Here is a 40509-nt window from a genome sequence, read left to right on the forward strand (position 1 = left end):
TGTCGTAAATAAGTTGTGGTAACTCCTTTTACGACTTTCATGGCTGCGGGTGAATTTCCCCTATTCATGAATGTTTTATAGACCAGCGAGATAGGGACCAATATGCCATCTTTTGCTTTTGCCCAGACCCGTTCGGAATGATATAGCGACGAGTCGTATCCTCCAACGACTTCCTGCTGTTTGAGCAAGGTCTTCTCTCTTGAAATCATGTCAAAATCAAAAACCGAGCTGGGACTCACGAGCGAATTGTAGCCGAATCGCAAAGTGTCGGTGTCGAATTCGGGATTAGTGCTGATCCATGCGGTGTAGGTCTCGTCGTCAAATTGAAGTGAGAAGCGAACTCCATCCCAAGGTTGGATCTGGATCTGCGTCAGTCCATTTGATCGCTCCTGGGTTACTAGATATCGAGAAAAAAGGTCGAAATCCTCTAACAATACCTCCGGGCGGTGGGCAATAACATCAGTCCAGTTTTCTCTGTTGGGCGCCGAGATGGGAGCTTTGACCAACTTGAAATTCTGTGCGTCGGAGTTGGTCTTGATCCAAAAATAGTCTCCGAAGTGGTCTGCGGCGTATTCCAAGAAGGGAATTCGCTCCTGTAGAATCTGAAATTCACCGTCTGGTTGATCAGCTTTCAGAAATCGCATCTCCGAGGAGATGGTGCTTTCCGAGTGGATGAAGAGGTATTTCTCTGTCTTGGACTTGTGGACCATGCAAGAAAATTCCTCGTCTTTCTCCTCAAAAACCAACTCGTCCAATTGGCTGTCAGTGCCGAGTCGATGTTTGTAGATGCGATGGGAGCGGAGCGTTTCGGGATCTTGCTTGGAGTAGAAAAGCGTCTCATTGTCATCGGCCCAAACGAAATTTCCGGTGATTTCAGGAATGGGTTCCAGATAGATCTCGCCTGTTTCCAAGTTTTTAAACCAAATCGTATAAATCCTTCTGCCGACCTCGTCTGCAGCAAATGCGAGGATTTTTTGATCAGGAGTGGTAGACGTACCTCCGACTTGGTAATAGGATTTTTCTTTTGCCAATTCATTGACGTCTAGGATGATTTCTTCCTGACCTTCCATTGAGTCTTTTTTCCGGCAATAGATCGGGTATTCGCCCCCTTTTTCATAGCGCACGTACCAACAGTATCCCGACTTGAAGTACGGGACCGTCTGATCGTCCTCTTTGATCCTACCTTTCATTTCCTCAAAGAGATCCTTCTGAAAAGCGGCTGTCCGCTGCATTACCGATTTAGTGTAGCTGTTTTCGGCTTCGAGGTGGGCGATGACTTCAGGGTTTTCCCGATCATTCATCCAATAGTATTGATCGACTCTTTTGTGACCGTGGATTTCTAAAATATGGGGTATTTGAGGTGCTAACGGAGCTTTCATACGGGGTGATTTTGTTGCAAGGTTAATGAAAAAATGAGGGGCATGGTTCAAAGTTTTGAGGCGAAGCTTAGCTTTTTTATTAAGACCCAGAGGAAAAAGGAATGGAGTGTTGCACAAACCCATTATTTTCAGAATATTGAAGTGTACTTCAACCAACCGGATACTTTATGGGATTATTAAAAGAGTTTAAAGAGTTTGCCGTCAAAGGGAATGTCATAGACCTTGCGGTCGGTGTGATCATCGGCGGAGCATTTGGAAAGATTGTCTCTTCTTTTGTCAATGACGTAATCATGCCTCCACTCGGGCTGCTCGTTGGAGGGGTGGATTTCAAGCAATTGAAGCTGGTATTGAAAGAAGAGACGGTCGATGCTGCCGGTGAGGCAGTGGCTGCGGTCACGCTGAACTATGGGATGTTTATCCAGAATGTCGTTGATTTCGCGATCATTGCATTTGTGATCTTCATCGCAATCAAAGGTATCAATCGGTTGAACCGCAAAGAAGAAGCCGCTGCGGCCGCTCCACCTGCACCGCCTGCGCCTACGCCTTCGGAGAAGCTTTTGGAAGAAATCAGAGATTTGCTGAAGAAGAAGGAATAGTGATCAGTTGCACTAGCCAGTAATCAGTTCCGCAGTCACAGTGATCACTTTGCTTACGGAAGACAGTTTGAAAAGTAAAAATCCTTCGGAGTATTTAAACTTCGAAGGATTTTTTATTCTGAGAATTGGTTTTTGCATTCTAGAGATTGCAGTCACTTCGATGATAGGAGAGGCTTCATCATCATTACTGGTCCGTGTGGTAAGATTTCTCCCAGCGGTCGAAATGACAGTGACTGACCACTTTTCGCCATCCTACTTCCCGTCTCTCCCTCTTTGGTACAGCTGTCTATTAAAGTCCCGAGCGATGTTGTTTAGCATCAGGATTTGCTTGGAGGATAGTACTTTTGACGCATCGGTCACAAATGCCTGTTCTTCTTTAAGCAATTGTCCCTGGAGCTGCAGACGCTTTTGAATCCGGGATTTGGCCTCTTCTTCGCTTACCGTTTCCATGTTTTTTCCCAAATCTGAGATCTGACGCATTGTAGCTTCCCTAGAGTCATTGTACTCGTTGAATATCGGCCAAAATTTCTCGGCCTGCTCAGGTTTCAGATCGATGCGGGTCGTGATAAAGGCGATCCTGGCGGATTGCAATTTTTCCCGGTCTATCGGAGGTCTTTGTGCCAAAACTTCCCAAGACAATACAAAGAGCAGGAGGACGGCAATAGCATAGTGTTTTTTCATAATGATTAAAACCAGTTTGATTCATCTTCTGCCCACAACTCCTCAGAGGTAGGCATTTCTTCTTCAATTATTTGATCGAGCAGTGCATTGGGATCATCGGCAAAGCTCAGGATGTCCTCTGCTGTCCAAATTTGACTTTCGATATACAGGTGGGCTTCCTCATCCAAAGAGATAGGCTGCTCCTCGAATGGAATTCCCCCAAACTGCCAGGTGAGGCCCAATCCGATCAAGATTGCTGCCGCCGCGGCATATTTTGTCCACGAAACGGAGTTGTTGGGCTTAGTTTTAGCCAGAATATCGTCGGGCAGGCGGTCAAAGTAACCGTCTGGAGCCTGCAAATCTTTGATTTTTGGCAGCTTATTCATCGGAAGTTAGACTTTGGTGAAAGGATAAAGTTTATTCAGACAAGACATATTGTTCGACTTTTTTGACCGCATGATGATAGCTTGCTTTCAGGGCTCCGACACTCGTGCCCGTGATTTCGGCCATCTGCTCATAGGTCAGTTCTTCTTGATACTTCAAATGAAAGACCAGTCTTTGTTTTTCAGGAAGCTTTAGTAACGCTTTTTGAAGCCGGACTTGAATTTCGTCTCCGTTTAGATTTCCATGGTGATCGAGATGAGATTCCATCTTTTCCTGATGATCATCGATCGACAGGAAAAACCGTTTCTTTTTTTTCTCCAGAAAACTCAGCGCTTCATTGGTGGCGATGCGGTACAGCCAAGTAAATAGCGAGGAATTTCCCTCAAATTTATCCAGGTAACGGTACGCCTTTATAAAGGTGTTTTGGGTCAGGTCATCGGCATCCTCGTGGATGATGACCATGCGGCGAATGACGTGATAGACCTTTCGCTGGTAGGTCTCGATCAATTGCCTGAAGCCAATTTCCCTGGTGAAGGGAGAGCGGATTTGCTCCAGTATTTGTTGATCGGTTAGGTTCATTCTCGGTCCTTGGACTCAGGAAATGAAATATGGTTTAAAAATGTATGACAAGAGTGCTGGTTTAGTACTCTTTTCTAAATCGGAACTATCAAATTTCGAGAATGTAATCCAAAATTCCGGCGTTTTTGCCCTTGGGTCGAGTGACTAGGAGAGGCAGGCTGTCGTTGAACTGGATCAGGCGTTCTGCCATGCTTCCGATGAATAGTGCCGTAGCGGCAGTGCGGCCTTTAGCACCAATGATGATGCCGTCTGCTCCGACCTCGATCGCTTTGGAAACGATCTCCTGCACGGGGTCGTCGTCGTCGTCTTTGGTGTAGATCGGGGTGATTTTGATGCCTTTGGTGTCGATCTTACGGATAAACTTCCGGTAGTTGATCTCAGCGTGCATCTTCATAATCTCGGAGAATTCCTCGTAGCTTTTGCCGGTGAAGTGATACCCGGTTGGTACGGAAAATACATTTTGGCAGACGATCTCGGCATGTCCACCGTGTCTTGCGACGATCATAATGGCCTCTTCCAGCGCGTCTTTAGAGTAGTCAGAGAAGTCGCTCGGAACCAAAAGTTTGGTGATCTTTGGTTTGGAACCTTCTGGTACGATCAGGAGAGAGCAGCTGGCTCTTCGGGCAAGTCGCTGGGACGCGACGCCCGTCCCTGGCAATTCGACTTTTCTACCGATCAGGATCATGTCTACGGACTTTTCCTCCGCGAGTTTGAGTACTTTTTTGGCAAGATTTCCTTCTTTGACCACATAGCTGATTGCCAGTCCCTTGATCTCGGGAAAGTACTCATTTACCATTTTTTCCATGGCTTCCTTCCGCTCATTGATCATGTTTTCGATCAGGTTGGGAAATTCCTCCAGGACTTCTTTCGGAATCGAAAGGTTCTTGATCACATTGGTGAAGTAGATTTTTTTGGCTTGATTGACTTTGGCGATGAAAGACGCATACTCTATCAGCGTTTGATCCAGGGGGGTCTGATCGAGACAAACAATCAATTTCTTAATCAGGTACATAGTAACCGAGGTTTTGCAGTGCAAAGTTATTTGAAGACCAATAATCTATCGAGATTTCTGCAAAATATAATTTTGATTTTGATGAGCGGATGCATAATTCCCTCATAATGAATCAGAACAAAATGATTTAGAGGGAAATTATATTTGGGGAAAGCTGGACAGCATCCGTGAGTGAGGGATTTGTTCGACAGCTTCAGGACATTTCTCCATGGATTTGGGTAACCCAAAAGATTTGATCCCGTATATTTGTGTTGTCCGGGCCGCCGACTTGTTCAAACTTCACAATTTAATTACAATTACGAGTGAAGCCCTCTCCAAAAACAGGCCTCATCCCATTCACTTGGGACCTCGCACAAAACGCAGGATAACAGTGGAAGTTTGCGGTTTTAAGGCAGCTCAAATCTTGTCAGTACGGAGGTTTGTAACACTCTAAGGTCCGGACTTTTTTAACCTTGCTTTGATCCAGCTCCATTCTTCACTCCCTACACCGAGGAGCCATGACATTCCCGCAAAAACACTTACAATCAAGAGAGACTTGACTACCATCAAAAGCATGGGGGCGATCGCTTCGGAGCTCAAAAACATTCCCGTAAATGCGGTCATCCCTACGAGGAGGATTTTAAAGGATTCTCGACTGAATGGATCGAGGCCAAGCTTGATTTTCAAATAAAAATACTTCACCAGATTGAACGCCAGCATCACCGTGGCGGATCCGATGGCTGCGCCTTCGATCCCAAAGACCGGAATCAGCCAATAGTTGACTCCGATGATGAGGATGCTCATTGCGATCGTCAGCACCAGATTGAATCGATAGTAGGCCGAGAAAACCAGAATCTCGCTGTTGACCGAGAAGGCGACATCGAAGATTTTTCCAAGGGCGATGTAAAACACTACCCATTTCCCTGCCTGGTAGATTTCCCGATTTGGGACAAAGTGGTAAATGCTGTCGATGTTGCACCAAATCAAGGCGAATAGCAGCAGACAAATGTAGAGTTGCCGGTTTGAAATCTGCCGATACAGGCCGTTGATCGCCGGGATCTGATTTTTTGCAAAATGATCTGCGATCACTGGCATAGCAACTTGAGATATGGCTCTTCTTGGCAGCTCCACGACCAAGGCCATGTAAAAAGCGATGGAATAAATTGCATTCGCTTCCAGGCTCACCATCGAGCTGACCATGATGCTGTCGATCTTCATGATCAGCGTGGAGGCAGCCGTAGCTAGAAAGGTGATCAGGCTAAAGCGGATAAACGAAGATCGGAACCCCGCAGGGAAGTGATTCCAGTTGAAATCGAGGTGGATTTTTCCCAACCAAATCAAATAGGTCAACACCCCAAACAATGTCAAACCATAGACCGCAACTAGTCCCTGCATCACCTGTTCAAAATCGATCCAGCCCAAGAGGTAGGTGCCGATCAAGATCGAGGTCAGTAGTCTTAGGAATACCTCCCGAAAAAAGGTCGGAATGGCGACTTTCAAATAGGACCGACTGTAAGCATCCAGCACACTGTTTAGCAAAGCGAACAACGTAATCAACAACACGATACCCAGGAAGTTGATCACTTCCGGCGAGTTGACCGCAAACAGGGCCACTAGTTGCTGTTGAAAACCGAAGAATATCCCGCTGACGGCGACAAAGCCCAAGAGTGAAAAGACGAGACTATACGATAGAAACGCGGACTGGTTTTGCTCCAGTTTTGGGAAAAACCGGGTAATTCCGTGACCGACTCCCAATTGGGCAAAAGGGACCATCAAAAGCCCCAGATCCTGGATCGTGCGAAACGTACCCAATTCGGTAGCGTCCAGCGCATAGGGATACAGCCAAAGGACATTGATGTAACCCAAGACCACACCGCAATAGGAAAAAATGGTGGTTTGGATACTTTGCTGGGCGATTTTACTCATTGTTGAAAAGTATAAAAAAAACGGGAATTCCTTCGAACCCCCGATTTTTTTACCTCGGATTTTGAGTTAGGGTTTGACACATTTGTCGCAGCCGGCCTGAGATTTTGGTTTGGAAAAATATTTCCTACCCAAGTACACCAGTGCGCCAAATACGAGTAGTCCGACTCCGAGTTCCTGCCACATTTTAGGATAAAATTTGGTATGTAATCAGCGCGCTGACGTAGGCCAATACACTCATATATACAGTCTGAACCAACGGCCATTTCCAGCCTTTGGTTTCTCGCTTCACCACCGCAACGGTACTCATGCATTGCATCGCAAAGGCATAAAATACCATCAGAGAGAAAGCAGTGGCCACATTAAAGGTTTTCTCGCCAGTATTCGCATTGATTTGCTGGTCGAGTTTTTCTCGAATGGTCAGTTCGTCTTCCAGATCTCCTCCGATACTATAGATCGTGGCCATGGTCGAAACGAAGACCTCCCGGGCCGCAAAGGAAGTAATCAAAGCAATGCCGATCTTCCAATCATAGCCCAGCGGCCTGATTGCTGGCTCGATGGCTCTGCCCATGATTCCTATGAAGGAGTTTTCCAATAACTGTGAGCTCGTTTCGGCTTCGATGGATGCGATTTGAGCTTCGTCGGTTACGTTTTCTAATCGTGCTTCACCTTCCAGTCGGATTAGATCCATCCTTGACGGCGGGCCATAGGATGCCAAAACCCAAAGCACAATCGAGATGGCCAAGATCACCTTTCCTGCTTCCATCACAAAGGTCTTTGACTTCTCAAACATCGTGATCCCAACATCACTCCAGCGCGGAATGCGGTAGGGGGGGAGTTCAGTAAGCAGAAAGCTTTTCTCCTCGGATTTTAGAATAAACTTCAAAAGAAAGGCTGTTCCAAATACTCCAACCACCCCTAGCAGGTACAATCCAAGCAAGGCCAGAGCTTGGAGGTTGACAAATCCCAATACCATTTCATCAGGTACGACTAGGCCTATCAAGATGATGTAGACAGGCAATCTCGCGGAGCAGCTCATCAGCGGCGTGATCAGGATAGTGATCATTTTTTCTTTCCAGTTGGAAATATTCCTGGCAGCCATCACCCCTGGAATGGCGCAGGCCACACCTGACACCAGCGGCACGATACTTTTGCCATGAAGTCCAAAAGGTCTCATCCAGCGATCCATCAGAAACACCACCCTGGACATGTAGCCCGTGTCCTCCAAAATCGCCAGAAAGCCAAACAGCATCGCGATCTGCGGAATAAAGATGACCACTCCGCCAATGCCGGGAATGACACCTTCGGATAGAAGCCGCGTTAGCGGGCCGTCAGGCAACGCAGCAGAAATTCTCGCACTGATATCTGCGAATAGCCCGTCGATCAGATCCATCGGGTACGAAGCCCAGGTAAAAATGGTCTGGAAGATCAGCAAGAGGATGCCGAAGAACACGACATAACCCAATACGGGATGCAGGAATATTTTGTCGAGATTAGACTTCGGCTTGGGTTCGGGTTTTTTGGTCAAAGTCCGGGTCACGATTTCCGTGATCTTCTTATAGCGGATCTTGGTTTCTTCCAGCTGGGCTTCTTCCAGATCGAAAGATGATTCCTGAATGAAATTCTCAAGCCAAGCTCGGTCGCTCGCTGGGATCGCCTTGTCTTTGGTACCAAACCGGATCAACTGATAGGCTTGATAGGAGTTTTCCAACTCAAACTTTTCCAGAACGCGGTCGAGCATTTCCGCAGGAATCACCTGCTGGATTTCGACGAAGCCCGGAGCCTTACAGAAATTCCTTTCACTGATCAGTTTCTTGACCTCGTCCAGTCCTTTTTGATTTCGCGCGTCGGTTGACAGGATCGGAACTCCGAGAGATTTGAACAACTCGTAGGTCTTGATCTCGATATTTTTCTTCTGGGCCAAATCGGACATATTCAGAATGATCGCCAGATTGACCCCGAGATCTATCAATTGAGTAGCTAAAAACAAACCTCTGGAAAGTTGCGATGAATCTATGATCATCAGCACATGATCGGGTCTGGTCTCAAGCTTCGTCTGATTGAGTACCCGGTGGGCGATGATTTCATCTTCCGAGTTGGGGAAAAGGCTGTAGGTACCAGGGAGATCGAGGATTTCAAAAGTTTCACCGTTGATCTGAACCGAGCCGGATTTTTTATCCACCGTCACACCGGGATAATTTCCGATTTTTTGATTGAGGCCGGTTAGGTAGTTGAAAATAGTAGACTTGCCGACGTTAGGGTTTCCAACCAGTGCGATCTGCGTGGTGCCTGTTTTTTGGGAGATGATAGTTTCGGCCATGAAATTAAATCTGTTCTACGCGGATCAGGGCAGCCTCTGATTTTCGAAGTGCCAGGAGAGTGTCTTCCATCAGGAATGCCATCGGGTCACCGGACGGAGCCAGATGTTGGAGCGTGATTTTTTTACCGGGCAGGAAGCCCAATTCCATCAGGTTGATTTTCAGTGGGGAAGGTACTATCTCTAAGATTTTCCCGGATTTATTCAGAGGAAGGGTGTCAGCGTTCATGGGTCGATATTCTCCTTGGGGCAAAAATAGGATTATTTGGAATGAATCTAAGGAAAAGTAGAGAAGAATTTTGTCTGGCAGCGACACTCGTAGATGTACTTAGCAGGTCCTAGATCTGATGTGTCAGCTCTCACAAGCTTTCCCTGCGATCGGCAGGATTCGACCAATAGTACCGAAAAAAAAGACAGTTATGGATATTCAGATAAAGAGTTGAACTTATCTGGTACTCACGTTAATAATTTTGCCTTTAACGAAATTTAAAAGTAAAAACTTCCATGGATTACGATCGGTTTTTCTTGTCGATATCTAGGAATAATGTTTAGATTCGACTTCTATTTTTCGGTTTTCAATCGATTTCGAGAACGACTTTTTGTGCTGGCGGCCGTCAATTCCTACTTGAAAAATAGCGCCTGATTTAACCCTCAATTTTTTATCACATGGAAAAAGACCAGTTAAGCGCTTTGCTCGCTGAGGTATTTGGACACCTGCAGCTTAATGATGCCCAAGATGACAGACTTTGGAAGGAAGGGCTCCCCTTATTTGCCAATAGTCTGCTCGTATCCAAGGATTTGACCGTCAAGTCTGAGTCGTTCAGTTTTGAGCGGTCTCAGCTTTTTGCAAAAGAAACAATCAAGCCGGCTCAGATGGAGAAAATCCGCGAAACGGTGGAAAAGACCGAGACACTAGAAAAAGCAGTAACAGCCGGGAAAGCTGAAAAGGACGTGACCGCCGAAAAGATAAAGGTGGTCGGAAAATCGAAGGTGGAGACCGTTGGATTAAAGGCGTTTGTAAGGGAAGTTCCGGTTCGGACGACACAGCTAAAGACGAGTGTGCCGCAATGGGCCGCCGGAGCAAAAGTTGAAAAAACCATTGGTCCGCTTACCCGGGAAGACGGGCGGATTGTGTTGATCGATTTTTATAAAGTTGTGCGACTTTTGGGTCTTTATCAGCAGAATAGTTCGCTTCCGGTCATTCTTTTCCAGGCGGAATTTCAGACAAAGCTGGAGTTAGTAGTCAATGCTCCGCCTCCCGTCGTGGCCGGTGATTACAAGGTCGTGGCAGGCAGCGTCTGGATCAGGGCAGACATGCTGGCATCAACTGCACCTGCCAACCGCTATATAGGACTAAAGGTCACGTCCGGCCAGATACAGCTTAGCCAAAATCCCGTCCTCCAAAATAATAAGCTCGTTTTGGGAGCACAGACTGGAGTGCAAGTATCATTGAACTTGGGGCAGGCGGCATCGGTACCCAACTCTAGCAAGATGTATGGTCAAGATGGTGCTGCTGTCGACATAAAAACGCCGGACAAATTCGCGTTTTCGTTTACAGGCGCCACCAAGGCGCAAATTGCCACGGTCGGATCCGGAATGGCGGAGATTTATGGACAAAAGTTCGAATTCCAACAAAAAAACGCAGCTCCAAGCTATAATGCTCAAGTCAGCCGCTTGCTGATCCCGATGGCTACCCCTCAGGAAGCAGTCGCACCCATAAACCAGAGGAGCACACTTTTTCAACTAATGGGGGCTGCCCCGTTGAAGACGTCCGCTTGGGCGATCTCCGCTGCCGAGTTGGATGTTGACAATCCGCTGGAAGCTGCGGGATCGGGTGGATTTTTCATCGAGGCAAAGCCCGGGCTCAAATGTGCCTGGCAGGGCTTGCAAGCCAAAAACCTAAAATTAAACCAACCCATTTTTTTGATCGACCCGGACCGGATCGGAATTACAGAACTTGCCGGAGAAGGGGAAGGGGCTTTTCAGGAATTTGAGCATTGGAAGGACGATCAGCACGGAACCAGTCTGAATGTCTTTTTGGGAAAGAAGAGTTCTCTGCTTTATAACTCGCTTTCTGAGGGGATTGAATTACTGGCAACGACCGTTAATGCCGTGCTCCATGTGGATCGCCCTGTGATGGTCAATGGTTTGCCGGTGGGAGTCAAGACCAAAGATAGTCTGATGATCTTGGCCGGCTACGGCGATAAAAATTTGCTGTATCTGATTGATGATAACATTCTGTGGGATAATAAATTACCTCATGATAAGGTTCCGAGATTCAAGAGTCTGGCTCTTGCGTTGGAGAACGCCTTGTTTACGGTGACTCCGGTAAACGGAGCAATGCTTTTTGGAACATGCTCCCCGGAGTGGAAGCGCATTACAAAAAGCCAAACCATTTTGGTATTTGGTCTATTAGGTTATCTACCGACACTTCCAGATCCCTATCTGGCCAACCTCACTTACTTGAGGAGGCTGCAAAGAGGAGAAGGAAAAGGCGGGGTTCAGGGGATCATCAGCTGGCTGGTATGTCAGATTTCACAAGAGCCGGTGGACGAAAAGACCGACAAAGTGAAAGTCAGCTTTCATTTTGGCAACGAAACCAATGAGCAGCAGAGCACAGCTGGAAGTTTTGGATTAGCTGGCGGAACTTTGGCTACCGCAACACCAGTGGAAACTAAACCCTTGGCTTCAGAAACAATAAAGGTTGGTGCGAAGGCTTTGAGAAGTAGTGCTCTGGCAAATAAGCCCTTGCCTCCATATGAAGACCAATTGATCCCGCACGTCCAAAAGTATCAGAATGAATTTTTTGCACTGTTGGATGTCAGTTCCAATGCCAACCAAATGGGTGTCAGCTTAGGAACTCCTTTTCCGGCGCGGGTGAAGACGGGAATTGCGGTCACGAAAGGAGAGAACATCGCTCACATTGAGCAGACGTCTAACCAGATGTTTGGTGTGGACGGAATGGAGGTCGTAGTTCGAAGCTCTGCCGCCCGACTTTTTATGCTCCCTCAGGTGGCTTGGGAGCCGGTTTACAATCTGACACCTCCCGGTAACAATGTGATCGGCGATCCGCCTTTGTTTTTCAACTACTATCCAAATGACGGGGGAGCGACCCGTATTGCCAATTACCATGAGGGGCAAGTTCCTTTCGCCCCAAAGCCTTTGGTGAAGTACACACTTGAGCAATACAAGAATAAAAAAACCCCTGTTGATGCCTTTTTCACGCTTCCTTTTGGGCTGAGGGCACTTGCAGAACTTTCTCACGATGAGCCAAGGGAATCCCAAAAACCCGAGCTTAGGCTGGTCAATCCCAGCTTTCCAAATGATCTCATCGGCGGAACCCAGATCCGCGCGATTGCCAAGGATTACGGAAAGGATGCGATGCAAGGGGCAGGGCCTGACAGCCCGATGTTCAAAGGATTTACCGTTCAACTGGCCAATGTCCTGGCAATGAGTGGTCAGCCTGCAAACGCCAGTACGCTGGGCAGAAGCGTCACCAAGATTTTCAACGGTGAGTTTTTCACCAGTGAGTCGACTCCTGACATCCTCAAAAAGCGTGGAGTTCCCCTGTCCAAGATCGACTTCTCCGGATACGGCGCGAGCACCTTTAGCAACTGGCTGAGTCCGAGGGCTGCGATTGCGGAGACGAGTCAGGCGAGATTTGACATCATGCTGGGCAGGACCGGTCATGAAGTGATCCAGGTGAAAAGCATCCTGTATCCCTGGGGCATCCGGGTGGTTCGGACGATCACGCTTTTCAGGACTGGCTCTGGGCATGTGTACCGCACAGACAGCGGTTGGCAGGCTGAGTCAGACGGACTATTTGATTTCCGATATAGATATATCGACAAGAGCCTGCCGCCGGAAGGTGTTGATGAATCGGGAAATACGATCTTTCATACCGTAACTGTCGAGCCGTATGAATTGCATACTGGCCCTATTAGAGGATTATTTGATGTGAACAATATTCAGGAGGATGGGAACATCGCCGAGTACAACGTTCCAAAGGCGATCAAGATCCCTATCAATGAAAAATATGTAGACGAATTTGGAGAATGGGTGACCAACTCGACCGGGGCTGAGATCACCAAAGATGTGATCTTGGGAGCGGTATGGTTTGATGCAAATATCAAGATCGACAACCTTGTCCAAGGTCATAAAAACGGAATGACCCCATCCAAGAAAATTCTTGGCTACGTCCAATTGGCGCCGCAAGGTGTCACGATTCCCAAAGCCAACTTCAAGGCCCTGTTGGATCTACAGGGAGGACTGATTGGAGGAGATGTGGATTGCGTGATGGATTTGAATGATTCAGGTCAGCAGATGCGGATTACCCGGTTTGATATTTCACCCTCCGTGAAAAAGACCAACGATCCCGCAGATCCGATTTTCGTGGCGGCGGCGCGGGGAAATGTGCTGTTGCCCAAGGATGGAAGCTGGTCGGTGGTACAGCACGAGACCGGGACTGGCGAGGTCACTCCTCTGCCAACCTATATACCGATTCCGGTCGTACGGGAAGGAACATGGAAAGAGGGAAATGCACTTCCTGCGGCAATTCAAACAGGCAAGCTTCTCCGAATGGCGCACCCGATGGAGGTACTCAGAAATCCGGTAGGAGGCACCATGAACTTTGGCTTGCTGCAAACCACAGCGACGCAAAAGACACTTTTTTTAACGCCAAGCTTCAAATTTGGCACCAAAAAACTGCTCAGCAAGACACCCCCTGCTTTTGCCGATGCCTATCGATTAATGGACAGCAGTAGCATTTTTCCGAATATCGGTGATGGCTACACCAATTTGGGAAAAGCGGTCGCTTTGGTCACAGGGGTCGATGCCAACGGAAATCCGTTGGATGCATTTAAGACGAATCCCATTCTCGACGGTGACCGGCAGGTTTTTGAACTCATGGATTTGGTAACCGATGTGGGGGATGGAGAAGTAATAGACCGTGGATTTAAGCTCTTGACGGGCGAGGCAAATGATCTGCTTGGCAAAGCGATGGCTTTCGATATCCCGAGTTTGGATCCTCTCTATCTGGTCAAGATGGACGCACTCAAGATTTACATAGAATACAAAGCCAAAGAAACCAAGGCAGGAAACCCTCCAGCCAAGCCTTCCAAGCTGAATTTTGATGTGGATTCCTTTGCCAATGATCTCAAGGACAAATGGAAGAGCCGCCTAAACAATGTGGGGATGGTCGTGGACTTGGGCTCATTCGAGCGCTTGATGACGATCAAAGGGAACTTCGACGCGCAAAAAGGCAAAGAATCCGGATACGAAGGTGGACCGGACAACCCGAACAAATTGGAGGGTTTGCCTACTCCTGAGATTGAATTCAGCGAAGACCTCCAGCCAGTAATTGACCTGCTGCAAATGCTGGCCTCGATGTCAACCGGCAACTATGCCGAAGTCCTGAAAAAAGGGCTTCAGATAGCCATGAGTAATGCCGGAGAGATCTGGGAATATAAGTTTGAAGCAACCAAGGAGATTCCCTTGGTACGCTTCCCACCAGAAGACAACCTGTATAATGCCCCCCAATGTCCGTTACGACTCGAAGCCGGACTTGCGTTGGGAGTTTATTTTAATGCGGCGCTGAAAGTCACTACAGATCCAACACAACTTTTGCCGACCGCAGGTGGATTTATCCAGTTCAAAGGAGGCCTCGAAGTCATGTGTCTGACAGTCGGCGGGGCGACGGTTTATGCTATTGGAGCAGTAGAGTTGAAGGTAGCCTGCGACACCAAAGTAGGGCCTAACCTGACGATGAAGTTTGGCTTTGGAGCATCGCTGTCGGTGGGATTGCCGGTAATCGGCAATGTCAGCGTGACCTTTATGGTAGGCTGTGAGATCTATGCATCGGCCGAGGAAATATCCGTGACCGCCTTCATGATGTTCAAAGGCCACGCAAGTCTGATCGGTGGATTGGTCAGTGTGACGATCTACATTGAGGCCAGCGGCACAGTGACCAGGTCAAACGATAAAACTGATTGTACTGCGTCCGTCACCTTTGGATTGGATATCAGTATCTGCTTCATCATCAACATTAGTTTTGAAGAAACCTGGCAGGAAGGCCGTCAAATCGCCTGATTTTTTCCCTTTAATCTTTTCGACATGGAACCAAGAAGAATTCTAACCCTAATGACCTTCCCTCAGCGACTGGTGGGAAATGTGCTGACTGTCAATATTGTCGTCGTCCCTAGAAACAATGATCCTTTTGCCAACTGGCCGACGGGACTTTCGCTTCCCGATCCCACGCAAGTTCCCGGATTTGCAGAGTTGCAGCCCAAGTTCAAACTGGCCATTGTAAAGGGGACAGACGATTTTCCTCTGAGTAATGCTGCTGCGGCGAGTAGGCAACCCGTTCTCCAAGATGTGACGGAAGTGCCTGCCGCGAATAAAGCAGCTATACTGACGCAAATTGCGGCACAGTTTACCATCACTGATACCACCGATGAACTTCCCGCTCCAGTACCTTTGGCAGAAGCTGGTAAAAGAGGGATCAAACAATACCTGTCGCTTTCATACCGTAGGAGCTTCAATTTCACGCAGCCACGCCATCCCAATTCTGTAACGGATGATTCCTATCAGTGCGCAGTCAGGGACAAAGTCGAGTTGATCCAGGACTACAAACCAAAAAATAACGTCAGCTGGGGAAAGGTTTTTGCAAACATCCTCCGACAGCCTCTACTGGCCAAGGCCTGTGGAATGATCTATGAAGTTCAGTTGGAAGTCGAACCGGATTGGTTTGAAAATGGCGGATACCTCTATGCCGAAATCGTCGATGCCGAATACGAAGACGCGCAAACGGCTTTACTTGAAAAGGCAGACGGCCCTCTGATCAAGCGCTATGCTGCGAAAATCCCTGAGCTAGTCATAGGAGAGGACAGACCGGTTTTTGCTCCGGTGTTGTTTCCTGTCTTGCATCAAAAGTCCGGTGAACTGACCGAACCAATTCCTGCCGGTCCCTGGGATGAATTGTTTTTGGAAGCCCATCTTTATAGTGACGGCTTTGCCAAGATTGTACATGCCAATCAGGCGGAAAGTGGAAATTTACTTCAGGAGGCGCCAGACGGACTTCCTCCGCAATCGGATTCGGGTATTCGGCTGGGTTGGGACGATGAGCAGATTCTGGCTTGGTATTTAAGGCAAATTCTGGAGAACCCCGGCGATGCTCCGGGTTCCAACAAACGCCTCGATGCGGCACTTGGTGTGATGGGATATCACATTGATGTAAAGGAAGCAATAGCAGGAGCGAATTGGGAAAGTCTCAATGTTATTCAAGTTAACGCTTCTCAGGACGGTCTGGTGAGTACATTTTCCAATCAGACCACCGAGCTTCCCTATCAGGTGTACCCGACCAAGATCGCAGGACCGAAAAGTGACGGCTATTGGCTGCCGATGTACTATGCCTATTGGATCGGGAAAAGCCTTGCGACCGAGGACAAGGATGCAATGGAGATCTATCGGACCAATCAGCCTAACGGGAAAGTTCAGGCTGGGCCTGAATCCGGACAAGTAGATCCAAATAATGCTTTGACTCCCGGCGCCATTCAGACACTGTTGAGGTATGGAAATACCTATCGATTCCGAATCCGCCTATCCGATATATCGGGTGGCGGGCCGGCATTGGGAGATGAACCACTGAATCCCGCACCGAGTCCGGACACTTCTGTTTCCTTCAAGCGTTACGTCAATCCAGGAATGCTCCGGATCGAAAAACCCCTTAATTTGAGAGAGCACCGAGTGAATTTTTTTAACTCCGTTGATACGCAGGACACAGAATTCAGCGACAACATTGTCATCCAGATCGAAAGGCCGCTGCTTGAATACCCTGCCGTGGTATTTACGGATAAATATCAGCAAATCGGTCAGGATCCGATAGCGATGTTGAAGGCTTTGGCCTTCACTGATACCGGCCTAAAACCCGCGCTTCCGGATCCGGATGTCCATCAGATCAAGATCATCGTGGAGGTGAAATCGCTCAGGATGGATACCCAACTCAGCCGCTCGGGTAGGGATAGCTATATCCCGCTGTATTCCCGAAACTGGGATTTCCCGGAAGCTTTCGATGGGAAAATAGAGCTCCCGATCAACTTTCTGGATGTCCCGGTTCTCAACTTGGGAGAACCTGCTGATCCATTTCTATCTAAGAAGCTGGAGTTTGATCAGCTTTCAGAAACTGCACTGGTTCTTCCTACCGGGCGTCAGGTGAGGGTTTCCTTGAGAGCAGTGGCTTCTTCGGTGGAGCCCGAGGAAATTTATTTTGGCATCATTGATACCGACGAGGACAAAGACAGTCGATTTGGAAAGGTTCAGCAGTTGATGTTTTACAAGGAAAGCCAGAATGAGGAGGCCTTGCTTTTGCCATACAAAAACATTCCTGAACTCCAGGCGCTTTACCTGAAACCGGATCCGATACCCACGACCAAGCAAATCAGTTTTGGAGCGAGACTTCGAAGGAGGTCAGAAAATGACCAGCCCGATGTCGTCAAGCGTCTTGCTGATTCTCTGGGGCTGGCATCCAAAGGATTGACCCTGATGGCCAAAAAAGGGGAGCGGGTAGCCTTTGGTTGTAGCTCCCGAATACGCCACAGTCTGGCGCCGGATGGGAGCAGTATCACCTTTGCTACCAAGGCAGACCTTTATTATCACTGGGTGACTTGCCTCAGCTACCAGCTCAACCGCGATTGGAGCTGGGACGGCCATGAGGATGTAGCTTTTGTCATCCAACGAAAACACCGATTCAGAAGAGAACCCAAGAAAGAAGTCCGCGTCAATAATTATTTGGACGACATTGAGATCAAGCATACCGTCTCCTTTGAAGCATTGCAGCAAGACAACTTTGACGCGGTCAATCGGGACTACACGCGCATCATCTTCATCGATGCGCTCGAGCCCAAAAATGAGCGGAAGCGGCCCGGTTCTTCGGAATTAAGGTATCCTGATGAGCTTTGGGCAGAATATACCCTGGTACCCAAGCTGAAAAAAGGGCACGCGGACCCCGGCACTACGACGACGGAATTGCTGAAACTGCCCACTGTATTGAATCCTTCCCAGACTCCGAAAATCGTCAGCGTCGGCTTGGCTTTTTCGCCCTACGACCGGACGGACGATTACAGTAGCTCGGAGGCGAGGAAGCGGTTTCTTTGGGTTGAATTTGAGGAACCTATCCAAAACCCGGACGACACCTATTTCTGCAGAATGCTGGCCAACGCACCGGATCAGCTGATTTCCAACAATGATTTTGATCTGTTCGAAATACCCGAAGAGTCCTCGCTCAGCCTCGATCCGGAGGTGATCAGGAGGATAATTCCCGACCAGAGTGACGATAAGTCGGGGATAGATGCGATGCAGATGATGGTCAAATCCACGGATAGTGATGTCCACTATTTGCTTCCGGTACCTCCCGGCATGCATCCTGAAAGTGCGGAAATGTTCGGCTTTTTCACTTACGAATTCAGAGTGGGGCATGCGCACTTTATCGACCGTGAAGCAGAAGATGATGAACTGGGTGGACAGATCTTTGATACAATTCCAGATTTCGAACCGATTGGAGGAGTGCCCAAAGGAAACCTTTGGTCAACTGCCCAAGGAAGATTTGGCAGGGAGCAACGGGTCACCGGGATGCAGCATCCGGTACCAACCTTGCTCTGCTCACTCAACCGAAACGAAAACCATATGTATGTCTCTGCTCCCTATGCCAAGGCGGTTTTCAGGGGAAAAAATGTGACGTCCAAGCCACCGCGCACCAGCCTATGGACCTTGCTGTACGCGCAGGTGCATCAGGCCGATGGACTGGATTTTCGAAATATCCTACTCGGTGAGCGAAAGATGCGTATCGATGTGCAAGTGAATACGGACCCGAAAAAGCTGAAATTGATCAATGCATTGACCGAACAGACCTATTTTCAACCTGTGCTTCCGGATTACAAAAAGGGAATATTCAAAGTGGCTCCCCAGCTCGAAACCACGACGCTTCTGGCCTATCTGAAGGAATCACATTCCGTTGGAACAGCGGTGTTTACGTCGCAGGAAATCGCTGATCTCCTGACCGACTTGGGGCTGCCCGAGGATAGTCCGCTCAGCGTGTTGGTCGTCGAGGTATTTGGGAATATCACGAATATCAGTGAGCACTTTAATGTATTCAGAGCCCGCAATCCGAACGACCAAACTGCTCAGGCTTATCAAGAGGGGCAAAGAATGATGCATGCTGCCGCCGCAGCTTCTGCGACAGTACCTCCGGAGCAAGCGGTTTTGGGCGGCAATCTGGGGAATTTTAGGATTGTCAGGACCTCACCGTTGACTAAGGTTCCTTTTGTTTGTTGCCCTACCTGTGAGTAAGTTGCTGACCCCCTATGCAAAAAGCCCAACCGACAGGTTGGGCTTTTCTGTACCTGTGGGATGTGCTATTTAGTCTGGAAAGACTTGAAATGTTTAGGTTGATTGAACTTTGAAAGTAAACCTTCTGGGATAAAGTTGTAGTCGAATGAAAAAATATGGATTTCCCGAAGAAATCTTAAATGAATATCGTTTTAGTTTGATGATTTGTATATATTGAAAATCAACAATTTAAATTTTGTTATGAAGAAAATTTCTTTGCTTTTTGCAGCTCTCAGTATGCTGATTTTTTCCTGCCAAGAGGAAGCAGAACCCGAGACGATCTTTGGTAGGTATGTCGTTGAATCTATTCTTGCCGATCAGGCCATTGATATCTCAGGAGATGGGATTACCTCTGAGGATCTCTTGGCGGAGTTTGGTTCGATGAGGATTTGGCCGAACAGTATCTTTGTCTCGGTGTATAGTATCCAAGAGTTCAATGTGGGCTATCCCCAGGTAGTTTTTACGATCCCATTCCAGGCAGAAGAAGATCCCAATTTTGGATTTGGACATGGTAGTTTCGGGAGGAGGGCCGACATTGCTGCAGATGGATCGATCTCTTTGGGCTGGTCTTTGGCTCCAGATTTTGACGAGCCTACTCGCTTGCACCAGACGATTACCGTAGAAGAGCTTGGCGTTTTGACTAGCGGAGAGCCTGTGCTTGAACTCGTGTTGAGCCAGACCTTTTTCGACCAAGCCCAAAAAAAGTGGGTTGATACCAAAATCACCTATTCTCTAAGAAGGGAAGAGTTTTAGAAGGATGAATTTTATTGAAAGAGGCTGTCTCAAATTGAAGTTCAACAATTGAAGACAGCCTCTTTGTTGTTTTATCGATCAGCTCTTCTTGGCTGGGAACTTTCCTTTTTTCTTCCCTGCGTCGGGCTGGGATTCGATGATTTCCAGCGTTTCTTTGTAGCTGAGTTGCTCAGCTTCTTTGCCCTTGGGGATCTTAAAGTTGTTTTTGCCAAACTTGATATAAGGGCCCCAACGACCGTTGAGGAGTTGGATTTCGGGATTTTCCTCAAAGGTTTTAATATGCTTTTTGGCATCCGCTTCGCGCTTGTTTTGGATCAAGGTGATAGCTTCTTCCTCGGTGATGGACATCGGGTCCTGAGTTTTGTCCAATGAGAAGAACGCACTGTCGTGACGGATATACGGACCAAACCGACCAATAGCGGCAGTCATCTTTTTGTCCTCAAAGAACCCGACTTCACGGGGAAGCTTAAAGAGTTCTAAGGCATCCTCCATACTGACGTTTTCGATGAACTGGCCTTTCTTAAGGCTTGCAAATTGCTTGTCCTCGTCCTCGGTTTCACCGATCTGCACGAGTGGGCCGAATCTACCGAGTCTCGCATAGACGTTTTTGCCGGAAACTGGATGGGGTCCAATCAGTCGGCTCGAATTGACATCCTGACGGGATACCTGCTCGGTTTCTTCCACGCTCTTGTGAAAGTCGCCATAGAAGCCGTCGATCATGTCCTGCCATACCTGCCCGCCTGCGGCGATGTCATCAAATTCCTTTTCGACTCTCGCCGTAAAGTGGAAGTCGATTACATTGGGAAAGTGCTCTACCAGGAAGTCGTTGACGACCATGGCGGTATTGGTTGGGAAAAGCTTGTTCTTCTCAGCTCCAGTATTTTCAGTCTTGTTCGCGTCGGTGAATTTTCCTTCAGTGATCTTCATCTCGACGTAATTTCTCGGGGTACCGTCTCTGGCCTCTTTGACCACATAGTCCCGCTTTTGAATAGTCGAGATCGTAGGAGCATAGGTAGATGGTCGCCCGATGCCGAGTTCCTCTAGCTTTTTCACCAAAGACGCTTCCGTATATCTCGGTGCTGGTCGGCTGAACGTTTCCCGGCCTTTCATTTCCTGGAGATTCAATTCCTGCCCGATGGTGATCGGAGGGAGGAGCGATTTGTTGCCTTCTTCGTCCTCTTCCGGCTCGTCGTCGGTGTCTTCGAGATAGACTTTCAAAAAACCGTCGAATTTGATCACTTCTCCGGTTGCTACCAAGTTGAGGGTAGAGTCGGAAATGGCGATTGTGATGACGGTTTTTTCGAGTTCGGCATCTGACATCTGCGAGGCGATGGCACGCTTCCAGATCAGTTCGTAAAGTCGCTGCTCATTGCGGTCTCCGGAAGCTTGGGTCTGCGAAAACTCCGTGGGGCGAATGGCTTCGTGAGCTTCCTGCGCGCCTGCGTTTTTGGTGGTGAATTGTCTTGCCTTATGGTATTGAGCACCGAAGGAATCTTCGATAGCGCTTTTGGCAGCACTCTGAGCGTCTTGAGAGAGGTTGGTACTGTCGGTACGCATGTAGGTGATCTTACCGGCTTCGTACAGTTTCTGGGCGACAGACATTGTCTGTGCGACGGAGAAGTAAAGCTTCCGCGAGGCTTCTTGCTGAAGCGTTGAAGTAGTAAAAGGAGCAGCAGGAGTCTTTTTAGTGGGCTTTTTCTCCAGATTAGCGACTGAGAAATCTGCCGCCAAACACTTTTTGAGGAAGTCCTCGGCTTCTGCCTTGGTTTCAAATTTCTTGGGAAGTTCGGCTTGGAAGGTTTTTCCTTCCACTTCAAAAATCGCAGTGATTCTAAACGACGATTTGGCTTTGTGTGCGTCAATTTCGCGTTCTCTTTCCACGATCAGCCGTACCGCCACAGACTGTACGCGCCCTGCAGAGAGGCCAGTTTTGATTTTTTTCCAGAGAATTGGAGAAAGCTCAAATCCTACCAGTCGATCCAAGATCCTTCGTGCCTGCTGGGCATTGACCAGATCATAGTCGATTCCCCGCGGATTTTCGATGGCTTTGGTAATGGCGTTTTTGGTGATTTCCCTGAAAACGATTCGCTTGGTATGCTTCTCATCTAGTTTCAAAACCTCCTTTAAATGCCAGGAAATAGCCTCTCCTTCGCGGTCATCGTCACTCGCGAGGTAAACCGTCTCGGCTTCCTTGGCAAATGCCTTGAGGTTTTTGATCACTTCTTTCTTATCAGCAGTGACCTCGTAAGTCGGATGGAAGCGGTTGTTGATGTCTATTGCTTTATCGCCCTTGGGAAGATCCCGCACGTGACCGTAGCTGGAGACTACCTTAAAATCCTTGCCCAAGTAGCCCTCAATGGTCTTTGCCTTGGCTGGGGATTCGACGATTACTAGATTTTTTGACATAGAGAAAATTGGAAGCAGCCGTCTGTCCGGCCATTTATGAAAAGCTAAAAATAGAGGGCCTACTCTTCTCGTGCAACTATTAAAAAATTGAGACATTTGGATTTGGATGGATTTTTGAGGTTTATCGGGCTGGATATCTGGCAAAAACGTTTTCGCAATGAAATATTTAATACTCTTGAGGCATGGTGAGGCAGGCTTTTCGGACAGCGTTGATTTTCAGCGGCAATTGACCCCGAATGGCAAAGAAAGCCTACATAGACTGGGCGAAATCCTCCGATCCGGTGGAATGAAAGTCGATTTTATGCATTGCTCAGCGGCGACAAGAACTAGGGAGACGGCCGAAATCATTATGAAATATGTTTCGGTAGAGTCACTAGAATACACTCGAGATATCTATGAGGGCAACTTGGAATCTTTGATGAACTTGCTGGAGAATACGCCAAAAGAAGCGGAATCCTGCCTCCTGATCGGCCACAATCCGACGATTAGCTTGCTGCTATCTCACCTTACAAATGAGGGATATGTCGGTTTGAAGCCGGGAATGATGGGAATCGTCGAGCTGGAAATCAGCGACTGGCCAATGATTGGGCTGGGTACGGGGATATTAAAGGAGGTATTGCAGTGATCGGTCTCAGTGTTCAGTCGCAGTTAGCTCAGACCCGGCGTCATTGGTAGGGTTGCAGTAGGGATAAAATTTGATAGAAAGTCAAAAACCCTGAAGCAATCTGTTAAAATGGAGAGCTAATTCCCACGAAACTTATTAGTTGCTTCGAAAAGATCGCTTCGCTCTTATCTCACTCGCGATGACGGCGTTTTGGGCACTGACCTCCGAGACTGATCCCTCAATTACCTCACCTCCTCGATATCCTTTTCGCTGTATTTGGGCGCTCCGCCTTTTTGTGTAGCGACAAATGCACCAAGTTTGCAGGCGAAGTCTAAGATTTCCTCGGGTGATTTTTCTTTTAGATAGCTTTTGACAAAGCCGCTTAAAAACGCATCTCCTGCACCGATCGAATCCTGCACCTTCACCACATACCCAGGATGCTCGAACATTTTTCCTTTTTGATAGATCAAGGCACCCTTCGATCCACGCGTCACGCAGATGATTTCCATAGGAAAATGTTGATCCAGGTGAACGCAGAGTCCTTCAATCGTAGCTTCGGTTTGGAAGTAGTCTGCAAAAATTTCGAGTTCATCCTCATTGATCTTCAGGACATCCGCAAAGCCCAGCAAAGTCTCTATCACCTCAAAATCATAATACGGAGGACGAAGGTTGGCGTCAAATACCCGCATTGTGGGGTGCTGGAGCAACTTGATCAGCGTGGTGAGACTTTGAGGATTTCGTACACCGAGTGTTCCGAAAACGAAGGCGTCGGCTTCCTCGACGGCCTTATCCATCGCCTCGTTCCAGGTGATGAAATCCCAGGCGACGGGCGAGACAATGGTGTATTTAATGTTTTCGGGATCCGCATTATTTACCAAAACTCTCGAGGTTTCATGCGTTTCTTTAACCTGTATTAGATCTAGAGGAAGACCAAATCCTCGGAGAAACTCAAGCAGTTTCTCTCCGTCTTTGTCCTGGCCCACAGCTGAAATCAAACGGGAGTTCAAGCCCAGCTGATGCAGGTTGAGGGCGACATTCATGGGGGCACCACCTGCTACAGGACCTGCGGGCAAGCAGTCCCAAAGCATTTCTCCGAATATTACGACGTGATCACGCATAGCTTTTATGTAAGTCTTTTTGAATTTCCTCCAAAGATCTTCCTTTTGTTTCCGGCATCTTAAATATCACCCACAGCAGCTGCCCGACCATCATGGCACAGAAAAATGCGAAGATGTAGCCTGGCCCAAAACTGTTGGCGAAGAATGGAAAGACGTTGGCGATGACTGCCGCCAAAATCCAATGGGTAAAGGAACCCAGGGACTGTCCGTAAGCGCGGAGTTCGTTGGGAAACATCTCGGAGATGAAAACCCAGATTACTGCTCCCTGTCCGATCGCATGCGAAGCGATGAATCCGAAAACAAAAATCGGTAGCCAAAAGGCGGGAATCCCAGGGCCGAGGAAGTTGTAAGCCATAAGGGCCAAAGAGATAATATAGCCGCAAGAGCCAATATACATCAGGATTTTTCTCCCCAGTCGATCAATCAGATATAGTCCAAAGAAGGTTGCAAACAAGTTGATCAAGCCAATACCGATGGTGGAGATCAACGCATTCTCAGTGGATATTCCCGCCATTTCGAAGATTCGCGGCGCAAAGTAGATGATCGCATTGATTCCGGATACTTGGTTGAAAAATGCAAACATCACCGCGAGCATGGTGCTCGAAAAGAATCGTGGAGTAAACAAAGCCCCAAATCCCGGTTTTTGTTTGATCGACTTTTCCTCTTCGATGGCCAGACGAATGGCCTCATCCACTCCATCAGGATCAGTTCGGGTCAGGATCTCCCTAGCTTTTACTTGGTCGTTAAATTTACTGATTAACCATCGTGGACTTTCTGGAATTCTGAAAATCATAATGCTATAAATCAACGCCGGGATCCCCTCAACCCCGAGCATCCATCTCCAATCCTCAGCAATTCCTGCAGTGCCGATCAGGTAGTTGGAGAGGTAGGCCATCACGATCCCGAAGACGATGTTGAACTGATAAAGTGCGACTAAAAGCCCACGGTTTTTGGCCGGAGCGATCTCTGAGATATACATGGGTGCGACCACCGAGGAGGCTCCGACTCCCAGTCCTCCCAAAAATCTAAACATCGTAAACGAATTGAAATCCCAAGCCATGCCCGAACCGACCGCAGAAACAAGGTAAAATACGCCGATCCAGAGCAAGCTTTTCTTTCTTCCCCATTTGTCTGCGGGGATACCGCCAAATAGCGCTCCGATTACCGTACCATATAATGCTGAGGCGATTGCCAGTCCGTGCATCCAGTCGCTAAGTTGCCATGCCTGCTGTATGTCTCGCTCTGCGCCTGAGATGACGGCGGTATCAAAGCCAAATAAAAAGCCGCCCAAAGCGGCTGTAATGGAAACGAAAAAGGCGTACCTATTGGAGGACATAGAGGGATTTGGGTTGATTGAGCTACTAAACTAAGGAGAAGGAGCACAATTCAAAACCCCGCTAGGCTTAATTTTCTTATATTCGCGGACACAAAAAAGGATGCCTCACCCGCTTTTATTCCCATATAGTTTTTACAAACTGGAAAATATAGACCCAACTCATGACTACCCAGACTGAGATCTACAAACCCAAAAACCACATCCGAATCGTAACTGCTGCATCCCTGTTTGACGGACACGATGCGGCGATCAACATCATGCGCAGGATCATCCAGTCCACCGGCTGCGAAGTGATCCACCTCGGTCACAACCGTTCGGTGCAGGAGATAGTAGACTGCGCCATTCAGGAGGATGTACAGGCGATTGCTATCACTTCTTACCAGGGGGGGCATGTGGAGTTTTTCAAGTATATGCATGAGTTACTTCGGGAAAAAGGTGCCGGCCACATCAAGATCTTCGGCGGCGGAGGCGGAACGATTCTTCCAGCGGAAATCAAGGAATTGCAAGACTATGGAATCACCCGAATCTATGCCCCGGACGATGGACGCTCGATGGGCCTTCAGGGTATGATCAATGACTTGGTTCAGCAATGCGACTTCGCGATCGGAGATGAATTGCCGGAGGGATTTTCGTTGACAAAAGAAAACAAAGCGTATGTCGCCAGGGCCATTTCTGCTTTTGAAAACTTCCCGGAAAACTCACAATCACTTTTAGAGACGGTTAGAAAAGACAGTAAAGCTGCGACTACTCCTGTATTGGGAATCACCGGGACGGGAGGAGCAGGGAAATCTTCCCTCGTAGATGAATTGGTGAGAAGGTTTGTCCTTGATTTTCAGGATAAAACACTGGCCATCATATCAGTAGATCCATCCAAGAGAAAAACAGGTGGGGCGCTTTTGGGGGACAGAATTCGTATGAATTCCATCCATCACCCTAGCGTGTACATGCGCTCTTTAGCTACTCGCCAGTCCAATCTGGCGCTTTCCAAATACGTCCAAGATGCTGTCGACACGGTCAAAGCTGCCGGGTTTGACATGATCATCCTGGAGACTTCCGGCATCGGTCAGTCCGACACAGAGATCATCGAACACTCTGATCTTTCGCTGTATGTGATGACGCCGGAGTACGGTGCCGCTTCTCAGTTGGAAAAGATCGACATGCTGGATTTCGCGGACATTATCGCGCTCAATAAGTTTGACAAGAGGGGAGCTCTGGATGCAATCCGGGATGTGAAAAAGCAGTTTAAGCGAAATCACAATCTATGGGACATCGAAGATGGGAAAATTCCGGTATTTGGGACCATCGCTTCACAGTTCAATGACCCGGGGATGAACCAGCTTTACCGGGCGGTGATTGGAAAAGTGAGTGAAAAATTCGAGGGTTGGGAGAGCAGCTTTGAGCTCACAGCCGGAACTTCCGAAAAGATCTACATTATCCCGCCGGCACGTACCCGCTACCTGAGCGAAATCACCGAGAACAACAGGAGTTACGACAAATGGGTGGAAGAGCAAAAAGAAATCGCCCAGCAGCTCTACAGTATCAATAAATCCATCGAGACGATCAAGACGACCAAGGTCGCGGATAGGGATCGTTTGGTGAAGGAACTGCAGGAAGTTTATGGTCAAGTGGAACTGAGCTTGGACCCGAAAAACAAGAAATGGCTAGAGGAATGGCCGGTTGAAGCTGCCAAATACAGCGAAGACTTTTACGTGTTCAAAGTCCGCGACAAGGAAATCAAGATCAAGACGTACTCGTCCTCTCTTTCAGGGTCTCGAATTTCAAAAGTTGCCCTACCCAAGTATGAAGCCTGGGGCGAGTTGCTGAAGTGGGGCCTGCGGGAAAACCTGCCGGGTAAGTTTCCCTACACCGCTGGAGTTTTTCCTTTTAAACGAGAAGGAGAAGACCCAACCCGGATGTTTGCAGGTGAGGGTGGCCCCGAGCGTACCAACAAGCGTTTTCACTATGTATCAGCTGGAATGCCCGCAAAGCGGCTTTCTACCGCTTTTGATTCGGTGACGCTGTACGGGGAAGATCCGGACTATCGACCGGATATCTATGGCAAGATCGGAAACTCGGGCGTAAACGTTTGTTGTCTCGATGATGCCAAAAAGCTCTATTCGGGCTTCAATCTCGTCGACCCGATGACTTCCGTTTCGATGACCATTAATGGCCCTGCGGCTACGATGACGGCATTTTTCATGAATGCAGCTATCGATCAGCAATGTGAAGTCTATGTCAAAGCCAATGGGTTGGGAGATGAAGTGCAGGAGAAGATTGATGCGATCTATAAAAAGAAAGGGCTAAAACGACCTGTTTATAATGGTCTCGTACCCGAGGGAAACGATGGCTTGGGGTTGATGCTTTTGGGTGTGACTGGTGATCAGGTTTTACCAAAAGAGGTCTACGAAAAGATCAAAGCAGACACAGTGGCGAAAGTCAGAGGAACCGTGCAAGCGGATATTCTAAAAGAAGATCAGGCGCAAAATACCTGTATTTTCTCCACCGAGTTTTCTCTCAGATTGATGGGGGATGTACAGCAGTACTTTATCGAACAGAATGTTCGAAACTTTTATTCCGTTTCTATCTCAGGATATCACATTGCCGAGGCCGGAGCCAACCCGATCACGCAATTGGCGCTGACACTTTCCAACGGATTTACCTACGTGGAATACTACGTGTCCCGCGGAATGAACGTCAATGACTTTGCCCCGAATCTTTCCTTCTTTTTCTCCAATGGAATCGATCCTGAATATGCGGTCATCGGGAGAGTCGCAAGACGTATATGGGCCAAAGCCATGAAACTGAAGTATGGCGCCAACGAGCGCTCTCAGATGCTGAAATACCATATCCAGACTTCCGGTCGCTCGCTTCACGCGCAGGAGATCGACTTCAACGACATCCGTACTACCCTTCAAGCGCTTTATGCGATCTACGACAACTGCAACTCGCTGCACACCAATGCTTACGACGAAGCGATCACCACTCCGACTGAAGCATCGGTGCGACGAGCGATGGCTATCCAGTTGATTATCAATAAAGAATTGGGACTATCCAAAAATGAAAATCCCCTGCAAGGGGCATTCATCATTGAGGAGTTGACTGACTTGGTCGAGGAAGCCGTTTATGTCGAGTTTGACCGGATTACCGAAAGAGGTGGAGTATTAGGAGCAATGGAGACCATGTATCAGCGGGGCAAAATCCAGGAGGAAAGCCTTCACTATGAAATGCTCAAGCACACCGGAGAGTTTCCGATCATTGGGGTCAACACCTTCCTGTCCGCCGAGGGCTCCCCAACCGTGACCCCCGGTGAAGTCATCCGCGCCACCTCTGACGAAAAGGAAGCCCAAATTCAAACCCTGAGGAACTTACATAAGACCTACGAAGGTTTGGAGCATAAGCTCTTGACGGAATTGCAAGTTGCCGCCGTGAAAAACGAAAACGTCTTCACCAAACTCATGGAGGCGTCCAAGTACTGTTCTTTGGGACAGATCACCAACGCGCTGTATGAGGTAGGAGGGCAGTATCGCAGAAACATGTAAAAGGGTCAGAGGACCGGAGACGGAAGTAAGCTACTTGCAGACGCCCATAAAATCAAAAATCATATACCATAAATAAAAATGGCAAATAAGAGAAATGTAACCGTCCAGATGAAAGCGGACCTAGAATACGAAGCCCGCAATCCTCAGGGGAACCTGGTCAAAATCGACATGTACGATCCCGAGCACAAGCACGCACAATCTCCGATGGATATGCTGCTTTCTGCGTTGGGAAGCTGCGCTTCTGTAGATGCGGTGCTGATGATGAAGAAGAAGAGAAGAGAAATTGTCGATTTTACAGTCCGTGCAGAAGGGGTCAGAAATGATGGCGTACCGGCATTTTTCACTGACATCGAGTTGACCTTTGTGCTGGTCTCCCCCGATGCTACTGAAGAGGAGTTTGCCAAAGTAGTGGCGCTGTCTGTGGACAAGTACTGCTCTGTGGCTTCCTCGTTGAAGTCCAATATCATCTACAAGTCTGAAGTCAAAAGACCGGAATGAGAGTCGTTAAAGAATTGACCCAAGAGGAAGTGCGGATCAGCATTTTTTCCTGGAACAATAAATACATCCTTAAGTTTGAGCTCGGCCCGATGGAGCAGACTTTTAAGCTCAGTGAGATGGATGTGCTGGAGGAGTCGGATTTGGACTCATTTATGGAAGGAGACTTTTTTGAAAAAGTAAAGTTGAGATTTGACGAAATGGGCAAAACTTTTCGTTCACAGCTGGAAAATCTCTAATTTCCTGAAATTGATTTGAATGATGCGGTTGTTCAGATTTTCACTCTTCTTCCTTTTTGTTGCGATATTTATTCTGGCGTGTGATTCCTCGAAGGAGCGGAAACCGGAACCAAATTTCGAGAAAATACGGACGTTGATCCAGGAGATGGAGTATCAGGGTGGCGTAATGGCCAGTGCTTTGGATACTGTCGCCCACTATTTTGCCAAAATTCTGGTAAATAGAGACTCCTTATTGAAGGCAGCACCTCCTAGTCCCTATCGTTTTTCCGAAGGCTTTTCCACCAATCTGCCGGGGCAGGACTCTTCACTCAGTTCCGTTATTATTCTCAATTCAACTCCCGACCGAAAAAAGGCTGAGGAGGAGGTCTTGATGACCAATATGTTGGACAAGGTCTTTGCGGCCTTTATTAAAGAAAACCCCCGCGCGGCTCAGATTTATTTGAATTCTGCAATGCAGGTAAGTCGGGTCTATCCTGCCTATGATGTCAAAAATATCGTTGATCCGGATATCGTCGTGACTGATTTCAATTTTTATTACGAAGCAGATTTGGCGCACAACCCCACCAAAGGTTTGGTCTGGATACAGGAGGCCTATGTGGATCCTGCCGGCAAGGGTTGGATACTCTCGCTTTTGCACCCGATATACGTCGATGACGTTCTCTTTGCCGTATTGGGTGTGGACTATACCGTGAGTGAATTAATCCAGCGCTATCTGGACTCACTTGAAGGTGAGTTTATCCTGGTCAACGCCAAGGGCGATATCGTGGCGGGCAAAGCAGAGGCGATAGAGTCGCTGAGTATGCCCCCGCTTAAAAATCACGTCTATAGTGAAACCATTCATTCTGATTACTTCAGAATTTCAGATTTCAATCTCTTCAACAGCAAAAGCCAGGAGGTTAGAGATATGGCAACCCGGTTTCTTTTGGAGAAAAAGAATGAATTCAGCTTTGACGAAGAAGCGAATTTATCAAACGCCATTTGCCTTCGCTTCAATGCCGTGGATTGGTTTCTAATCGAAGTTTTCCCCAACTACTAATGGCTAGGAAACCCGTAAATCGCCTGAATTTTTGGCTGACATCGGTCATCGGGAGTCTTTTGGTAGTGTTGGTTTTGGCTTTGGGTTTCAGTTTTTTTAACGCGATCTATTTTTCGCAGCTAGACTCCCGCAAGGAATTTTTGATCAGACAAACCGAGCTTGCCGCTCGTGGGCTGGAGGTCGATTTGAGCCGTTTCAAGGATGAATCAAAGAATTTGGTGTCTTTCCTTGAAGACCCAGACTTGGATGAAGAAGATTATCAAGATGAGTTTACCGTGATTGTCAGACGGGCTTTTACCAGTTTTCCAGGTATGCTGGAGTCTGTCTTGGTGGATATGAGGGATTCGACGATAGCGTTTGAGATGACCGACAAAAACGATTTTATCCGAAAAAAATCCACGAAACCCTTTCCTGATAGGGTGGGAAATTCTCAGCTTTTGGCCTCTGGAGACTTGGGATATAGAATCCTGTACACCTTAGACCTTCCCGGGTATGGTAAGGAGTACGCGACTAATTTTTACCTAGATCCCGGGGGAGAGAAATTTCTACTATATGAGTCTGAGCTTGTACCTATTGGACTACGAAACAAAAACGCCGGAATCCAGCTCGATCCGGATGATTTGAGTATAATCAAGTCTGATATAGCGCTGGGCTTGAAAGGGTTTTATGAAATTAATTGGAAGGAAGGGGAAAAGAGCTACTCGGGTATCCTTGCTCAGTATCCCTTTTCCTACGCCAACTCCGATGCGCCGGCATCGTTGATTTTTTTTGTGCCTTTGGAGGGACTGACTTCTGGGATTTACAGCACCTACTTTTTTCTCTTTCTTGGGGTGGCTGTACTGCTTATCGGTACGGTTGGGTTCTTTATTATTTCTCTGAAGGGAAATATCGAGTCGATCAAAGTACAGGAGGAAAATCTACAGGAGATATCGCGCCTGTTTGACCAGCAAAATCTGCTATTGCAGGAAATGAGAGGCTTTGTGTTTTTTCATGACTACAAGGGTGAAATTACCAAAGTTTCAGACGAAGTTGAGGCAGTTTTGGGTCATTCGAAGCAAGACTTTTTAGATGCTTTTAGAGTCGATTCGACCCATCCCGAGGCAAATTTGGTCAAAGATGAGACCCTCAAGGCACTGATGGAAGGGAGACACCTTGTGGAGCTGGAGTATGATTTCGTCAAGCCAAATGGAGAACAAATCAGAGTCAAGGTGTTTGAAAAGATTCTCTTCGATGAGCAGGGAAGGATCGCTGGTGGCATGGGGATCGGTACGGACATCACGGCGCAGTTTCTTGCCCGTCAGGAACTCGTCCTAAGTGAAAACCGACTAAGAACACTAATCAATAACATTCCGGATACGATTTTCATCTATGACAATCAGGGCGTAGTGTTGGATTTTCACGTGCAGGACAAGAGAAATTTACTTGAATCTGCCAAGTATACCTTGGGCAAATCGCTCCAGGAGTTTGTGCCCCACGGTCAGGCAGATGACATCGTGCGGGTTTTCAACCGAGCAAAATCCACCAACAGCATTCAAACCATTGACGTGGTTTGGCATACTGAAAAAGGGGACAAGCACTATGAGATGCGGTTCTTTCCCTTGGATGAAACTCAGATTATGTCCATCTCTAAGGACATCACCGGGCAGAAAATTTGGGAAAAAGGACTCGTCGAAGCTATGAACGCAGCGGATCTGGCCAGTCGCGCCAAGTCGGATTTCTTGGCAAATATGAGCCATGAGATCCGGACGCCAATGAACGGTTTGCTGGGGATTATCGATCTCTTGGAGAGCACCAATCTCAACAGGATCCAGAAGCAATACGTTGATATCATCAAAAACTCGGGCAATTCGCTTTTGAGTATCATTCGGGACATTCTGGATTACTCAAAGATCGAAGCTGGAAAGATCGAGATTCATCCCGTGCCATTTAAGCCGGTCGACGAGTTAAAGGATCAACTCAAAATCCTTTCTGGACTAATGGGGAAAAAGAATATTAAGTTGGATCTTAGTTATAGCGAGTTTGAATATACAGTAGTAGAAGGCGACAAGGGGAAAATCAACCAAGTTCTGTTGAACTTGATCGGCAACGCGATCAAATTCACTCCAGACCATGGAACCGTCAAATTGAAGATGGAGCTGAATCCCGTGGATGAGTTTTTCTATTTTCTCTCTTTCAGTGTCGCCGACACTGGAATAGGAATTCCGCCGGAGCATCTCGCCCATCTTACGGATCCATTTTACCAAGTGGAAAGCTCCAACACCAGAACCTATCAGGGAACTGGACTTGGATTGGCGATTGCCAAAAGAATTATCGAACTCATGGGTGGACAGCTCGAGATAGAGAGTGAGGTCGGAAAAGGGTCGGTTTTTAGCTTCTCAGTGATTGTTAAGCAAGTAGCTCAGGACGTAATCTCTCAGGTAGTCGATGAACTTACGTGGAAAGATATACGGGAGATGGGTACAGAGTTTCCGCTGCGGATATTGTTGGCGGAGGACAACAATCTCAACCTTCAATTGATGACGCTAATGTTTGAGCAATTGGGATTTCAGTTCGAAGTTGCACATAACGGGGAAGAGGCAATCGAAAAGGTTAAAAACAATGAATTTGACGTTGTACTGATGGACGTGCAGATGCCCTTGAAGAATGGGCTGGAGGCTACCCGAGAGATAAGGCAGTTGAGCGGAAAGGATAATCTCGTGATCATCGGGCTCTCAGCCAACGTGTTTGAGGAAGATCAAAAAAAGGCACTGGAGTCAGGAATGAATGAATACCTGACCAAACCCATCCGACTGGCATTGCTGGCCGACCGGCTGGAGTTTTACTACCGAAAAGTCAGAGAAGACGCGAAATAAAATAAGGCTCCGGGGATTCCGAAGCCTTTTTCGAGTCAGAGATCGGTTTGCAGGTCAAACTCTTCCAGATAGTCCGCTACCCGCTTGACGAACATGCCTCCGAGCGCTCCATCGACCACCCGGTGATCATAAGAGTGGGACAGGAACATCTTGTGTCTGATGGCGATTACGTCTCCTGTCGGAGTTTCCACGACCGCGGGTTTTTTTACAATTGCGCCTACTGCCATGATTGCAACCTGAGGTTGGGGAATGATGGGTGTGCCCATCACGTTGCCGAAGGAGCCGACATTGGAGACCGTGTAGGTTCCTCCTGCAAGGTCATCTGCTGTCAGTTTATTGTTTCTGGCGCGACTGGCAAGTTCATTTACCTTTTTGGAAACTCCAACCAAGTTGAGTTGATCGGCATTTCGGATGACAGGCACGATGAGATTTCCCGAAGGAAGCGCAACAGCCATTCCAATATTGATATCTTTCTTTTTGATGATCTTGTCTCCTTCTACCGATATATTGATCATTGGAAAATCACGGATTGCCCTCGCTATGGCTTTAATGAAAAACGGAGTGAATGTGATTCCGTCTCCGTATTTTGCCTTGTAGGCGAGTTTGTTTTTCTCTCTCCATAGGACAATATTCGTCATATCTGCCTCGACGAAAGAAGTTACATGAGCCGAGATTCTCTTGGACTCGATCATGCGCTGCGCGATCATCTTTCTCATCCGGTCCATCTCAATGATCTCATCTGAGGCAGAGATGCTCACTTGAGCTTTTGGTTCTGGGATGGTCGAAATAGATTTAGCTGGGATTTGGTTTCTTGTTTTGAGGTAGGCGAGCATATCCTCCTTGGTGACCCGGTTGTCTTTGCCGGTGCCCGGTATTTTGGAAAGCTCTGACATCGAGATTTCTTCCTCTTTGGCAATGTTTTTCACCAAGGGAGAGTAAAACCGTCCGTCCTCGGAGAGCACTTCCTGAGTCGGTATTTGCTCAGCCAGTATAGATGCGGTGTTTGCAGGAGCAGCGGCTAGCAGCACTTCTTTTTTAGACTCGGTTTCTTTCTTAGGCGTACCTGTTGCAGCACCGTTTTCCGATGCAGTTTCTATGACAGCGATGGGGGCGCCCACCGGGATGATCTCTCCTTCTTTTGCCAAGATTTTTTTTAGAATCCCACCATGCGTGGCCGGGACTTCGGTATCTACTTTGTCAGTAGCTACCTCAAGCACGGACTCATCTTGCTCGATGGATTCACCCTCCTTCTTTAGCCAGGTGAGGATGGTGCCTTCTATAATACTTTCACCCATTTTGGGCATCAGCATTTCTACACTTGCCATAGCGATTGAAGTAATTTAATTGGGTTTATATTCAAGTTTTAAAATTAAATTTTCTAGAACTCCTACCCAAACCTTGAATGTAAAATTTTATTTGTTATTCTGAATAAGGCAAATTCTTAGCAAATTTAAAACAGCAACGCCTGTTATTTGAATATTCAGCAACCTGTCTTGGCTCAGTTGAAGTTTTTTCGCCTCAACAAAGCCCTCACCTGCACAGGCAATCCAGACCGTTCCTACGGGTTTTTCTTCTGTTCCTCCGTCTGGCCCGGCGATCCCACTGCTTGAAAGTCCGAAATCTGCCCCGAATAACTTTTTAACTCCTTGCGCCATTTCCAAGACCGTTTCTTCGCTGACTGCGCCTTGAGCGCTCAGAGTTTCAGACTTCACCCCGACCAGGTTCTCCTTGAACTGATTGTGGTAGGGAACCACCGATCCGTTGAAGTAAGCCGAACTTCCCGGGATACTGGTGACTAAGTGTGAAATGTAGCCTCCAGTACAGCTTTCGGCCAAAGCTAGAGTTTTCCCTGAGTTCTTCAAAAGTTTTCCAATTGCGGATTCCAGCGTCTCTTCGTCGTAGCCATAGACATAGCTGGTAATTTGTGGTAGCACGAGAGCGATCTGAGCGGCGACCTCCTGTTCGAGTTTTTTTCTAACGGTGCCAAAAGCCGTCAGCCTCAACTTCACCTGTCCTAGCGACGGTAAATATGCCAAACGGATATGTTCCGGCAGGGCATTTTCCCAATCCCGGATCAGATCGGCAAGCCAGCTTTCGCCGATTCCTACGGTCTTGATCACTTTGTGGTAGATCACCGGAAGCGAAAAAACCGTGGGTAATTTAGGAAGGACAAAATCTTTCATGAGTTTTTTCATCTCATGAGGCACTCCTGGCATCGACATCCAATACCTGTTGTTTTTTTCAAACCACATCCCAGGCGCCGTCCCCACTTCGTTTGGAACATAGGTACAGCAGGAGGGGAGGTGGCCCTGGAGGATATTCAAGGGAGTGATTTCTCGCCCTCTTTGTTTGAAAAAAGCAGTGACCGCTTCCACGGCTCGCGGGAATTCGATGATCCCACAGCCAAAGTATTCCGCCATAAGAGGCTTGGTCAAGTCGTCTTGGGTCGGCCCTAGGCCACCCGTGATCAAAATAACATCTGCCCGCTTTTCGGCCTCGGCAAAGGCTGCCAAAATATCCGTTCGGTTGTCTCCGATGGTAGTTTTTCGTACGACTTTGACCCCGATTAGATCCAGCTCTTGGCTGATCCAGTGGGAGTTGGTGTCCACGATCTGTCCATAGAGCAATTCGTCTCCGATGGCAATGATTTCTGCTTTGACGAGTTTCATTTTTCGATTTGGGTTTATCTGACTTTTGCTTTTCGGATGATTTTGGAGAGAATGGTGGGGAAGAACCGTTTGATGTAAAGCGCCATGGTTTCTTTGCCACCGATGTATACTTCTTCCTTTTTTCGGGTCATGGCCGAAAAAATCTCATCCGCACATTTTTCAGGGCTCATGCCATTGGCTTGTGCTTCGTCCATTTCCCCCAAAGAGGATCCGTCCGCAGTTATCGCGTTGACGGAAACATTGGTGCGGATGAAGCCCGGGCAAATCATGGTCACGGCGATGTTGTCTTTGAAGTGTTCTGCGCGCAAAGAGTCGAAAAATCCATGGAGCGCATGCTTGGAAGCAGCGTAGGAGGATCGGTATGGAGAACCAATCATGCCGACCAGCGAACTGATCACTCCAAACTGTCCGGTTTTTCTGAAAATGAAATGGGGAAGAAGCGCTTTGGTCAACGCGACCGTCCCGAAGAAATTGACTTCCATCAACTTGCGGTCGACATCTAAACCAGTCTCGCGGATCAGGGATCGCTGACTGATACCACCGTTGTGGAGCATGAGGTCTATTTGACCAAAGAAGCCAATCGCCTTTTCGACTTTTTGCGCCAGCGACTCGATATCGGTCAAATCAAGCGGTAGGACTTGAACCGACGACGGATCGGAACATTCGGACTTTACCCGGTTCAACTCTTGTTCTTTCCGGGCTGAAATGATCACTTGATAGCCTTCTTTCGAAAACTTTTTGGCGGAGGCTTCTCCTATCCCGGACGAAGCGCCCGTGATCCATATGACCGGTTTTGTCATGCGTTTTTTGTTTTTTCGTAAGTCACAAAGGAGAAAGGATATTCGTTTTTCTCGTCCGCTGGGTGATCCTCTCTACCAGTTTCTTCCCAAATCTTTGGGTTAATTTTTGGAAAATACGTATCCCCTTCGGGAGAGGCTTCCACCTCGGTAATTTCCAGCCTGTCGCAGAGATTGATCGTCTCAGCGTAAATCTGTCCGCCGCCGATGATGAAAAGCTCGTTGACGCCGGTTTTGTTGCAAAAGACGAAAGCATCTTCGACAGAGGAAAATGTTGAATGACCCTCTGGAACCGAAAAATCTGGATTTCGGGTGATGACGATATGGGTTCGGTTGGGTAGGGGTTTCCCGAGGGACTCGTAGGTCTTTCTTCCCATCAGCATATGATGGCCTGTAGTCAAGTTCTTAAATCGCTTGAGGTCAGCGGAAAGTTTCCAGATGAGTTGGTTGTCCTTGCCTATGACGTGGTTCTTCGCTTTGGCTACAATAAGGGTGAGTTGCACAGGGCTTCAAAGTTTGCTTGAAGTTACCAGTCTTTGGAAAGTAAAAAATGAAAAAGGGTAGAAAAACTACCCTTTTGTGATTATTTGCCCGCTCCGGCCATCATGTTCGGATAGTCTGACATCTCGAATTTACGGGGGCTATTTGTCTCCAGTTCTACGACTTTCATGTCCGTCACTGAGCCGTCCTTGTCCGTGAAGATCATCTCCATGAATGTGCCTTTCGGTGCGTTGGAAAATAGAGACGTGTAGCGATCCATGGTTTTGCTTGAGATCATCGGGTTACTCTGGGGTGAAAACATGGAGAAACCGTCGATGGGCTTTTCGGTAACCCAATAGTTCCCAGTGCCGTCTTCAGTGGTAACCAAGTATTCTTCACAGGGATATCCCAGAATGGATTTGGAGTTTCCTGTTTTTGTGATGGTATAGTCGGGCGTCTCAATTTGTTCTTCTGCTTCTTCATCCACCATCTCCTGCATCTTGTCGTAGTCCATCTTCATGGCCATGCTTGACTTTTTGCCTTTGTCGTCCAGCAGGATGACCACTGCCTGATTTTTGGAGTCCATGATGGAGACTGTAGTCATGTTGGGTTGCTTGGGATCGGTAAAAGCCATTCCCATAAATTCGGCATTGGAGGAAAGCAAATATTGGATTTGCATTGGATCCTCGGACTTTCCTTTTTTGTCCGTAGTGGTCACTTCCATGACTGAGTACCCGGTGAAAGAATAGTCTGATTCGGTCGGAGCGGGTTCCATCATTCCCTCGAACATTCCCTCGATAGCGTTGGTTGTTGCTTTTTCGGATGATTCCCTTGCTTTTTTTGTAGTGGCATTTTCTACTCCCTGCGCAGCGGCATTTTGGATTTTCTTCAAGAGCTGAGCCTGAGATGGTAATACAATCATAGACCCAACGACAATTAGGATATTTACTATTGATTTTTTCATGATATAATAATTTAAAAACTTGTTCTAATTTCTTAAAAATGAGGCGAATGAAAAATTAAAACCTGATAAATCTGGATTACAGTTTTAATCCTCTGAGTAAATCTTGGACTTTCATCCGCTTCTTTCCTTCCAACTGTAGTTCTAAAATATCCAATGAACCCGAGCCGGCCTGGAATCTCAAAAAGGTCTTCCCGTCAGAATCCCATTCACCTACTTGCTTTCCTGATAGATTTTTGGAAGAAAATGCTGACTTGAAGATCTTGCACGTCTTTCCCTGAAACTCTGTCCAAGCCGCAGGATAGGGGGAAAGACCGCGGATCAAATTATGGATAGACTCTGCGGAGTTTGCCCATTCGATCTTGCCTGTTTCTTTGAAGATCTTCGGAGCGTGGTGGATGGCTTTGGTTTCGTCTTGTACGGTGGGGTTTGCCTCGTCTTTGGAGATTGCTTCCACTGTCTTCACGACCAGGTCTGCGCCGATAGTCATGAGTTTTTCATAGACCGTTTCCAAGTCGTCCTCTTCCAGAACCTGGATTTTTTCTTGGAAGATGATGCTTCCGGTGTCGATCTCATGCTTGAGAAAGAAGGTGGTGACGCCGGTTTCCTTTTCTCCGTTGATGATCGCCCAGTTGATGGGAGCAGCGCCGCGGTAGTTGGGCAGGAGAGAGGCGTGTAGGTTGAAGGTGCCGAGGGGCGGCATATTCCAAACGGTCTCGGGCAGCATGCGGAAAGCGACGACGATCTGCAGGTCGGCCTGGAGATCCCGCAGTTCTTGCTGGAACTCGGGATTCTTGAGGTTGGTGGGCTGTAGGATGTGCAAATCCAGTTTTTCGGCAGCTTCCTTGACAGGCGAACCTACGAGCTTTTGTCCCCGGCCTTGGGGTTTGTCGGGAGCGGTGATCACGGCGACGACGTTCCAGCCGTTTTCCACGAGTTTTTCCAGAGCTGGCACGGCAAACTCCGGTGTGCCCATGTAGATGATTCGGAGGGATTTGTCTTGTACTTCTTTATTCGACATTCTTTATTCGGCGTTCGATATTATTTCAAAAGTAGCGGTTTTTCGTTTCTTGGAATTTGGATTCGGATGGAGTTTAGCGGATTTCAAATCCTAGAATACCGCTTCGGAATTGCAAATTTCGAAGAGCTGGACACTTTCTTCAATTGAGATCAACTTCAATTATTAGTGTCGTATCTAATGGCGTTGATGAATCAACTGGAATAGGTGGTAAATCATGCTCTTCGCTTATCATGACAAGGAGAGGGAATTTTATTTGCAATGAATCCATCGGTAGTGGATCAGATACTTCTTCTGACAAAAATCTTTGATAGGCTGTTGCCAATTCTCCAATAAACCCTTCTATTTCTCCAAGCTCCTTTTCGGGATATGTACGTATCTCGAAAATCGCTTTCTGAGGTTCGGAAGACAAAGCTGGGTCGAGTCCATAGTTTAGAATATTGAGTTTAACTAAACTGTCCAAGTTACTTTTTAAGTGCTTTCTTTGCGGCAATGAATAGTACTCGTACATCCACTTTCCGTCTTGAATAGTAAAACAAAGAGTTCTCTGCCAACCTGAAAGCGCGGTGCAATACATGGGATGAGCGAAAACTTGAATTCCTGTACTTGCTTGAGAATCAAATGTTCTATTTTGAAAATCATAGGGTAAGGTCAAACTCTCCTTTTTTTTGTCAATCAATGCTTCACAATATAGCTTCGTCAAATCACCAACTGTTTTTACTGAGTCTAGGTTTACTAGAAGACTATTTTCCGCGGTTAGGGGGAAAAGTTTTACATTGACATAAGGGCCCTGGTCTGCGCAGCTGACAAGAAAGATTAACCAAGGGAGAATTCTTTTCATTTTTTTGACAATCAGGATTCACGCAACCTCAGAGCTGGAAAATAGTTGTTTCCAAAAGTCTCTATTCTATTTCAATGAGCATCCCCCAAAAGTTAGGACAGGATTGGTTTAAGGCCAAGTATACAGGAAGGGCGTGAGTTTTCCATATTTCCACAC

Annotated in this window: 28 protein-coding genes; 10 read left to right on the forward strand and 18 right to left on the reverse strand. The window is 47.6% G+C overall.

The features are described from left to right. Window positions 1-1379 (reverse strand): S9 family peptidase (locus ABD031_RS14160; protein ID WP_486278040.1); only part of this gene is annotated, 1379 nt, incomplete at its 3' end. Window positions 1380-1546: 167 nt separating this feature from the next. Here ABD031_RS14160 and mscL point away from each other — a divergent pair. Beyond that, complete coding sequence (gene mscL / locus ABD031_RS14165) at window positions 1547-1975, forward strand: large-conductance mechanosensitive channel protein MscL (RefSeq protein ID WP_343852579.1); 429 nt, start codon at window positions 1547-1549, stop codon at window positions 1973-1975. A 252-nt stretch (window positions 1976-2227) separates the two neighbouring features. Here mscL and ABD031_RS14170 read toward each other — a convergent pair whose 3' ends face one another. From ABD031_RS14170 to ABD031_RS14200, 7 genes are all read right to left on the reverse strand, one after another. Continuing rightward, window positions 2228-2656 carry a hypothetical protein gene (locus ABD031_RS14170; protein WP_343852581.1) on the reverse strand — a complete coding sequence of 143 codons (429 nt, stop codon included), beginning with the start codon at window positions 2654-2656 and terminating at the stop codon, window positions 2228-2230. Window positions 2657-2661: 5 nt separating this feature from the next. Next, entirely contained in the window at window positions 2662-3021 is a 360-nt protein-coding gene (locus tag ABD031_RS14175; protein ID WP_343852583.1) for a hypothetical protein, read from the reverse strand. Window positions 3022-3052: 31 nt separating this feature from the next. Continuing rightward, on the reverse strand, window positions 3053-3598 hold the full coding sequence (locus ABD031_RS14180; protein WP_343852585.1) for an RNA polymerase sigma factor: 546 nt from the start codon (window positions 3596-3598) through the stop codon (window positions 3053-3055). Window positions 3599-3686: 88 nt separating this feature from the next. Further along, the gene (locus ABD031_RS14185) at window positions 3687-4610 is read right to left on the reverse strand and encodes a universal stress protein (protein WP_343852586.1); all 924 of its coding nucleotides are present in this window, start codon (window positions 4608-4610) and stop codon (window positions 3687-3689) included. Between the two features lie 429 nt (window positions 4611-5039). Further along, window positions 5040-6515: a lipopolysaccharide biosynthesis protein gene (locus ABD031_RS14190; protein ID WP_343852588.1), complete on the reverse strand. Its 1476-nt coding sequence runs from the start codon at window positions 6513-6515 to the stop codon at window positions 5040-5042. Between the two features lie 184 nt (window positions 6516-6699). Beyond that, the gene (feoB, locus tag ABD031_RS14195; RefSeq protein ID WP_343852590.1) at window positions 6700-8832 is read right to left on the reverse strand and encodes a ferrous iron transport protein B; all 2133 of its coding nucleotides are present in this window, start codon (window positions 8830-8832) and stop codon (window positions 6700-6702) included. 4 nt (window positions 8833-8836) lie between these two features. After that, entirely contained in the window at window positions 8837-9058 is a 222-nt protein-coding gene (locus ABD031_RS14200; protein WP_343852592.1) for a FeoA family protein, read from the reverse strand. Window positions 9059-9495: 437 nt separating this feature from the next. On the opposite strand from ABD031_RS14200, the gene ABD031_RS14205 reads away from it, so the two are divergent. The 3 genes from ABD031_RS14205 (at window position 9496) to ABD031_RS14215 (ending at window position 19962) form a co-directional block, all read left to right on the forward strand. Then, window positions 9496-14916 carry a hypothetical protein gene (locus ABD031_RS14205; protein ID WP_343852594.1) on the forward strand — a complete coding sequence of 1807 codons (5421 nt, stop codon included), beginning with the start codon at window positions 9496-9498 and terminating at the stop codon, window positions 14914-14916. A 24-nt stretch (window positions 14917-14940) separates the two neighbouring features. After that, entirely contained in the window at window positions 14941-19170 is a 4230-nt protein-coding gene (locus tag ABD031_RS14210) for a hypothetical protein (RefSeq protein WP_343852596.1), read from the forward strand. Between the two features lie 240 nt (window positions 19171-19410). After that, a complete protein-coding gene (locus ABD031_RS14215; protein WP_343852598.1) occupies window positions 19411-19962 on the forward strand; it encodes a hypothetical protein in 552 nt (183 codons plus the stop codon). Window positions 19963-20040: 78 nt separating this feature from the next. Here ABD031_RS14215 and topA read toward each other — a convergent pair whose 3' ends face one another. Next, entirely contained in the window at window positions 20041-22368 is a 2328-nt protein-coding gene (gene topA, locus ABD031_RS14220; RefSeq protein ID WP_343852600.1) for a type I DNA topoisomerase, read from the reverse strand. 157 nt (window positions 22369-22525) lie between these two features. On the opposite strand from topA, the gene ABD031_RS14225 reads away from it, so the two are divergent. Next, complete coding sequence (locus tag ABD031_RS14225; RefSeq protein ID WP_343852602.1) at window positions 22526-22993, forward strand: SixA phosphatase family protein; 468 nt, start codon at window positions 22526-22528, stop codon at window positions 22991-22993. Window positions 22994-23214: 221 nt separating this feature from the next. Here ABD031_RS14225 and ABD031_RS14230 read toward each other — a convergent pair whose 3' ends face one another. Together ABD031_RS14230 and ABD031_RS14235 are read right to left on the reverse strand one after the other, a co-directional pair. Continuing rightward, window positions 23215-24090 (reverse strand): carbohydrate kinase family protein, encoded by an 876-nt coding sequence (locus ABD031_RS14230; RefSeq protein WP_343852604.1) that lies wholly within the window; start codon window positions 24088-24090, stop codon window positions 23215-23217. Beyond that, on the reverse strand, window positions 24083-25444 hold the full coding sequence (locus ABD031_RS14235) for a sugar porter family MFS transporter (RefSeq protein ID WP_343852627.1): 1362 nt from the start codon (window positions 25442-25444) through the stop codon (window positions 24083-24085). The genes ABD031_RS14230 and ABD031_RS14235 overlap by 8 nt, the downstream gene beginning before the upstream one ends. A 143-nt stretch (window positions 25445-25587) precedes the next feature. Here ABD031_RS14235 and ABD031_RS14240 point away from each other — a divergent pair, with 143 nt between their 5' ends. From ABD031_RS14240 to ABD031_RS14260, 5 genes are all read left to right on the forward strand, one after another. Next, window positions 25588-28965, forward strand: coding sequence for a methylmalonyl-CoA mutase family protein (locus ABD031_RS14240; RefSeq protein WP_343852606.1), 3378 nt, complete (start codon window positions 25588-25590; stop codon window positions 28963-28965). A 78-nt stretch (window positions 28966-29043) separates the two neighbouring features. After that, entirely contained in the window at window positions 29044-29463 is a 420-nt protein-coding gene (locus ABD031_RS14245) for an OsmC family protein (protein ID WP_343852607.1), read from the forward strand. Next, window positions 29460-29699: a hypothetical protein gene (locus ABD031_RS14250; RefSeq protein WP_343852609.1), complete on the forward strand. Its 240-nt coding sequence runs from the start codon at window positions 29460-29462 to the stop codon at window positions 29697-29699. The genes ABD031_RS14245 and ABD031_RS14250 overlap by 4 nt, the downstream gene beginning before the upstream one ends. A gap of 19 nt (window positions 29700-29718) precedes the next feature. Then, window positions 29719-30735 (forward strand): hypothetical protein, encoded by a 1017-nt coding sequence (locus tag ABD031_RS14255; protein ID WP_343852611.1) that lies wholly within the window; start codon window positions 29719-29721, stop codon window positions 30733-30735. Beyond that, window positions 30735-33587: an ATP-binding protein gene (locus ABD031_RS14260; RefSeq protein ID WP_343852613.1), complete on the forward strand. Its 2853-nt coding sequence runs from the start codon at window positions 30735-30737 to the stop codon at window positions 33585-33587. The genes ABD031_RS14255 and ABD031_RS14260 overlap by 1 nt, the downstream gene beginning before the upstream one ends. Before the next feature lie 35 nt (window positions 33588-33622). Here the strand turns inward: ABD031_RS14260 and ABD031_RS14265 are convergent, their stop codons facing one another. The 7 genes from ABD031_RS14265 to ABD031_RS14295 form a co-directional block, all read right to left on the reverse strand. Beyond that, window positions 33623-34912 (reverse strand): dihydrolipoamide acetyltransferase family protein, encoded by a 1290-nt coding sequence (locus ABD031_RS14265; RefSeq protein WP_343852615.1) that lies wholly within the window; start codon window positions 34910-34912, stop codon window positions 33623-33625. A gap of 87 nt (window positions 34913-34999) precedes the next feature. After that, window positions 35000-36256, reverse strand: coding sequence for a competence/damage-inducible protein A (locus ABD031_RS14270; RefSeq protein ID WP_343852617.1), 1257 nt, complete (start codon window positions 36254-36256; stop codon window positions 35000-35002). Window positions 36257-36270: 14 nt separating this feature from the next. Next, window positions 36271-37056 (reverse strand): SDR family oxidoreductase, encoded by a 786-nt coding sequence (locus ABD031_RS14275; protein WP_343852619.1) that lies wholly within the window; start codon window positions 37054-37056, stop codon window positions 36271-36273. Further along, window positions 37053-37556: a dihydrofolate reductase gene (locus ABD031_RS14280; RefSeq protein ID WP_343852620.1), complete on the reverse strand. Its 504-nt coding sequence runs from the start codon at window positions 37554-37556 to the stop codon at window positions 37053-37055. Before ABD031_RS14280 ends, ABD031_RS14275 begins: the two co-directional genes overlap by 4 nt. Before the next feature lie 80 nt (window positions 37557-37636). Next, window positions 37637-38497 (reverse strand): DUF4412 domain-containing protein, encoded by an 861-nt coding sequence (locus tag ABD031_RS14285; protein WP_343852622.1) that lies wholly within the window; start codon window positions 38495-38497, stop codon window positions 37637-37639. Window positions 38498-38573: 76 nt separating this feature from the next. Then, window positions 38574-39515 (reverse strand): methionyl-tRNA formyltransferase, encoded by a 942-nt coding sequence (gene fmt / locus ABD031_RS14290; protein ID WP_343852624.1) that lies wholly within the window; start codon window positions 39513-39515, stop codon window positions 38574-38576. Window positions 39516-39654: 139 nt separating this feature from the next. Beyond that, the gene (locus tag ABD031_RS14295) at window positions 39655-40353 is read right to left on the reverse strand and encodes a hypothetical protein (RefSeq protein ID WP_343852626.1); all 699 of its coding nucleotides are present in this window, start codon (window positions 40351-40353) and stop codon (window positions 39655-39657) included. Window positions 40354-40509 lie beyond the last annotated feature (156 nt).

The sequence above is a fragment of the Algoriphagus jejuensis genome, from assembly GCF_039523455.1.
In the GTDB taxonomy this organism is placed as follows: domain Bacteria; phylum Bacteroidota; class Bacteroidia; order Cytophagales; family Cyclobacteriaceae; genus Algoriphagus; species Algoriphagus jejuensis.

What these genes read in the sequence shown, in the direction of transcription:
- feoB (WP_343852590.1), bottom strand. Translation starts at nt 8,832, where the DNA reads ATGGCCGAAACTATCATCTCCCAAAAAACAGGCACCACGCAGATCGCA.
- ABD031_RS14285 (WP_343852622.1), bottom strand. Translation starts at nt 38,497, where the DNA reads ATGAAAAAATCAATAGTAAATATCCTAATTGTCGTTGGGTCTATGATT.
- ABD031_RS14185 (WP_343852586.1), bottom strand. Translation starts at nt 4,610, where the DNA reads ATGTACCTGATTAAGAAATTGATTGTTTGTCTCGATCAGACCCCCCTG.
- topA (WP_343852600.1), bottom strand. Translation starts at nt 22,368, where the DNA reads ATGTCAAAAAATCTAGTAATCGTCGAATCCCCAGCCAAGGCAAAGACC.
- ABD031_RS14275 (WP_343852619.1), bottom strand. Translation starts at nt 37,056, where the DNA reads ATGACAAAACCGGTCATATGGATCACGGGCGCTTCGTCCGGGATAGGA.
- ABD031_RS14270 (WP_343852617.1), bottom strand. Translation starts at nt 36,256, where the DNA reads ATGAAACTCGTCAAAGCAGAAATCATTGCCATCGGAGACGAATTGCTC.
- fmt (WP_343852624.1), bottom strand. Translation starts at nt 39,515, where the DNA reads ATGTCGAATAAAGAAGTACAAGACAAATCCCTCCGAATCATCTACATG.
- ABD031_RS14180 (WP_343852585.1), bottom strand. Translation starts at nt 3,598, where the DNA reads ATGAACCTAACCGATCAACAAATACTGGAGCAAATCCGCTCTCCCTTC.
- ABD031_RS14255 (WP_343852611.1), top strand. Translation starts at nt 29,719, where the DNA reads ATGATGCGGTTGTTCAGATTTTCACTCTTCTTCCTTTTTGTTGCGATA.
- ABD031_RS14175 (WP_343852583.1), bottom strand. Translation starts at nt 3,021, where the DNA reads ATGAATAAGCTGCCAAAAATCAAAGATTTGCAGGCTCCAGACGGTTAC.
- ABD031_RS14240 (WP_343852606.1), top strand. Translation starts at nt 25,588, where the DNA reads ATGACTACCCAGACTGAGATCTACAAACCCAAAAACCACATCCGAATC.
- ABD031_RS14245 (WP_343852607.1), top strand. Translation starts at nt 29,044, where the DNA reads ATGGCAAATAAGAGAAATGTAACCGTCCAGATGAAAGCGGACCTAGAA.
- ABD031_RS14205 (WP_343852594.1), top strand. Translation starts at nt 9,496, where the DNA reads ATGGAAAAAGACCAGTTAAGCGCTTTGCTCGCTGAGGTATTTGGACAC.
- mscL (WP_343852579.1), top strand. Translation starts at nt 1,547, where the DNA reads ATGGGATTATTAAAAGAGTTTAAAGAGTTTGCCGTCAAAGGGAATGTC.
- ABD031_RS14250 (WP_343852609.1), top strand. Translation starts at nt 29,460, where the DNA reads ATGAGAGTCGTTAAAGAATTGACCCAAGAGGAAGTGCGGATCAGCATT.
- ABD031_RS14295 (WP_343852626.1), bottom strand. Translation starts at nt 40,353, where the DNA reads ATGAAAAGAATTCTCCCTTGGTTAATCTTTCTTGTCAGCTGCGCAGAC.
- ABD031_RS14200 (WP_343852592.1), bottom strand. Translation starts at nt 9,058, where the DNA reads ATGAACGCTGACACCCTTCCTCTGAATAAATCCGGGAAAATCTTAGAG.
- ABD031_RS14170 (WP_343852581.1), bottom strand. Translation starts at nt 2,656, where the DNA reads ATGAAAAAACACTATGCTATTGCCGTCCTCCTGCTCTTTGTATTGTCT.
- ABD031_RS14215 (WP_343852598.1), top strand. Translation starts at nt 19,411, where the DNA reads ATGAAGAAAATTTCTTTGCTTTTTGCAGCTCTCAGTATGCTGATTTTT.
- ABD031_RS14210 (WP_343852596.1), top strand. Translation starts at nt 14,941, where the DNA reads ATGGAACCAAGAAGAATTCTAACCCTAATGACCTTCCCTCAGCGACTG.
- ABD031_RS14225 (WP_343852602.1), top strand. Translation starts at nt 22,526, where the DNA reads ATGAAATATTTAATACTCTTGAGGCATGGTGAGGCAGGCTTTTCGGAC.
- ABD031_RS14230 (WP_343852604.1), bottom strand. Translation starts at nt 24,090, where the DNA reads ATGCGTGATCACGTCGTAATATTCGGAGAAATGCTTTGGGACTGCTTG.
- ABD031_RS14260 (WP_343852613.1), top strand. Translation starts at nt 30,735, where the DNA reads ATGGCTAGGAAACCCGTAAATCGCCTGAATTTTTGGCTGACATCGGTC.
- ABD031_RS14190 (WP_343852588.1), bottom strand. Translation starts at nt 6,515, where the DNA reads ATGAGTAAAATCGCCCAGCAAAGTATCCAAACCACCATTTTTTCCTAT.
- ABD031_RS14265 (WP_343852615.1), bottom strand. Translation starts at nt 34,912, where the DNA reads ATGGCAAGTGTAGAAATGCTGATGCCCAAAATGGGTGAAAGTATTATA.